The organism is Nocardioides luteus, assembly GCF_000960475.2.
Lineage (GTDB): Bacteria > Actinomycetota > Actinomycetes > Propionibacteriales > Nocardioidaceae > Nocardioides > Nocardioides luteus_A.
The window spans coordinates 111,968-166,691 of the sequence record NZ_JZDQ02000006.1 but is presented as its reverse complement, the minus strand read 5'-3'; the positions used below and the strand labels follow the sequence as shown (position 1 = coordinate 166,691).

Below are 54,724 nucleotides of genomic sequence, written 5' to 3'. Positions count from 1 at the left end.
TGCCCCTGGCCCTGACGGCCTGCGGCTCGAGCAAGGACTACGTGCAGGAGAAGACGGTCGAACGGATCGCGACCGAGCAGCTCACCAACGCCATCGGCGTCACTCCCGAGGACCTCGACTGCCCCGGCGATCTCGCGGGCAAGGTCGGCACGGAGATGACCTGCGTGCTCACCTCCGACGGCGAGAAGTACGACGCGATCCTCACCGTCGACCACGTCGACGGCGGTCGGGTCCACTTCGAGATCGACGTGCCGCCCAACGCCACGGAGTGAGCCCACAGAGTCCCCGGAACAGATAACCTGTTGAGTCGTGTCCCCTCATGCGAGGCCCTTCTTCGACCATGTCGCGCGCGTGTGCGACGGCACTCCCTACAAGGCGACCGAGACCGCGCGCGGGTTCGACGTGGAGATCGACCTGGCCGACGAGCGCTGGCACCCCCTGCTGCTGGCGGCCAAGCTGAACTGGGTCTTCACCTACCACGTCTCGATGCCGACGCGGAGCTCCTACGCGATCATCGAGGACACCCGCAGCATCGTCTGGTTCGGCGACGTTCCGCACACCCAGAAGACCGGCGTACGCCGCATCGAGGCCGATGACGAGCAGACCGACCAGGGCGTGTGGACCGTGCACGACCCCGAGGCGGTCCCCGACCCGGACCAGTACCGTTTCGACGCCGAGGAGGGGCGCACGCTGATCACCAGCGTCGCCCGGCTCTACGCGCTGCAGCAGCGCGGCACCCGGCACGAGGGGACGGGCTTCTCCGTCGCCGTCGGCCTGGTCGTGACGCTCTCGGTGATCGCGACCGTCATCGGCGTGGCGGTGATTCTCAACCTGCTCGGGACGTTCGGCGCACCCTCGTAAAGAATTCTGTGTGATGCTGGCCCGCATGGATCCGATCCGCGAGGCGCACCGGCAGTGGATCGCGCACGGCTGGGCCGACGCCGCCGACGGGATGGCGCTGGTGACCTCGCTCGTGCGCGTGCACCAGCTGGTCATGGAACGCGTCGACGCCGCGCTGCGTCCCCACGACCTCTCCTTCGCCCGCTACGAGGTGCTCCGCCTCCTCTCCTTCACCCAGGACGGCCAGCTCCCGATGGCCAAGCTCGGCTCCCGCCTCCAGGTCCACCCCGCCTCGGTGACCAGCGCCGTGGCCCGGCTGGAGAAGCAGGGATTCGTACGCCGCAGCCGCACCGCCGACGACGGCCGTGTGGTCCTCGCCGCCATCACCGCCACCGGGCGCGAGGCGGTCGAGGCGGCGACCATCTCGCTCAACAGCGAGGTCTTCGAGAAGCCGGGGATCGAGGACGTACACGGTCTGACCGCGCTGCTCACCCAGGTCCGCGCGGCCTCCGGGGACACCGTCGGCTGAGACAGCAGGGTCGCGTACTGGCGAGTACGTGATCCACGACCTATGCTGGAAATACTTGGACGTCCAACTATTCCCTGGGAGCACCGCCCATGTCCGACCTCCACATCCCTCAGAACCACGTGCGGATCGTGACCGCGAGCAGCCTCTTCGACGGTCACGACGCCGCGATCAACATCATGCGCCGGATCTTCCAGGCACAGGGATGCGAGGTGATCCACCTCGGTCACAACCGCTCGGTGACCGAGATCGCCGACGCCGCCGTCCAGGAGGACGCCCACTGCGTCGCGGTCTCCTCCTACCAGGGCGGCCACGTGGAGTTCTTCGAGTATCTGGTCAGCGCGCTCAAGGAGCGCGGTGCCGGCCACGTCAAGGTCGTGGGCGGTGGCGGCGGCGTGATCGTTCCTTACGAGATCGAGCGGCTGGCCAACTCCGGCGTCAAGATCTTCTCCCCCGAGGACGGCCAGCGGCTGGGGCTGCCCGGGATGATCAACACGGTCGTGCGCGACATCGACCGCGACCTGTGGCCGACCTTCCCGATCACCCCCAACGGCGTGATCGCCGGCTACGGGCTCGCCATCGGACGTGCGATCACCGGCGCCGAGCAGGGCCGGCTCCCCGACGACTTCCTGGCTCAGCTGCGCGAGGCCGACCAGGCCGTCGTGCTCGGTGTCACCGGCACCGGCGGCTCCGGCAAGTCCTCGCTCACCGACGAGCTGGTCCGGCGGCTGCGCACCGACCAGGAGGACAAGATCCGCATCGGTGTGCTCGCGATCGACCCGACCCGGCGCCGCGGCGGCGGTGCGCTGCTGGGCGACCGGATCCGGATGAACTCGCTGGCCGCGATGCACGACGGCGGCTCGACCACGTTCTACCGCTCGCTGGCCACCCGCGGCGGTCACGAGGTGCCCGAGCACTTCGCCGACGTCCTCACGGTGATGAAGTCCGCCGTCGACCTCGTCATCGTCGAGACGCCCGGCATCGGCCAGGGCGACACCGGCATCAGCGACTTCGTCGACGTCTCGCTCTACGTGATGACGCCGGAGTTCGGTGCTGCGAGCCAGCTGGAGAAGATCGACATGCTCGACTTCGCCGACGTCGTGGCGATCAACAAGTTCGAGCGGCGCGGAGCCGAGGACGCGCTGCGCGACGTCTCCCGCCAGCTCGTCCGCAACCGCGAGGCGTTCACCTCCTCCCCCGACGACATGCCGGTCTTCGGCACCTCGGCGGCCGCCTTCGACGACGACGGCGTCACCGCGCTCTACCAGCACCTGCGTGGCCTGCTCGCCGAGGCCGGGCTCGCGATCAGCGAGGGCGTGCTCCCCCGCGTCTCGACCCGCCACTCCACGGGCCTGCACCCGATCATCCCCGAGAAGCGGGTCCGCTACCTGGCCGAGATCGCGGGCGACGTACGCGACTACCACGCGCGCACCGTCGAGCTCATCGCCGCGGCACGCAAGGAGCAGGCCTACGAGATCGTCGCCGCGGACCACCCCGAGCTCGAGGCTCCCGCCTCCGAGCTCCCCGAGGACCTGCGCACGCAGCTCTCCTCGTGGGAGGAGACCAAGGAGACGTACGCCGCCGACGAGAGCGGCCGGACCTCGCTGGCCGGCAACTACATCCCGCGGGTGGCGACGCCTCGCTACTCCGACCGCGGCGAGCTGACCCGGTTCCTGCGCAACGAGAACCTGCCCGGCTTCTTCCCGTTCACCGCGGGCGTCTTCCCCTACAAGCGGACGGGAGAGGACCCGGCGCGGATGTTCGCCGGCGAGGGCGACCCGTTCCGCACCAACCGCCGCTTCAAGCTGCTCTCCGAGGGCCAGCCCGCCACCCGGCTCTCCACCGCGTTCGACTCGGTCACCCTCTACGGCCGCGACCCCGACGTACGCCCCGACATCTACGGCAAGGTCGGCACCTCCGGCGTCTCGGTCGCGACGCTGGACGACATGAAGGCGCTCTACGACGGCTTCGACCTGCTCGCCCCGACCACCTCGGTCTCGATGACGATCAACGGGCCGGCGCCGACGATCCTGGCGTTCTTCCTCAACACCGTGATCGACCAGGCCCGCGAGCGCGGCGTCGACCCGGCCAAGGCGCTGCAGACCGTGCGCGGCACGGTGCAGGCCGACATCCTCAAGGAGGACCAGGGCCAGAACACCTGCCTGTTCTCCACCGAGTTCAGCCTGCGCTGCATGGCCGACATCCAGGAGTGGTTCATCCAGAACGGGGTGCGCAACTTCTACTCGGTGAGCATCTCCGGCTACCACATCGCCGAGGCCGGCGCGAACCCGATCTCCCAGCTCGCCTTCACCCTGGCCAACGGGTTCACCTACGTCGAGTCCTACCTCGCCCGCGGCATGGACATCGACGACTTCGCGCCCAACCTGTCCTTCTTCTTCTCCAACGGCATGGACCCCGAATACTCCGTCATCGGCCGGGTCGCCCGCCGGATCTGGGCGATCGCGATGCGCGAGCGCTACGGCGCCTCGGAGCGCTCGCAGAAGCTGAAGTACCACATCCAGACGAGCGGCCGGTCCCTGCACGCGCAGGAGATGGACTTCAACGACATCCGCACCACCCTGCAGGCGCTGATCGCGATCTACGACAACGCCCAGTCGCTGCACACCAACGCCTTCGACGAGGCCGTCACGACACCGTCGGAGGAGTCGGTGCGCCGCGCGCTGGCGATCCAGCTGATCATCAACCGCGAATGGGGGATGGCCTTCAACGAGAACCCGCTGCAGGGCTCCTTCATCATCGACGAGCTCACCGACCTCGTCGAGGAGGCCGTCCTGAAGGAGTTCGACCGGATCTCCGAGCGCGGCGGCGTCCTCGGCGCGATGGAGACCGGCTACCAGCGGGGCAAGATCCAGGACGAGTCGATGCTCTACGAGCACCGCAAGCACGACGGCACGCTGCCCATCGTCGGCGTCAACACCTTCGTCCGCGACACCAACGGGGCGCCCGCCGGCCCGGTGGAGCTCGCCCGCGCCACCGAGACCGAGAAGAAGTCCCAGCTCGACCGCGTCCACGCCTTCCAGGCCGCCCACGCGACCGAGGCCCAAGCCGCCATCTCCCGCCTCAAGCAGGCCGCGACCTCCGACGAGAACATCTTCGCCGCCCTCATGGACGCCGCCCGGGTCTGCTCGCTCGGCCAGGTCACGGAGGCGTTCTTCGAGGTCGGGGGGCAGTACCGGCGGAACGTCTGAGCCAGCGCCCGGGAGCTTGCGACCGGGCGTGACCGCCATGTCGAGATCTACGCAGGTGCGCCCCCGCCGTACGTCACCCCTTGCTGTGGGCTCCGGTCATCAGGGCCGCGAGGTCCTCCGGCTCGAGGAACGACGGCGGGGGCGGCGGTCCCCAGCTGAACAGGCCCTTGGCTCCCTCGAGGACCTCCGGCTCCCAGATCTCGTCCTCGGGGATGCAGTCCATGTCGGAGAAGTACTCGGAGAAGTTGCCGGCCGGGTCCTTGAGGTACCAGAAGAAGTTCGAGCCGGCGTGGTGGCGGCCGAGGCCCCACACGTGGCGCTCGGGGGCGCCCTCGAGCATGGCGTGCGCCCCGCGGCCGACGTCGTCGATGTCGTCGACCTGCCAGCTGGTGTGGTGCAGGTAGTTGACCGGGGACTGCAGCGCCAGGAAGTTGTGGTGGTCCGTCGAGCAGCGCATGAACGCGCCCTTGTCGCCGATGTGGTCGGAGACCTTGAACCCCAGCCCGTCGACGAAGAAGCGCATCGTCGTGGCGAGGTCGGTGGTGCCGGCCACCGCGTGACCGAGGCGCCGCGGCCGCACCGGTTCGGTACGCAGCACCCCGGGCGCCCGCCCGCGCCGCTCGATCCGGCCGGGCCCGTTGTAGGGCGTGGCCGGTTGCGGCTCCTGCCGCAGCCGGGGCAGGACGCGGATCCGGACGGTGAAGCCGCTGACCGGCTCGGTGGTCACCAGCGCGTCATCGTCCAGAGAGGCCGGGTGGCCGAGCCGCTGCAGCGACGCGGCGATCCGGGCGAGGTCGTCGGAGTCGTCGGCGGCGACCCCCAGCTCGACGAGCCGGCGGAACGGTGCCGGCACGAGCTGGAGCTGGTCGCCGCCGTCCCGGGTCGCCAGCCTGGTCCCGCCGCTGGGCCGGAGCCCGAAGTCGGTGTAGTAGGACGTGGTCGCGGCGACGTCGGGGACACCGATGGTGACGTGGCTGAGACGGTGCAGGCTCATCGCGGTTCACCCCCTGCCGGCGCCGCCACGAAGGTCTGGCGCAGCTCGCCGATCCCTTCGATCGTACTCACCAGGGTCTGGCCGGCCTCGATGAAGCGCTGCGGGTCACGGCCGAGGCCGACGCCCTCGGGCGTACCGGTGAAGATGAGGTCGCCCGGGTAGAGGGTGACGACCTTCGACAGCTCGGCGACCAGCCGCGGGACCGACACGATCAGGTTGCTGGTGCGACCGATCTGGACGTTCTCCCCGTCCAGGTCGCAGCGCAGCTCGAGGTCGTCGCGGTCGGGCAGCTCGTCGGCCGTGACCAGCCACGGGCCGGTCGGCGAGAAGCCGGGGAAGGACTTCCCGAGGCCGAACTGCGGCGCCGGACCACGGAGCTGGGTGACCCGCTCGGAGATGTCCTGGCCGACGGTCACGCCGGCGACGTGGTCCCACGCGTCGGCCTCGGAGACATGGCTGGCGGTGCGCCCGATGACCGCCACCAGCTCGACCTCCCAGTCGGTGTTGCCGCCCTCGGGAAGCACCACCTCGGTCACCGGTCCGGTCAGGCTGCTGACGAACTTGGGGAAGACCGGGGGCAGTCCGCTGGGGGCCTCGAAACCGGACTCAGCGGCGTGCGCGGTGTAGTTGAGGCCGATCGCGAAGATCTGGCGCGGGGCCGGCGACGGCGCGCCGAGGTCGGCGACGTCGACCCCGATCGCGTCCTCCGGGTCGTCGATCTGGGCGCTCAGGGCCCAGTCGAAGAACGCCGCCCAGTCGGCGTACAGGCCGGCCGGATCGGGGCCGAACCGGCCGTCGCTGGCCTTGTGGACGTCGACGGCCCGTGGCTCGGTGGCGTCGGGACCGGCGGTGGTGATCAGGACGGCGCGGCCGTCCAGGTTGGCGAGCTTCATGGTGATTCCTTCGTGGAGAGGGTCAGGGTCGGTCGAGGACGGAGCGGAGGGCGCGTTCGAGGTCGGCGGCAGGGTCGTCGGGGAGGTCGTGGGCCCGCCAGGCGACGTGCTGGTCGGGGCGGACCAGGACGGCGCCGGCATCGCCGACCTCGCGTCGGGCCGCCCAGTCGCCGGTCGGGTCGGCGTACTCGCAGCCGGCCCCGATCGGCTTGACGCTGATCCGCAGGCCGAGGTCGGCCGCGACCTTGCCGGCGGCGTCGGCCCAGGGCTCGCCGCCGATTCCGGTGAGCAGCGTGAACTCGCCGTGGCCGGCGAGGTCGAGGGTCGAGAGCCGCACCCGGTCCTTCTCGACCCAGGCGTGCGGCAGCCGGGCCCCCGGATGAGTGGTGGGGTGGTGGTAGAGCTCGGGGTCCCGGTCGGGCGCGGGCCAGGGCGTGCCGTCGTCGAGGACGGCGCCCGAGGCGTACCGCTGGTCGAGCTCCACGCCGTGCGCGTTGAACTGGTAGTTCTGCAGGCGTACGGCATCGGCGAGCTGTGCGCGCCGCTGCTCCCCCACCGGACCCGGGGCGCGCAGGCCGTCGAGCGCCCGCTGACCGTCCTCGGCGCTCTGCCCGGGCTCGAAACCGAGCGCCTTCGAGATCGGCAGCATGTCCTGCACGCTCTTGAGCGCGCGGTCGACGACCTGCCGCCCGACCGGCTGCCGCTCGTCGTGATAGCTGGCGAGCAGCTCCTCGCCGGCGTCGCCGCGGAGCACCATGGCCAGCTTCCAGGCCAGGTTGTACGCGTCCTGCACCGAGGTGTTGGTGCCCAGTCCGTTCGCGGGCGGGTGACGGTGCGCGGCGTCGCCGGCGAGGAAGGCGCGACCGATCCGGTAGCGCTCGGCGACCATGTGGTTGATCTGCCACAGGCTGGTCGCCTTGATCCTGATGTCCACGTCGGGGTCGCCGATCGTGGCGCGGGCGCGGGCGACGACGGCCTCGTCGGAGAGGTCGGGCTCGCCCTCGGCGGGGTCGTACATGAAGAGCAGCACCCACTCCGTCCACGGCTTCACGCAGATCCACGTGCCCGAGCCGACCCAGTAGTCGTTGCCGGGCTGGCACATCCAGTAGAGGGTGCCGGGACGGTAGGCGGTGTAGTCGGTGAGATCGGCCTCGAGCCACACGTTGGCGGCCGCGCCGAGCCCCATCTCGCCGTCCATCGCGAACCCGAGCTGCTCGGCGACGGTCGAGCGCCCGCCGTCGGCACCGACGACGTACTTCGCCCGGACGGTCTCCGTGCGGCCGCTCTCGCGGTGACGGACGACGGCGGTGACGCCGTCCTCGTCCTGGCTCACCTCGACCAGCTCGGTGGAGAAGCGCAGGTCGGCGCCGAGCCGCTCGGCGCCGGCCCGCAGGACCGGCTCGAGGATGTGCTGAGGGACGTTGCACATCGCACTCGGGCTGGCCAGGTCGTAGTCGGTGCGGCGCTCGGGCCCGCTGCCCCAGGTGAGGAGGCGGGCGATCTCCGGGTCGGCGAAGCTGGTCGCCCAGACGTTGTTGCCCATCAGCTCGTTGGGGGTCGCCACCTCGCGGACCGCGTCCTCGATCCCGAGATCGCGGAAGACCTCCATGGTGCGCTGGTTGGTGATGTGGGCGCGCGGCGAGTGCGCGGTGCCGGCGTACTTCGTCACGGTGACCGCGTCGACCCCGTACGCCGCCAGCAGGGCCGCCATGCTCAGGCCGGCCGGTCCGGCACCGACCACCAGGACGTCGGTCGTGATGTCGTAGGTCATGACGCCGCCGATCCCATCGGCTCGGGCTCCGCTCCGACCAGCCACGGGTAGCGCTCCGTGTCGGCTCCGGCGTAGTCCGGGTCGAGATAGACGAACAGCCGGTGGATCCGGTCGTCGCGGATCTCCATCACGTCGCACCAGCGACCCGCGTGCGTCACGCCCGCTCGGAACTCGGTGCCGTCGGCGGTGGTGCCGGCCGAGGTGCCCTCGACGACGACGGTGTCGCCGGCGACCACGTAGTTGAAGTACGCGTAGTCGTGCTTGATCCCGCCGAGCAGCGAGCCGACCTTGGCGAACGCCTCCCGGACCGCGTCGATCCCGTCGACGATCCCGATCTTCGGGAAGTACAGCTGGATGTGCTCATCGAAGAGCTCGAAGAAGTCCTCACCGCGGTCGAGCCGCTTCAGGTACTCCAGGGCGAGGGCTCTGCGTGCCTCGTCCGTCATTGCCTCGGCCATGTCCAAACCCCTTTCGGCCACAGGTGACTGTCATCACAGTCTGCGCCGAGATGTTCGAGGAAACAAGAGATATTCGAAAATCTCTGAATATTCGCATCATGCTAGAGTGCTCGCATGACGACTCGACCACGCGCCAGCACCGAGGAGGTCTACGCTCGCGTTCGCGCCGACCTGCTCGGCGGCGTCTACGCCCCTGGCGAGCGGCTGAAGTCGACGCCGCTGTGCGAGACGTACGGCGCCAGCGTGAGCGTCATCCGCGAGACCCTCTCCCGGCTCACCGAGCAGGGACTGGTGGAGTCCGAGCCACGCATCGGCTTCCGCGTCCGGCAGGTGAGCGTGGACGACCTGCGCCACCTGACCAGCGCCCGCATCGACATCGAGTCGCTCGCGCTGCGCTACGCGATCGAGCGCGGCGACATGACCTGGGAGTCCGAGGTGGTGGCCGCCCACCACCGGATGGAACGTACGCCGATGCTCACCGCCGACGCACCACCGCGCGTCTCCGACGAGTGGGAGGCAGCCCACAGCGGCTTCCACGGTGCGCTGCTCGACGGCGCGCAGAACCCGTGGCTGCTCGGCATCGCCACCACGCTGCGCGACGCCGGGGAGTTCTACCGGCGCTGGTCACAGGTCCACGAGCCCGGACGAGACGTCGCCGGGGAGCACCGCGAGATCCTGGAGGCGACCCTCGCCCGGGACGCCGACCGGGCCGTGCGCGCGCTCGCGCAGCACTACCAGCACACGGCCGACATCCTCGAGCGGGCCCTCGCCGAGCGGGACGTCGCTCAGAACAGCTGACGCACGTTGGCCCTGGCCAGGTCGATGAGCTCGTCGCCCCGACCGGACAGGACGGTCCGCAGGGCGTACAGGGTGAAGCCCTTGACCTGCTCCGCGGTGACCGTCGGCGGCATCGACAGCTCCTGCCGCTCGGTGACGACGTCGAGGAGCGCCGGACCGTCGTGGGCGAGGACGTCGGCGATCGCCTCGGGGAGGTCCTCCGAGCGCTCGACGCGGCGGGCGTAGATGCCCATGGCCTGGGCGACCTGGGCGAAGTCGGGGTTGACCAGGTCGGTGCCGTAGTTCACGAACCCGGCCGCCTTCATCTCCAGCTCCACGAAGTTGAGCGAGGAGTTGTTGAACACGACCAGCTTCACCGGCAGCCGGTTCTGGGTGAGCGTGATCAGCTCACCCATCAGCATGGTCAGCCCGCCGTCGCCCGCGAGTGCCACGACCTGACGGTCGGGCTGCGCCGCCTGGACGCCGATGGCGTGCGGGAGCGCGTTGGCCATCGAGCCGTGGCTGAACGACCCGATCAGCCGGCGACGACCGTTCATCGAGAGGTAGCGGGCGGCCCACACCACCGGGGAGCCGACGTCGGGGATGAAGACGGCGTCGTCGGCGGCGGCCTCGTCGATCAGACGGGCCAGGTACTGCGGGTGGATCGGGGCGTTGCGCTTGGACGGCGTCGCGAGCTCGTCGAGCTTGGTCCGCGTCTCGCGATAGTGCTCGACCGACTCCTCGAGGTGGTGTCGGTCGCTCTTGCGCGTGAGCAGCGGCAGGAGCGCCTCAGCGGTGTCCTTGACGCTGCCCACCAGGCCGAGGTCGACCGGGTGGCGGCGCCCCAGCTGCTCGCCGCGGATGTCGACCTGGATGGTGGTGGCGTGCTTCGGATAGAACTGCCGATAGGGGAAGTCGGTGCCGAGCATGAGCAGGGTGTCCGCGCGATCCATGGCCCGGTAGCCGGAGGCGAAACCGAGCAGCCCGGTCATGCCGACGTCGAACGGGTTGTCGTACTCGATGAACTCCTTGCCGCGCAGGGCGTGCACGATCGGCGCCCCCAGGGCGTCGGCCAGCGCCACCACCTCGTCGTGGGCACCGGCGGTGCCGGCGCCGGCCAGGATGGTGACCCGCCGGCCTGCGTTGAGCAGGTCGGCCGCCCGGCTGATCTCGGACTCGGCGGGAACCACGTGCGAGACGGTCGGGCGGATGACCGAGGCGCGCTCGACAGGCGACTTCGCCAGGGCGACGTCGCCGGGGATCGCGACCACGGCGACGCCCTGCTTCTCGATCGCCGTACGCATCGCGATCTCGAGGACGTGCGGCATCTGGCTCGGGTGGGCGACGTACTCGGAGTAGACCGAGGACTCCCGGTAGAGCTCCTGCGGGTGGGTCTCCTGGAAGTAGCCGGTGCCGATCTCGGCGGTGGGGATGTGGGCGGCGATCGCGAGCACGGGCACGCGTGAGCGGTTCGCGTCGTAGAGACCGTTGATCAGGTGGAGGTTGCCGGGGCCGGCGCTGCCGACCACGACGGCCAGCTCCCCGGTCGTCGCGGCGTCGGCGGCCGCGGCGAACGCGCCCGCCTCCTCGTGCCGGACGTGCACCCAGGCGATGCGCCCGTCCTTGCGCAGGGCGTCGGTGATCCCGTTGAGCGAGTCACCCGGGACGCCGTAGACCCGGCGTACGCCGCTTGCTGCCAGAGTGGCCACGATCTGCTCCGCCACGGTCGACATGATCTCCTCCTCAGGAGTCGCACAATCCGAATATCCCTCTGATATTCGAAACTACGGGAGGCGACCCTGCATTCCTGGACCCGACACCCGCGGCGCCCGCTCCGGCCGATGACGTACGCTCGGCATCTCGGCAGGGGAAGGGGGCGTCGGAACCGGTGCGGATCGTCAGTCTGGTCCCCTCGATCACCGAAGCACTGGCCTCGGTACGTCCCGACGCGCTCGTCGGCGCCACCGACTGGTGCACCCATCCGGCCGACCTCGAGGTGACCCGCGTCCGCGGCACCAAGAACCCGAACCTCGCCGTCATCCGCGACCTCGAGCCGGACCTGGTGATCGCCAACAAGGAGGAGAACCGCGAGCTCGACGTCCGTCGTCTGCGCGAGTCCGGCATCCGGGTCGAGGTCACCGACATCGAGAGCGTCCCGGCCGCGGTGACGACCTACGAGCGGCTCTTCGACGACGTGCTCGGCTGGGAGCGCCCGGACTGGCTCACGGAGACCCGCCGGCTGTGGTGCGGGCCGCTCCCCCGGGTCAGCCGCCGGGTGGCGGTGCCGATCTGGCGCGATCCGTGGATGGTGGTCGGCTCACGGACGTTCACCGGGGACCTGCTGCGGCGGCTGGGCTGGGAGAACGTCTTCGGCGCCCACCAGGAGCGCTATCCGCACCTCGACCTGGCCGAGATCGACGACTCCGGGGCCGACGCGGTGCTGCTCCCCGACGAGCCGTACGTGTTCACCGCCGACGACGGCCCGGAGGCCTTCACGCGGACACCGACGGAGCTGGTCAGCGGCCGGCTGATCACCTGGTACGGACCGAGTCTCCTCGAGGTCCATCGGTGGGCAGCCGGCTGATCGCCGGCACCTGAGCCAGGGCGTTGATCACGACCGAGAAGACCAGCAGGGCGAGCGCCCATCCCGGGTGACCGGCGTCGAGGAGCGCCAGCGAGGCGAGTCCGAAGACGATCACCTTGGCGACCGGCCGGACCACGGGACCACCGCGAGGCGCCTTCGGCGAGGCGAAGGACCACCAGACGAACATCGCCGCCAGGGGCAGCAGCCAGACCAGCAGCCACCGCGGATCGTGCTCCCAGCCCCACACCCCGAAGGCGGCCATCGCGAGCAGCTCGTCGACGAACACCAGAGTCAGCACGAACCAGCCGAAGACCACCACGGCGGTCATCGTAGGGGCATCGCTCCGCCTCAACCAGCGGTTAACGCGGCCAGGTCACGCACGGCGTAGCGGTGGTGCTCGGCCTCCTCGGCGAGCACGACCTTGAGGCAGCGGCGCACGGAGTAGTCGGCCTCGGGGTCGTTGCCGACCGGCGTACGGGTGCAGAGCCGGTCGAGGTCCGCATCGGTGACCTCCGCGACGAAGTCGCGCATCGTCGCCATCCGTGCAAGACGGGGTCGCAGGACCTCGTCCAGCGAGGGGTCGGCGTCGACGGTGAGGCCCGTGCCGGTCTCGTCCACGCCCCCCGGCCCGTAGCCGAGCGGGTGGTAGGGGTCGTCCTCCTCGAGGACCGGGTTGCCGAGCCACTTGTCGCTGGCGTGGAGCAGGTGGCGCAGGGTCTCGATGAACGACCACTCGCCGTCGACCTGTTGGTGGAGCAGCTCCTCCGGCAGCTGCCGGGCCTGCTCGACCGTCGCCGCCCAGGTCGCCTCGACCGCCGCCCAGGCGGCCCGGATCTCCTCCGCGGTCTCCGCCTCACGGGCCAGCACCCGGTTGGGCTCGATCCGATCGAGCTCGGCCTCGACGTACGCCGTCACGTCGACGTCGTTGACCACGACCCGCTTGAAGTCGCCGCCGAGATAGACGTCGCGGCCCCAGCAGTCGACGATCTTGAGCCGCTCCTCGAACCAGCAGTCCCGGATCTCCAGCCCACCGACATCGCTCTGTGTGATCAGCGCGCCCCGGAAGCGGTCGGTCTCGGCGTACGTGACCCTGTCGACCTTCGCCTCAGCCATGGGCCGAGTGTCCGCCCGGACCGCGAGGAGGTCAACAGAATTGGGCGCAGGCTGGCGGGGGTGCTGATCCGACGGTGTCGACGCCTCCGTCCGCGGCCACCACCAGCCCGGTCAGCTCCTGCGCGCGGAGCCAGGTGGCGCCGTCGGCACCGAGGGCGAAAGCTGTCGTGGCGGCGATGTCTGCGGTGACCAGGTCGTGCGCGACGACGGTGACCGATGCCAGCGCGTGAGGGATCTCGCCCGTGCGCGCGTCGACGATGTGGGCGCCCCGGTGCGCGGCGCCGGAGGTCGCGACCGCGCCGCGGCGTACCGGTACGACCGCGAGGACCTTCGATGGGTCACGCGGATCCTCGATCCCGATCCGCCACAGCTCGGAGTCGGCCGCGGCATGGCACATCATGTCGCCACCGACTGACAGGCAGTGGTCGGTACGTTCCAGCGACTCGAGCGCGGCGGCCGCCCGCTGCACTGCCCAGCCCTTCCACGCCCGACGGGTCGAGCAGACCGTCGCGCCACACGTCGAACGCGCCACCGGACTCGGTGCGAGCTCTCTCGCCCAGGTCCAGGACCTCCGCGACCTCCGGCGGACAGTCGAGCACGCTCACCTCGCCGCGGCCCAGCCGGCTGACCCAGGAGTCGCCGCGGTAGGTGGTGAAGACCTCCTCGGCCTTGCGCAGCGATTCCATCACCGTCGCCCAGGTGGCCTCGGCCCGGTCGTCGCACTCGTGCAGCCCGCGTAGCGCCAGGCTGACCGCGGTGCCCATCACCCTCCCGACGTAGCGGTTCACAGGCCGGCCTGGTCCAGTGCGCTCTGCAGCGAGGTCAGATAGCCCTGGCTGGTCACGGTCGCGCCACTGACCATGTCGATGTCAGCGCCCTGCGCCGAGAGCGTCTCGTCCACCAGAACCGGCAGGGCGTAGTCGTTGATCTCCTGGTCGCGACGGTTCCCGTTGGGGTAGACCGGCACCTGGACGCCGGTGAGCTTGCCTCCGGCGACCGTGATCTCGACCTGCACCGGTCCCCACTGCGTCTGGGCGGTGTCCCCGGTGAAGGTGGTCGTGTCGCTCGAGGGGGTCGAGCCAGAGGTACCACTCTGACTGCTCTGACTGCTCTGACTGCTCTGACTGCTACCGCTGCTCTGACCCGAGACGACCGCGGGCGGGCTGGCCGTGGTGGCCGCTCCCTCCCGCGAGGTGTGGTAGCCGAACAGCAGCACCACCACCGTGATCGTGGACATCAGCCACAGCATGATCCTTCTCATCCGTTCACCATCCGAAGCTCTCGACGTGCAGGTTCTGATCGCGTACGCCTGCTGCCCGAGCTGCGCGGCACAGACTGTCGGTCCACCCCGATGGACCACAGACATAGACATCACGGTCGGCGATGTCGGGAACCCAGCCGAGGAGAACCTGGACATCGTCGTGGCCCGCGTACCCCGTCCCCACCCAGGAGCCCTCGTGGCGGCGACGACCGGGCAGATCGACCAACCCGAGCCCGCGGGTGCGGGCGAGCTCGGCCAGCTCGGCGGCGAAGAGCGGCCGGTCACGGAACCGGTGCAGGACGAGGGCCTCGCCCGGGGCGTACGAGAGACCTTCGGCCAGCGAGCGCAGCGGCGCCATCCCGACCCCGGAGCCGATCAGTACCACCTTGGAGAGGGTGCGAGCACGGGCGGAGAGCCGGCCGTACGGCCCCTCGACCAGCACGCGAGAGCCGGTCGCGAGGGTTGTCAGCGCGGCGCTGCCGTCACCGGCCGCTCGCACCGTGATCCGCAGGCCGTGCGGTCCGGGCGCCGCGGAGAGCGAGTAGGGGTGCGCCCGGCTCCAGCCGGGTGCGCCGAGGAAGCGCCAGGTGAAGAACCGGCCGGCGTGACCGCGCAGACGCTCCAGGTCGCGGCCGCTCAGGTGCACCGAGACGACGCCCGGCGCCTCGGGCACGACCGCGACGACCCGCAGGTCGTGACGGAGACTGCGCCACAGCGGCAGCCCGACCCGGAAGACCAGCACCGCGGCCGCGGTGACGCCCCAGGCGGTCCACCAGAACAGGGTCGCGCCGGGCCGTTGCAAGAACTCCTGCCCGGTCCAGAGCTGGTGCGGCAGAGCGAGTCCTGCGCCGAGGTAGCCGTAGAGGTGGAGCAGGTGCCACGACTCGTACCGGATCCGGCGGCGGGCCGCCTTGATGCTGGTCACGACGACCATCACCAACGCGACCGTGCCGGCGACGGCGAGCAGCAGCCCCGGGTAGGTCCAGGTCAGGCTCCACAGCTCGGCCGGCCAGCGCAGCAGGCTGCCCGCGGCGTACCCCCAGGTGATCAGGACCAAATGCGCGACCAGCAGATTGAACGAGGTGAACCCGACGATCCGGTGGAACCGGACGAGCCGGTCCTGCCCGAAGGCGCTCTCCAGCACCGGCACCCGCGCCATCAGGATCACCTGGGCGAGCAGCAGCACCGAGGAGAGCAGTGCGGAGAGGCGTCCGATCGAAGTGAGCGCACCGGCCCAGGACCCCAGATCCTGGAGGCCGCCGTCCGCCTCCCACCAGTACGTCACCAGCAGCAACGCGGACCACAGCGTGGCACCCGCAAGCAGCCTGACGGCTTCGTCGAGCCTTGCCCGCGAGCCGGCGATGCGGACGGCCGGGGCGATGGGTATCGATGTCACCTCACCATGGTCACGTCACCGGTTGAGGCGAATCGGTGAGGTGGCTGTGGAGACCCTGTGAGCCCTGCTCGTCAGTCATGACGGGGTCTCCGCCCAGCCATGGAGCGGGTCAACCGAATTCAGCGGCCGATGGCGTCCAGCTCCGCGAGGTCATCCGCGCTGAGCTCGAGCGCCGCGCCGGCGACGTTCTCGCGCAGGTGGTCGACCGACGAGGTGCCGGGGATGAGCAGGATGTTGGGCGAGCGGCGCAGCAGCCAGGAGAGCGCGACCGACATCCGGCTCGCGCCGAGGCGCTCGGCGACGACGTCGAGGGCGCCGGACTGCAGCGGAGTGAATCCGCCGAGCGGGAAGTAGGGGACGTACGCGATGCCCTGCTCGGCCAGCGAGTCGATCAGCTCGTCGTCGGTGCGGTTGGCCAGGTTGTAGAGGTTCTGCACGCAGACGACCGGCGCGACGGCCTGGGCCGCGGCGATGTGCTCAGCACGTGCCTCGCTGATCCCGAGGTGGCGGATCAGCCCCTGTTCCCGCAGCTCGGCGAGCACCGCGTAGCCCTGGGCGACCTCGGCCGGGCTCGGGTCGCCCATCATCCGGAAGTTGACGACGTCGACCGCGTCGAGGCCCAGGTTCTCCAGGTTGGAGTGGACGGCGGCGCGCAGCTCGTCGGGCGAGCTCGCCGGCAGCCACGCTCCCTCCTCGTCGCGGCGGGCACCGACCTTGGTGACGATGCGCAGACCCGCCGGGTAGGGGTGCAGGGCCTCCTTGATGATCTGGTTGGTGACGTACGGGCCGTAGAAGTCGCTGGTGTCGATGTGGTCGACGCCCAGCGCGACGGCCTCGCGGAGCACGGCGACCGCGCCGTCGCGGTCGGCCGGCGGGCCCATGACGTGGGGGCCGGCGAGCTGCATCGCGCCGTAGCCCATCCGGCGGACCTCGAGGTCGCCCAGGTGGTAGGTGCCGTACGTGGTGGCAGTGACGGTCAAGATCGGTCCTCTCCTCGTTCGCGGTGCCTCCACGATGCCTCGCGCCGCGGGATCCAGGGAGAGGCCCGCCGATCCTGGGGGTGGGGGGACCAGTCTGGAGCGCCGAACCGGGCCGAACGCCGGTCTATCGTGGGGAGCGTGAGCGCGGACAACCAGCTGGGTGCCTACCTGCGGGCCCGTCGTGAGCTCGTACGTCCCGAGGACGTCGGCCTCCCCACGAACGGTGTTCGCCGCGTGCCCGGCCTCCGCCGCGAGGAGGTCGCGCTGCTGGCCGGCGTCAGCGCGGACTACTACCTGCGACTGGAGCAGGGCCGAGACCGGAACCCGTCACCGCAGGTGCTGGAGTCGATCGCCCGGGTGCTGCGGCTCGACGAGGCCGGCACCACCTACCTGCTCGGGATGGTCGCGCCCCGCCCGCGACGGGTCCGGCGTCCGCGGCGCGCGCAGGTGCCGGCCTCGATGGCCCAGCTCCTGGAGGTGGTCGGCGTGCCGGCGTTCGTCGAGGACCGCTACTTCGACATCCTCGCCGCCAACCAGCTGGCCCGGCTGGTCGACCCGACGCTCGATGTGGGCGAGAACCGGCTGCGGTCGTTCTTCCTCGACCCCGCTGTGCAGGCGCTGCACAGCGAGTGGGACACGGTCACCGCCTCCCTCGTGGCCGGGTTCCGGACCTCGGTCGGCAACAACATCGACGACCCACGCTTCGTCGAGCTGGTCGGTGAGCTCTCGCTCGGCAGCGAACGGTTTCGGCAGCTGTGGGCCCGCCACGAGGTGGTGGCGCTCGCCGGCGGGGTCCTCACGCTGGACCACCCGCAGGTCGGGGCGATGACCCTGCACCGGCAGAAGCTGCTCACCGACCACGACGACCTCATCCTGGGCATCTACCACGCCGAGCCCGGCTCGGAGAGCGCCGAGAAGCTGGCGCTGCTGGGGTCGCTGGGCAGCGAGGAGACCACCCGCCGGTAGCCCTGGTTCAGCGGAAGGCCGGCTTCTCCTTGGCCAGGAACGCGCGGACGCCCTCCTTGAAGTCCGCGCCGGTGTAGACCTCGCGGAGCAGGTCCTCGTCGCCCTCGGGCGAGGCCTCGGTGCGGGCGGCGTACGCGGCGAGCTGGCTCTTGGTGGCGCGGACGGTGACGCCGGAGAGCGCCAGGACGCCCTCGACGAGCGTGTCGACCTCCTCGGCCAGGGAGTCGGTGACGGCGGTCAGGGCTCCGGTGGCGTAGGCGCGGTCGGCGTTGATCAGCCGGGCGGCGAGGAGCATCTCGCGCACGATCGGCTCACCGAAGACGGCGGCCGCGCGGTAGACGATCGAGGCCGCGAGCGCGTTGCCGAGCGTCTTCGCGATCGGGTAGCCGAAGCGCGAGTGCGGCGTCGCGACCCGCAGGTCGCAGTGGGTCGCGACCGCGAGCCCGCCGCCGACGCAGACCCCGTCGACCGCGGCGATGGTGACCTGCGGGAGGGCGAAGAGCTTCTCGAGCAGCGCGCGGATCCAGTCCTCGTACTCCACCGCGTCGCGGGAGAGGAAGTCGGAGATCTCGTTGCCGGCGGCGAACGCCCGCCCACCGGTGCCGGTCAGCACCAGCACCTTCACCGACTCGTCCTTGGCGAGCTCGTCGCAGAGCTCGTGCAGCGCGCCGTACATCTCCGCGGTGAAGGCGTTGTGCTTCTGCGGCCGGTTGAAGGTCACCTGTACGACGCCCGGGCGCCGCTCCACTACCAAGTCCTCGCTCACGAGAACCGAGCGTAGGGCACCCCCGCGGGGTGCCCTACGGTGGCGTTCGTCACACGTGCGGCTTCACCTGGTCGGTGTAGATCTTCTCCAGCGCCGTCTTCAGGCTGTCCATCTCGGTCTGGACGTCCTTGTTCTCGGTGAGGATCGAGGCCATGTGGTTGGCCATCTCCAGGTCGCCGCCGGGCAGGAAGACGCGGGCGTAGTCCTGGGATCGGGTGTTGGGGAGCTGGTCGATCGCGACCTGCGCCTGCGGGGTCTTCTTCAGGATCGCCGCCGGGTCGGCGGACTTGCGGATCGGCACGTAGCCGGTCGCCTCGGAGAACTTGATCGCCTGCTCGGGCTCGGTGAGGAACTTGATGAAGGTGCCGGCCGCGAGCTGCCGTTCGGGGCTGATGTCCTTCGGGATGCCGACACCGGAGCCGCCGGTCGGGCAGATCCGCTCGGTCTCCACCGGCCCGGCGGGCAGCGGGGCGACGCCGACCTCGAACTTCGCCGAGGTGATCGCGTTGATCAGGTCACCGGTCGAGCCCACGGTGGCACTGGCGACACCCGCCGCGAAGTCCTGGATCTGGTCGACGCCGGCGACCCCGGCGACCTTGTCCTTGTAGACCCAGTCCTTCAGGAAGGAGAGCGCCTCGACCGCCTCGGAGGAGTTGCAGGTGATGTCGAAGGACTCCTCCTTCGACCAGCCGCCGCCCCAGCCCCACAGGTTGTTCTGCAGGGTCCAGCCGGCGTAGCCCGCCAGCGCCGGGAACTGGAAGGCGAACTTCGCGCCGCTCGCCTGGGCGAGCTTGGTCTTCCACTCGCCGAACTCCTCCCAGGTCTGCGGCCCCTGGTCGGAGAGGCCGGCCTTCTTCCAGTGGTCCTTGTTGTAGTAGAAGAGCGGTGTCGAGCGGGCCCACGGCACCGCCCAGTGGGCGTCGTCGTAGAGGTAGTCGCCCAGCAGCGAGTCGACGTAGTCGTCGGTGTCGAACTCGAGCGCCTCGAAGAGGGAATCGAGCGGGATGATCTGGTCGTTCATCTTGTAGCGGAACCACCACACGTCCGACAGGTTGATGATGTCGGGCAGATCGCCACCCGTCTGCGCGGTCTGGAACTTCTGCGCGATCTCCTCGTAGTCGGCGCCGGCCGTGACCAGCTTGACGGTGATGTCGGACTGGGAGGCGTTGAAGGCGTTGACGATCTCGGTGCTGACCTTGATCGAGTCACCCGGGTTGGAGGTCCAGAAGGTGATCTCCTTGGCCGGCTTCACGCCGCTGAAGTCGATCTGCTCGACGGTGCTCGAGCCGCCGCCACCTCCGCTGGTCGAAGGGCCGCCGCCACAGGCGGAGAGCGCCGCCGCGGAGATGCCCAGGGCGCTGAGGCCGAGGAACCGCCGCCGGTCCAGGATCAGACCCGAGCGATGCAGGTTGGACGAGGTGTTCATGATGCATCCCTTCCCTGTCATGGCGAGACGTCAGCCTTTGACGCCGCCTTGGGTGAAGCCGTTGACGATGTGGCGCTGGAGGAACGCGAAGACGGCGAGGATGGGCAGCAGCACCATCACGGTGCCGGCCATCAGGACCCCGAACGAGCTGGCCGCGGACTCGCTGTTCTGCAGCAGCGTCAGGCCGCGCGGCAGGGTCATCATCTCGGGCTCGGTGATGATGATCAGCGGCCACAGGTAGTCGTTCCACTCGTAGACCACGTTGACCAGCGCCACGGTCGCGATGCTGGGCAGGGCCATCGGGACGACGTGGTGCCACAGCCGCTTCCAGTGGCCGGCGCCGTCGAGGTGGGCCGCCTCGATCACCTCGTAGGGCAGCTGCATGAAGGACTGACGCAGCAGGAACGTACCGAAGCCGGTGCCGAGGCCCGGCAGGATGAGGCCCCAGTAGGTGTTCTCGCCGCCGAGGCTGCTGATGAAGACGTAGTTGGGCAGCGCGGTGACCTGCGGCGGCACCATCATCGTGGCGAGCACGCCCCAGAAGACGTACTTCTTGGCGGGGAACTCGCAGAAGACCAGGCCGTACGCCGTCAGGATCGCGAGCAGTACCTTCAGCCCGGCGCCGACGACCGTGACGATGCCGGAGTTGAGGAAGAGCCGTCCGAAGGGGACCTTCTGTGCGGCCTCGGAGTAGTTCTCCGGCTTCCAGACCTCCGGGAAGACCACCAGGTCGGTGGTCGCCAGGTCGCCCGGGCCCTTGAAGGAGGCCAGGATCATGTAGCCGAGCGGCAGCACCACGATCAGCACCGCGAGCAGCAGCACCAGGTAGTCGCGTACGGTCAGCGGCGTCAGCCGCACCCTGCGCGAGGGAGCAGTAGCGCTCATCGGTAGTGGACCCGCCTCTCCACGACGATCAGCTGGACGAGCGTGAGGACCACGAGGATCGCGAAGAGCACCGTGGACAGCATCGCGGAGTAGCCGGCCTGGCTCTGCTCCTTGAAGCCGGTCAGGTAGGCATCGAAGATCAGCGTGCGGGCACCACGACCGAGCTTGTCCATCGCGATCAGCAGGTCGAAGGCCTGCAGGCTGTTGAGGATCGTGGTCACCATCAGGAAGAACGTGGTCGGCGACAGCAGCGGCAGGGTCACCGTGAAGAACCGCCGCACCGGCCCGGCGCCGTCGAGGTCGGCCGCCTCCAGCAGGTCGCCCGGGACGGCCTGCAGGCCGGCGAGGTAGACGACGGCTGCGTAGCCGAGGTTCTTCCAGACGTAGACGACGATCACCATCGTCAGCGTCCAGGGCGGCGAGTTGATCCACTCCGGGCTGTTCAGGCCGACATCGCGCAGGATCGCGGAGAGCGCGCCGATGTTGGGATCGAAGATGTAGAGCCAGGCGAGGCCGACGCCGTAGCCGGAGAGGATGTAGGGCGCGAAGACCGTGGCCTGCGCGAACCCGGCGCCCGGGAGCTTGCGGTTGAGCGCCAGCGCGACGCCCAGCCCCAGCGCGAGGGTGAGACCGACGGTCGCGACGGTGAAGATCCCGGTCGTGGTCAGCACCTTGCTCGCCTCACCGGAGGTGAAGAAGTCGCGGTAGTTGCCCAGCCCGACCGGCGTCGCGAACTTCGAGCCCAGCGTCCAGTTGAGGGTCGAGTAGTAGATGTTCTGGAAGAGCGGGCGGTAGATGAAGACCGCGATCAGGGCGACGTTGGGCAGCACGAACGCCAGAAAGATCAGCCACTCCCGAAGGCGTCTTCCCGAGAGTGCCTGACGTGGTCGCTTGGTCGTGACGGCCGTCATACCTGGCACGATCGGTGAGTCAAGCGGCTGGCTCGGACCCCGTCAAGAGTAAAACTCTCGGTCTCAAGATTTCGTTACCGGAAACTGATGGTGAACGTCATCGGTTTACGAGCCAACGTCCGAGCAACGTGCCGTCGTGCTCGATGAGGGACGCCAAGGACACCGGTACGTCGGTGGGCGGCCCGGCCACGATCCGCCGGCCGTCGCCGGCGAGGAGCTTGGGCGTGATCGTGTGGCACAGCTCGTCGACGACGCCGGCCTCGAGCAGCGAGCCGAGGAGGGTCGGCCCGCCCTCGCAGAGCACGTGCCGCATGCCGTCCTCGTGCAGCCTCTCGAGCAGCGCGGCCAGGTCGACCTCGGAGGTGCCGGCGACGTAGACGTTCTCCGCGCCGATCTCCTCGCGCGCGGCCTCCAGGCCGGGCGCCTCGGCCACGGTCGCGAGCCGGACAGCGCCGGCATCGCAGCCGCGGAGCTCGTCGGGGATCCGGCCACGGCGGGAGACGATCACGATCGGCGCACCCTTGGCCGTGTAGGTCTCCGCGATGGCGGTCCCAGCCCCGACCAGGACCGCGTCGGCGAGCTCGCGCAGGACATGGAAGACATCGACGTCGACGGCGTTGTTGACCGTGCCGGAGCGGCCGTCGGAGCCGGTCGCCGCGCCGTCCAGCGAGCTCACCATGTTGGCCCGCAGCCAGGGCAGCCGCGGAGGTGTGTAGATGGCCCGCAGGCCTTCGGGGGTCGTCGGGTCACCGTCACCGTGCAGGAGGATCACCCTGCCAACGTTAGGCGCTGGGACCTGCCGCTATCTTCTTCGCATGAGTTGGTTGGTTACCGGAGGCGCGGGCTACATCGGATCGCACGTCGTGCAGGCGCTGCTCGACGCAGGCATGGAGCCGGTCGTCCTCGACGACCTCTCCTCCGGGTTCGCGAAGTTCGTGCCCGACAACGTCACGTTCGTCGAGGCGACGCTGCTGGACAAGGCGGCGATCGAGCAGGCGATCACCGACAACGGCGTCGAGGGGGTCATCCACCTCGCCGGCTACAAGTACGCCGGTGTCTCGGTGCAGCGGCCGCTGCACACGTACGCCCAGAACGTCACCGGCACCGCCAACCTCCTCGAGGCGATGGTGGCCACCGGTGTCGACAAGCTGGTCTTCTCCTCCTCCGCCGCGACCTTCGGCACCCCCGACGTCGACCTGGTCACCGAGACCACACCGACCAACCCGGAGAGCCCCTACGGCGAGTCGAAGCTGATCGGCGAGTGGCTGATCGCCGACGTGGCGCGCGCCGAGGGCCTCGCCCACACGTCGCTGCGCTACTTCAACGTGGTGGGCTCCGGCAGCAAGGACCTCTACGACACCAGCCCCCACAACCTCTTCCCGCTCGTCTTCGACGCGCTGGCCAAGGGGAAGACGCCGCAGATCAACGGCGACGACTACCCGACGCCCGACGGCACCTGCGTACGCGACTACGTGCACGTCGCCGACCTCGCCCACTCCCACGTCGTCGCCGCCAAGCGGCTCGCCTCGGGTGCGGACCTGGAGGCCGTCTACAACCTCGGCTCCGGCGACGGCTCCTCGGTGCGGCAGATCATGGACGCCATCCGCGAGGTGACCGGCATCGACTTCGAGCCCGTCATCAAGCCGCGCCGCCCCGGCGACCCCGCCCGCATCGTCGCCACCGGCGAGCTCGCCCGGCGCGATCTCGAGTGGGAGATGCGCCACGACCTGCGCTCCATGGTCGCCACCGCCTGGGAGGCCCGCCAGGCCGCGGGTGCGGACTACCCGAGCTGACCCCTGCCGAAGCGTCGGCCGAGGCGTCAGCCCCGTCGGCCGAGATGTCACTCGCGTGCCGACTCGGCCGACGTACGTGACGTCTCGGCCTGCAGAGCTGACGCCTCGGCACACGAGAAGACGGCCCGCTCTCTCGAGCGGGCCGTCTTTCTGTGGAGAGCCTGGATCAGGCCTTCTTGGCAGCCGTCTTCTTGGCGGGAGCCTTCTTGGCGGGGGCCGGCTTCTCGGCCGGAGCGGCCTCAGCCTTCGGGGCCTCAGCCTTGGGGGCCTCCTCCTTGGGAGCCTCGGCCGGGGCCTCGGCGGCCTCGGACTTCTTGAACTTCGCGACGAAGGTCTCACCGCGGGTGGCGAGCTTGTCGTAGGTGCCGGTGGCGGAGCCGGTGGTCTCGTCGAGCTTGGCCTTGACGGTGGTCTTCAGCTTCTCGGGCAGGACGGTGTACTGCTCCTTGGCCAGGGCCGGGAGGGTCTTCGGGTCGAAGCCGGTGACGGTGGACTTGGCTGCGGTCGCCTTCTCGGTCGCCTGGGTGCGGTAGGCGGTGGCCTTCTCGGTCGCCTTGGCGCGAGCGTCGGTCAGCTTGGTGGTCGCCTCGGAACGGTAGCCGTCGACCTTCTTCTGCAGGTCGAGGGCGAGGTCCTTGACGGTCTCGTAGGCCAGGTCGGCGACGCCGGCGACGGCGTTGAGGGGCTTGGTGGTCTCAATCTTGGGCAGCGTGGGCATCTGGGTTCTCCTCGTGATGGGGTTCTTCGTCGGTTTCATCGGCGGCCGGCGCATCGGCGGTGACACGACTGTTGAGAGCAAGGAACGAGTGGTAGACGTCGAGCAGCGAGTGCTTCTGCCGCTCGGTCAGGCTCGGATCGGCGAGCACCGCGAGCTCCACGGACCCTCCGACGTTGGAGTCGGGGCTGAGGATCCCGGCACGGACGTAGACCTGCTCCGCCGAGATCCGCAGCGCCTTGGCGATCTGCTGGAGGACCTCAGCCGATGGCTTGCGCAGACCGCGCTCGATCTGGCTGAGGTAGGGGTTGGACACGCCTGCCTGGTCGGCGAGCTGACGCAGAGACATCTCGGCCGAGATCCTCTGTTCCTTCAGATACTCGCCGAGCGTGCCGACCGCACTCGTGACCTTGCTCTTGACCATGACTCCAGTGTGCTAACAATTGCTAGCAAACACAAGCCCTGAGCAACCGAAGTGACACACATCACCCACTAGTTGCCAGGTCAACAGGCAGAAACACTCGTGAAACATGCAGAGCGGCGTCGCTAGCGGACCGCTAGCAGATCACAGCAGCGCGCGGATCTCCCCCACCGGGCGCCCGCCGCCGAGGATCGCTGCTTCGCCGGTCGCCCGCAGGGCGTCCGCGTCGACCCCGTCCAGGTCGCCGACACCGTCTCGCAGCAGCGCCGCGGCCATCACCACCGGCCGCGCCCGGTCGCCGCCGTCGTCGGCCTTCAGCGCCCAGGCCCGGCCGTCGGGCAGCGCGACCGCGTAGACCGCCTCGGCCCCCAGCTTGCCGATCAGTCCGGGTACGGCCCGGTGCAGCGCCACCTCGTCGCGGGTCGTGCCGGAGACGTACTCGGGGTGCGACCGCATCGCCTCGGCCACCCGGGCCGCCGGCCCGTCGACCGCCGAGCCGATGGTGGAGAACGCCCGCGCCAGCCCCGTCAGCGACGTCGACAGGGCGGGGGCCCCGCAGCCGTCGACGGTGACGTACGCCGCCTCGCCGGTGCACGCCTCGAGCACCTCCTGGATCCCCTCCTGGAGTGGGTGCGTCGGTTCCAGATAGCCCTCGAGCGACCAGCCGGCGGCGACACAGGTGGCGAGCATCGCGGCGTGCTTGCCGGAGCAGTTCATCGCCAGCCGCGTCCTCGGCTCGCCGCGACGCAGTGCCTCCTCGCGCGCCTCGACGCCGAACGGGTGGTCCTCGATGTTGCCGAGCGCGGACTCGTCGAGGCCGACGGTGGCGAGGATGCGGCGTACGCCTTCCTGGTGGAACGCCTCGCCCGAGTGGGAGGCGCAGGCGAGGGCGAGCAGGTCGGGCGGCAGGTCGAGACCGAGGATCACCATCGCGAGGGCCTGGACCGGTTTGTTCGAGGAGCGCGGGAGAATCGGCGACTCGACGTCGCCGAGCGACCACTCCACGCTGCCGTCGGCCGCCAGGGAGAGGGCGGATCCGTAGTGGTGTCCCTCGACGAAGTCGGAGCGGACGATCTCGGCGAACGGCACGGGTGCTGGCATGGGGGCGAGACTATGTGAGAGTTGCCCCGTGTTCGCCGACCTCCTCACCCACGACGCGCTGAGTGTCCTCGTGGTCAGCTTCGGTATCGGCATCGTCGTCGGGCTGACCGGCATGGGCGGTGGCGCCCTGATGACGCCGGCGCTGATCTTCCTCGGCGTGCCGCCGACGACCGCGGTCGCCAACGACCTCGTCGCCGCCTCGGTCAACAAGTCGGTCGGGGCCGCCGTGCACTGGCGGCACGGCTCGCCCAACGTGCGGCTGGCGACGTACCTGATCATCGGCTCGGTGCCGTGCGCGTTCCTGGGCACCTTCGTCCACAAGCTGGCGCCCGGCGACACCGACCACTTCCTCAAGATGGTCCTCGGCGGTGCGCTGCTCTTCGCCGCCGCGTCCTACATGTTCCGGATGTACCTCCAGCTGCGCCAGGTCGCCGCCGGCAACGTGGCGCCCGAGGACGACCCCGACCTGAAGCCGCTGCTCACCGTCTTCATCGGCGCGCTCGGCGGCCTGCTGGTCGGCATCACCTCGGTCGGCTCCGGCTCGGTCATCATGATCGCGCTGCTGCTCGTCTATCCGACGCTGTCCGCGGTCAAGCTCGTCGGCACCGACCTGCTCCAGGCCGTGCCGCTGGTCCTGGCCGCCGCGATCGGCCAGGTGCTCAACCACGGCGTCGACTGGGCGGTGCTGATCCCGCTCATCCTCGGCGGCACCCCCGGCACCTTCCTCGGCTCCCGGATGGCGCGCTGGGTCTCCCAGTCGGTCATCCGGCGCGGCATCGTCATCATGCTGACCCTCTCGGGCGCCAAGATGCTCGGCGCCGACGCCACCTTCCTGCTGCTCCTCGGCGGCGCGATGCTCCTCCTCGGCCCGCTCCTGTGGGGATTCATCCGCCAGTCGCGCGGCCTGGCCCCCTTCGACAACAACGCCGCCGCCTGGCGGCTGCCGGAGCGCTCCGAGTAGCAGCGGTCAGGCCTTCAGGTAGCGGCGCAGCGCGTCGAGGTGATCCTCCGGCTCGAAGCCGGTGGCGGTGAGCTTGTCGAGGGACATCACCGAGTTGAGCGGCCGCGGCGCGACACCCTCCTTGCCGGCGAAGTAGGCCTCGGTCGAGGTGGCGCCCACGTCGGCCCGGTCACGTCCCGACAGCGAGAACACCTCGGCGGCGATGTCGCGCCATGAGCACGGCTCCCCGGCGTTGGTGCAGTTGTAGACCCCGTACGCAGCCCCGGACCGCAGCAGGTGAGCGGTGGCCGCGGCGAGCGTGTCGGTGAAGGTGAGCCGGCCGATCTGGTCGTCGACCACGGTGGGCGAGACGCCCTTCTCGGCGAGAGCCGCCATGGTGCGTACGAAGTTCTTGCCGTCGCCGACGACCCAGGAGGTGCGCAGGATGTAGTGGCGGGGAGTGCCGGCGACGGCGATGTCGCCGGCGGCCTTCGACTGGGCGTAGACGCCGAGCGGTGAGACCGGCTCGTCCTCGGTGTGCTCGGTGGCGGTGCCGTCGAAGACGTACTCGGTGGAGTAGTGCACCAGGGTCAGCCGGTGCTCGTTCGCGACGCGGGCGAGCAGCGCGGGCGCGGTGGCGTTGGCGGCCCAGGCGGTGCGCCGGCCGTCGGCGGTCTCGGCGACGTCGACGGCCGTGTAGGCGGCGGCGTTGAGGACGAGCTGGTAGTCGGCCCACGGCCAGGCCGCGACCGCCTTCTCGTCGGAGATGTCGAGCTCGTCGAGATCGACCGCGTCGGCGTCCGGGAAGACCGACACCAGGGCCCGGCCGAGCTGGCCGTTGGCTCCGATGATCAGGGTCTTCTTCGGCTTCATCGGGACGACGTCGGCCAGGCGCGGGTTGGCCCGGTCCTTCTCGGAGATCTCTGCGGAGTCGAGCGGGATCGGCCACGGGATCGCCGCCGTCTCGTCCCCCAGATGGAGCGCCGGGTAGGCGTGCCCCGGCCGCCAGTGGTCGTTGACCAGGTAGGAGTAGACCGTGCGGTCCTCCAGCGCCTGGTAGGAGTTGCCGACCCCACGCGGCACGAAGACCGCGGTCTCCGGGCCGATCTCGACCGAGAAGGTCGTCCCGAACGACGAACCCTCGCGCATGTCGACCCACGCCGCGAAGACTCGGCCGCACGCCACCGAGACGAACTTGTCCCACGGCTCGGTGTGGATGCCGCGGGTCGCACCGCGCGAGGCGTTGAACGACATGTTGTTCTGCACCGGCCCGAAGTCGGGGAGCCCCAGCTCCACCATCTTCTCGCGCTGCCAGTTCTCCTTGAACCAGCCGCGGGCGTCGCCGTGCACGGGCAGGTGGACGACCAGCAGACCCGGGATCGGCGTCTCGTCGACGCGCAGCTCAGCCACCGAGATCACTGCCCCTTCGCGGCGTACTTGGCTTCGGTCTCGTGCTTGAGCGGCGACCACCAGGCCTCGTTCTCCTGGTACCAGGAGATCGTCGCGGCCAGGCCCTTGTCGAAGTCCTGGTACTTCGGCTCCCAGCCGAGCTCGCTGCGAAGCTTGCCGGACTCGATGGCGTAGCGGCGGTCGTGGCCGGCGCGGTCGGTGACCCACTCGATGTCGTCCTCGGGCTTGCCGAAGTGACGCAGGATCGCGCGGACGACATCGACGTTGGACTTCTCGCCGTCGGCACCGATCAGGTAGGTCTGCCCGATCCGGCCCTTCTCCAGGATCGTCCAGACCGCCGAGGAGTGGTCGTCGGTGTGGATCCAGTCGCGGACGTTGAGCCCGTCGCCGTAGACGCGCGGCCGGCGGCCCTCGATCACCTCGGTGATCTGGCGCGGGATGAACTTCTCGACGTGCTGCCAGGGGCCGTAGTTGTTGGAGCAGTTGGAGATCGTCGCGCGTACGCCGAAGGAGCGCACCCAGGCGCGGACGAGGTGGTCGGAGCCGGCCTTGGTGGCCGAGTAGGGCGAGGACGGCTGGTAGGGGGTGTCCTCGGTGAACCGCTTCGGGTCGGAGCCAATCTCGTCGAGCAGAGGGAGGTCGCCGTAGACCTCGTCGGTGGAGACGTGGTGGAAACGTACGTCGTGCTTCCTGACCGCCTCCAGCAGGACGAAGGTGCCGACGATGTTGGTCTGGACGAACGGCGCCGGGTCGGAGAGGGAGTTGTCGTTGTGCGACTCGGCCGCGTAGTGCACGACGGCGTCCGACTCGGCGACCAGCGGCTCGACCACGGCGGCGTCGGCGATGTCCCCGACCACGAGGCGAACCCGGTCCTCCGGGAGCCCGGCCAGGGACGCCTCCGAGGAGGCATAGGTCAGCTTGTCGAGCACCGTCACGTACGCATCGGTGTTGGCCACGAGGTGGTGCACGAAGTTGGAGCCGATGAACCCGGCCCCACCAGTCACAAGAATCCGTCTCACCGGTTCATCGTAGGCAGAATTAACCACCCGGTGGTCGCCTCGCCCCGGTGCGTTCCCTAGAACGTGGGGTGAACATCCGTAGGATCAAGTGACCATGAAGGGCATCATCCTGGCCGGGGGCACCGGCTCACGTCTGCACCCGATCACGCTCGCGATCAGCAAGCAGCTGATGCCGATCTACGACAAGCCGATGATCTACTACCCGCTGACCACGCTGATGCTGGCGGGGATCCGGGACATCCTGGTGATCACCACGCCCCACGAGGCGTCCGGCTTCCACCGGCTGCTGGGCGACGGCAGCCACCTCGGGGTCAACATCAGCTATGCCGAGCAGCCCTCCCCCGACGGCCTCGCCCAGGCCTTCACGATCGGCGCCGACGTCGGCTTCCTCGACGAGTCCGAGGACGGTGTCGGCCTCGTCCTGGGCGACAACATCTTCTACGGTCCCGGCCTCGGCACCCAGCTGGCCCGGTTCAAGACGATCACCGGCGGGGCCGTCTTCGGCTACCGCGTCGCCGACCCGCGCGCCTACGGCGTCGTCGAGTTCGACGAGTCCTTCAAGGCGATCTCCCTCGAGGAGAAGCCGGAGAGGCCGAAGAGCCCGTACGCCGTCCCCGGCCTCTACTTCTACGACAGCTCGGTCATCGAGCACGCCCGCACGCTCAAGCCGTCCGCGCGCGGCGAGCTCGAGATCACCGACCTCAACCGGATCTACCTCGAGGCCGGCACCCTCTCCGTCGAGGTGCTGCCGCGGGGCACCGCGTGGCTCGACACCGGCACCCTCGAGGACCTCAACGAGGCCGCCAACTTCATCCGGGCCATCGAGCACCGCCAGGGCACCAAGATCGGTGCTCCCGAGGAGGTCGCCTGGCGCCAGGGCTGGCTCTCCGACGAGGAGCTCGCCGAGCTCGCCCAGCCGCTGCTGAAGAGCGGCTACGGGAAGTATCTGCTCGGTCTGCTGGGCTGACCCTGCCCCAGATGACACGTACGCGGCGGGGCAGCGCCCCGCCGCGTACGTCGTGGTGGTCTCAGGCCGTCGCGGTCTTCTCGGCCTCGGCCCGGCCGAAGTCGTCCTCGAGCCGGACGATGTCGTCCTCGCCGGTGTAGCCACCGCGCTGGACCTCGATGATCGAGAGCGGCTCGTCGGTCTCGTTGCAGATCCGGTGGGCCTGGCCGACGCCGACGTCGACGGACTCACCCGGGCCGGCGATGGTGGTGACGCCGTCGATGATGCAGGTCGCCTTGCCGTAGATGACCACCCAGTGCTCGGAGCGGTGCGTGTGGGTCTGGTAGGAGAGACGGCTGTTGGGCAGCACCTCGATCCGCTTCACCTTGTAGCCCGGACCGATGTCGATGACGTGCCACGAACCCCAGGGGCGGGTCTCGGAGTCACCAGCCATGATGTTGCCTCATTCCTAGACACTGAACAGAAGACGCGACAATAACTGTACGCATCCGCGCACGGTTCATCGCGAGTCGATGTTCACCGGTCCGTTACCCGTAGGTGGTCCACCGGTGCCGGTCTCACCGCTCGGAGAGCGGCTCAGTCGCGGCCGTAGATGTCGCGCGTGTAGACCTTGTCGGCGACGTCGGCGAGCACCTCGGTGCGCCGGTTGGCGATGATCACGTCGGCACGCTGCTTGAACTCGTCGAGGTCCTTGACGATCTCGGAGTGGAAGAACGTCGCCTCGTCGAGCTCGGGCTCGTAGATGACCACCTCGACGCCCTTGGCCTTGATCCGCTTCATCACACCCTGGATGGAGGACTCGCGGAAGTTATCCGAGCCGGACTTCATGATGAGCCGGTAGACGCCGACCACCTTCGGCTCGCGTCGCAGGATGTCGGTGGCGACGAAGTCCTTGCGCGTGGTGTTGGCCTCGACGATCGCCGAGATGAGGTTCTGCGGGACGTCCTGGTAGTTGGCCTGCAGCTGCTTGGTGTCCTTGGGCAGGCAGTAGCCGCCGTAGCCGAAGCTCGGGTTGTTGTAGTGCGAGCCGATCCGCGGGTCCAGGCCGACGCCCTCGATGATCTGGGTCGTGTTGAGGCCGTGGGTGGCGGCGTAGGTGTCGAGCTCGTTGAAGTAGGCGACCCGCAGCGCCAGGTAGGTGTTGGCGAAGAGCTTGATCGCCTCGGCCTCGGTGGCACCCGTCATCAGCACCGGTACGTCCGGCTCGAGGGAGCCCTCGAGGAGCAGCTCGGCGAAGCCCTTCGCGGCCGCGGAGTCGTCGCCGACGACGATGCGGGAGGGGTGCAGGTTGTCGTGGAGGGCCTTGCCCTCACGCAGGAACTCGGGGCTGAAGAAGAGCGTCGCGTCCGGGTGCTGGTCGCGCTTGGCCGCGATGTAGCCGACCGGGATGGTCGACTTCACCACGATCGCCGCCTCGGGCGCGTAGCTCACCGCGTCGGCGATCACGCCGTCGACGCTGGAGGTGTCGAAGTAGTTCGAGGCCTCGTCGTAGTTCGTCGGGGTGGCGACGATGACGTACGCGGCGTCCGCATAGGCGTCCTCCTTGTCGAGGGTCGCGCGCAGGCTCAGCTCCTTGGTGGCCAGGAAGCTGGTGATCTCGGCGTCCTCGATCGGCGTCCTGGCCGCGTTGACCAGGTCGACCCGCTCCTGGGAGATGTCCAGCACGACGACCTCGTGCTTCTGCGCGAGCAGGACGGCGAGCGACATTCCGACGTAGCCCACGCCGACAACGGTGATCTTCATGTTCGGACTGTAAGCAGCGGTTCGAGCGGGGTCCCAGCGACTTCTGCCATCGATGTTCCCGTACGGGAACATCACGTAGAGTGTTCACCGTGCCGTCGCCCTACCTGACCTCACCTGCCGCCTTCGGGTCGGCCGTGCGCACGGCCCGGCGGCGCGCCGGGCTCACCCAGGAGGAGCTGGCGCACCGCGCCGGGGTCGGCCGGCGGTTCGTGGTCGACGTCGAGTCCGGCCACCCGCGCGCCGAGCTCGGCAAGGCCCTCGCCCTGCTGGACGTCCTCGACGTCTACCTCGCGCCGACCCAGCTCTCCCCGATCGCGCCCCCGCTGGAGGACGTCGACCTCGACGCCGTCCTGGCGCACTGCCTCTGATGCGAGAGCTGTACGCCTTCGCCGGCCGCCGCCGGATGGGCACGTTCCGCCAGGTCGGCCACCAGGTCGACTTCAGCTACGCCGAGACTGCCGGCCCCACGCCCATCTCACTCTCCCTCCCCCGCAGCGGCCCGGCGCTGTCCCCGGGAGCCGCCCGCGCCTGGCTGGACAACCTGCTCCCGGCCCGCGAGGACGTACGCCGCAGATGGGCGCGCGAGCGGGGCCTGCCGGACACCGAGCCGATGACGCTGCTCGCCTCCTACGGCGACGACCTCGCCGGCGCCGTCTCGCTCTCCGCCGACCCCGACCTGCCCTGGCGCCGCGCGCCGCATCCCGTCGAGGTGCCGCTGCCGGAGATCGCGACCCGGCTCGCGGCGCTGCGCAACCAGCCCACCTCGTGGCTCGACCAGCGGGCCCGGCCCCGGTTCTCGCTGGGTGGTCACCGGGGGAAGTTCGCGCTGCGGCGGGCCTCCGGGAAGTGGTTCTGGCCGACGTACGAGCATCCTTCGACGCACATCCTGCGGCCGACGACGGCCGAGGAGGCCACGGTGCTGGTCGAGGAGCTGGCCCGGGCCCGCTCGGCCGGGGTCCCCGCCACCCGCACCGAGCTGGTCAGCTTCGGCGCGCAGCCAGCCCTCGTCGCGGAGCGCTGGGACCGGCTCGGCGGACGGCGCATCCATGCCGAGACCATCCGGCAGGCGCTCGGACTCCGGCCGGGCGAGGACCCGGATCCCGGTGACGTACGGGAGCTGTTCCTCCGCCACGGACTGACTCCGGAGCCGGCCGACGACATCGACAAGATCGCCTTCCTGCTCGCCGGGGACCGGGTCGCGGTGGCGCCGCGGCGCTGAGGCATCTCACCGTGCGGGTGGTGTCACCGGATGGACACCCGCTGCTGCGTACACTCGGATTCCAGCCCACGCGGGGATGGGATGTTTCGCCGTGCCGAGGCGGCGCCATAACCTTGGCGCCACTAGCATGGGCGCCTCAACCTGACGGAGAGGTCCTCTGGTTCCGTAATGACTGCAACACACGCCGACTACCGGCTCAGCCAGCTCGACCAGCTGGAAGCCGAGTCGATCCACATCTTCCGCGAGGCCGCGGCAGAGTTCGAGAAGCCTGTCCTGATGTTCTCGGGCGGCAAGGACAGCATCGTGATGCTGCGACTTGCGGAGAAGGCTTTCTTCCCGGCCAAGATCCCCTTCCCGGTCCTCCAGATCGACAACGGCCTCGACTTCCCCGAGGTCGCCGAGACCCGTGACCGCTGGGTGCAGCGGCTCGGGGTGCGCCTGGTGATCGCGAGCATCGATGACGCCATCGCGCGCGGCATCGTCGTCGACGACGGCAAGACCTCGCGCAACCGGCTCCAGACCCCCACGCTGCTGAACGCGATCGAGGAGAACGGCTTCACCGCCGCCTTCGGTGGCGGTCGCCGCGACGAGGAGAAGGCCCGCGCCAAGGAGCGCGTCTACTCCCACCGCGACGAGTTCGGCCAGTGGGACCCGAAGAACCAGCGCCCCGAGCTCTGGTCGCTCTACAACGGCCGCCTCCACGAGGGCGAGCACATGCGGGTCTTCCCGATCTCCAACTGGACCGAGCTGGACATCTGGGACTACATCGGCCGCGAGGGCATCGAGATCCCGTCGGTCTACTTCGCTCACCAGCGCCGGGTCTTCGAGCGCGACGGCATGCTGCTCACCGAGACCCCGCTCAACCCGCTCCGGGAGGGCGAGGTCGTCACCGAGCGCACCGTCCGCTACCGCACCTGCGGCGACATGACCCTGACCGGCTGCGTCGAGTCGACCGCCTCCACCATCCCCGAGATCATCGAGGAGGTCGCCGCCGCCCGGGTCACCGAGCGTGGCGCGACCCGCGGTGACGACCGGTTCTCCGAGGCCGCCATGGAGGACCGCAAGAAGGAAGGTTACTTCTGATGGCCATGGACCTTCTGCGGTTCGCCACCGCCGGCTCGGTCGACGACGGCAAGTCCACCCTCATCGGGCGGCTGCTGTTCGACTCGAAGTCGATCTTCACCGACCAGCTCGAGTCGGTCGAGAAGACCTCGCAGGACAAGGGTCACGGCTACGTCGACCTGTCGCTGCTGACCGACGGGCTGCGCTCCGAGCGCGAGCAGGGCATCACCATCGACGTGGCCTACCGCTACTTCGCGACGCCCAACCGCAAGTTCATCATCGCCGACACCCCGGGCCACGTGCAGTACACGCGCAACATGGTCACCGGCGCCTCGACGGCCGACCTCGGGCTCGTCCTCGTCGACGCGCGTCACGGCCTGACCGAGCAGTCGCGCCGCCACGCGGTGCTGCTCTCGCTGCTGCGCGTGCCCCACCTGGTCCTGTGCATCAACAAGATGGACCTCGTGGACTACTCCCAGGAGGTCTACAGCAAGATCTCGGCCGAGTTCACCGCGTTCGCGACCAAGCTCAACATCCCCGACCTCGAGGTCATCCCGATCTCGGCGCTCCAGGGCGACAACGTGGTCCAGCGCTCCGAGAACATGTCGTGGTACTCCGGTCCCACGCTCATGCACCACCTCGAGCACGTCCACGTCGCCTCCGACCGCGACCTGGTCGACGTGCGGCTGCCGGTGCAGTACGTCATCCGGCCGAAGTCCGACGACCACCACGACTACCGCGGCTACGCGGGCCAGGTCGCCGGTGGCGTGCTCAAGCCGGGCGACGAGGTCATGGTGCTTCCCTCCGGCATGACGTCGAAGATCGCCGGGATCGACCTGTTCGACCAGGAGATCCCCGAGGCGTTCCCGCCGATGTCGGTGACGGTCCGCCTCGAGGACGACGTCGACGTGAGCCGCGGCGACATGATCTCGCGGGTCAAGAACGCCCCCGAGCCGAGCCAGGACATCGACGCGATGATCTGCTGGATGACCACCGCTCCGCTGCGTCCGCGGCAGAAGCTGGCCATCAAGCACACCTCCAACTCTGCGCGGGCGCTGGTCAAGGACATCCAGTACCGCTTGGACGTCAACTCGCTGCACCGTGACCTGGAGACCAAGGAGCTCGGCCTCAACGAGATCGGCCGCGTCCAGCTGCGCACCACCAAGCCGCTGCTGTGCGACCCCTACTCGAAGAACCGCACCACCGGCTCCTTCATCCTCATCGACGAGGCGACCGGCGTCACCGTCGGCGCTGGCATGATCAACGACTGATCATCGGTTTCGTACGAAGCGGCGGCTCCCGACTCGGGGGCCGCCGCTTCGCGTCTGACGGCGGGCCGGATGCTCACCGAGGTAACTCGGTCAGCGCTCACTGCCCTCGGGGAGTTCCACGAAGGCAGTGACCGTTCGCCGAGTTACCTCGGCGGGCATTCAGCGGACCAGTCCACCCACGAGCGTGGTGCTGGCCGCCGCCGAGCGCGGCGTTAGAGTTCGGGCGTGCCTGTGCCGCAGTACTCTCCCTCGCCCCGTGAGCTCGATGACATCGAGCTGATCGTCGCCCGTGCGCTACCCGGCCCCCTGAACGCGGCCGAGTCTGTGCTGAGGCTCGATCTGCCGGACTCCATGAAGACGGCTGCCGAGGATGCTGGCGCCGTCGAGATCGTCGACCCCGAGGGTCTCCCGCTGGCACGGGTCACCTGGCCCGCCGGCGGGGTCACCGAGCTCGCCTCCCCCGCCTACGGCCCGTTCCGACGGCTCTACCTCACCCCGGAGCAGACCCGGAAGGCGTACGCCGGGCGGACGGTGGTCCCGGTCACCGACGCGCTCACCACCACCGAGATCGCGGAGATCGCTGACCTCGGGCCGGTGCTGCTGCTCGCCCTGGTCGGGCACGGCACCCCGGCGCTCTCGCCGGTCGCACTGCTGCGCGCCTCGCTGCTGGCCGCGGACTCCCTGCCCGACGCGGCCGTCGTCGCGGTGCCGCTGGCTTCGCACGACGACCCCGAGGCCGACCATGCGCTCGGCGTGGCCGTCGTGGAGGCGTACGCGGGTGAGGATCGGGTCCACGCGCTGGCTCCCGCTTCCTCGGAGGACTATCCCGACGCCATCGCGGCGGTCATCGACGCCGACCAGCCCGCTCCGGAGGACCAGGGCCTCGTCATCTTCTTCACCGGCCTGTCCGGCTCCGGCAAGTCCACCCTCGCCCGTGCGCTGATGGACCGGATCCTCGAGCAGGGCGCCCGCACGGTCACCTCCCTCGACGGCGACGTCGTGCGCCGCAACCTGTCGGCCGGGCTGACCTTCTCCAAGGAGGACCGGGAGACCAACATCCGCCGGATCGGCTGGGTGGCCGCGGAGATCTCCCGCCATGGCGGGCTCGCGGTCTGCTCCCCCATCGCGCCCTTCGACTCGACCCGCCAGGACGTCCGCGGGTTCGTCGCCGACGCCGGGGGCGCCTTCTTCCTGGTCCACGTCGCCACCCCGCTGGAGGAGTGCGAGCGGCGCGACCGCAAGGGCCTCTACGCCAAGGCCCGTCGTGGCGAGATCCCGGAGTTCACCGGGATCTCCTCGCCCTACGAGGAGCCGGCCGACGCCGACGTACGCGTCGACACCACCGGCCGCTCGATCGAGGACGCACTGGATGAGGTCATCGCCGGCCTGCGCGAGGCCGGCTACCTCGACCTCGCCTGAGCTGCTCTCTCAGCGGTCGCGGTAGATCAGCCCGGACAGCCTCCAGGCCATCATCCGGCGGAACCGCGGGAGCCGCGCGAGCGTGGACAGCACCAGGTTCCGTACGCTGCGCCGCACTCCGTGCGCGATGCCGAACCGGGTCAGCCGGTCGGCCAGCGCGATGACCTCCTGGGCGACCGGCCGGCGCCGGGCCGCGTAGTCGTCGAGCGCGGCGTCGTCGCCGTGGCTGATCGCGGCGACGAGCGCGTCGCCGAGGACGACCGCGTCCTGGAGGCCGGTGTTCATGCCCTGGCCGCCGGCCGGGCTGTGCACGTGGGCGGCGTCGCCGGCGATCAGCACTCTCCCGGCACGGTAGGCGTCGGCGACGCGGTGGTGGACCCGGAACCGGGATCCCCACACGACCTCGGTGACCTCGGCCGGGCTCGTGATGCCGCCGCGCCGGTCGAGGAGGCCCTGGACGTAGGCGACGTCGGGCTCCTCCGGGGCGTCGGGGACCGGCGCCACGAGCCGGAACGAGCCGTCGGGCAGGGGTGCGGAGACCAGGGTGCCCTCGGGCGAGAAGTAGAGGATGACCTCGTCGTGCGGCAGGTCGCCCTCGATGCGTACGTCGGCGAGGCTGAACGACTCGTCGTACTTCCCGCCCGGGAAGCCGATCCCGGCCTTGTCGCGCACGGTGGAGTGCATGCCGTCGGCGCCGACGAGGTAGTGGGCCCGGATCTCGGTGCCTTCCTCGGTGGTCGCGGTGACCCCGGTGTCGTCCTGGACGAGGTCGACGAGGGTGAGCGGGCGGCGTACGTGACCGCCGAGCTCGGTGAGGCGCTCGAGGAGAACCCGCTCGGTGACCGCCTGGGAGACCATCAGGGCGTAGGGGAACTCGCTGGGCAAGTCGTCGAAGCGGATCGGCACCAGGACCTTGTCGCGGTCGCGGATGGTGAAGGCCGGCGCCTCGATGCCCTCCTTGATGAGGCGCTCGGAGACGCCGAGACCGGCGAGCACCTCCAGGGTGCGGGCGTGGACGACAGCGGCCCGGGAGGTGTTGTCCCCGGAGGCCTGGTTGTCGAGGACGGTGACGTCGATGCCGGCCGCCGCCAGCGTGGCCGCCACCGCCAGCCCGGTGGGGCCGGCGCCGACGACGAGGACATCAGTGGTGATGGTGGACATGATGCGCTCCTTGCTGTCGCTTGGTCAACAAGTGTTGGCCAACTGATGTTGACCAAACTAGCGCGGCGTCGCCATTGACGTCAACAGATGTTGGCCTACACTTGTTGGCATGGCTGACACGCGCCGATCCGGCGCCGAGACCCGCGAACGCATCCTCGCCGTCGCGCGCGAACACTTCGCGCGCCAGGGATTCGACCGCACCACCATCCGCGCGATCGCCTCGGAGGCACAGATCGACCCGTCGATGGTGATGCGCTACTTCGGCAGCAAGGAGGAGCTGTTCACCGCCGCCGCGGCGATCGACCTGGCGCTGCCCGACCTCACCGAGATCCCCCGCGACGAGGTCGGCCGCACACTGGTCACCCATTTCGTACGCATGTGGGACTCCGACGGCACCCTGATGGCACTCCTGCGCCGTGCCGCCTCGGACCCCGCCGCGGCGGAGCAGATGCGGAGCATCTTCGCCGCCCAGGTCGCCCGCGCCGTGGCTCCCGTGTCCCCCGACCCGTCCCAGGCGCCACGTCGCGCCGCCCTCGCCGCCTCCCAGCTCCTGGGCATCGCACTGGGCCGCTACGTACTCGTGCTCCCACCCATCGTCGACATGGACATCGACGAGATCGTCGCATGGGTCGCCCCGACGATCGACCGCTACCTCACCGCCGAGTCGGCGCAACCTGACCAAGATCCCGGCCGAGTCGGCTCGTCATGACGCGCCGACTCGGCGCATCTGTCCCACAACTGCCCACCGAGTCGGCGCGAATGTCCCGCTAGATCCTGCCGAGTCGGCCCGAATGTCCCGGCCTGGAACGCGTTCGCGGCGAAGACCGGGACAGACGCGCCGAGTCGGCAACTCGAAACGAGACAGACCCGCCGACTCGGCAACCCGAAACGAGACAGACCCGCCGAGTCGGCAACCCGAAACGAGACAGACGCGCCGAGTCGGCGGGACGGTTTACCGCTTCAGACCGAGAAGGGCCCAGGCCTCGTCGGTGCTCATCGGCTCGCGCTGCGCGACCGCGGCGGCTTCGACGGCTCGCTCGACGAGCTGCCGGTTGGCGTCGACCGGGACACCCTTGGCGAGGGTGAGGACGTCCTCCATCCCGACCCGCAGGTGGCCGCCCATGGCCAGCGAGGTGAGCATCACCGGGAGGGTCGAGCGGCCGATACCGGTCGCCGACCAGGAGGTGACCTCGGCCGGTAACGCCGCGACAGCTGCGACCAGGGCCGCCGAGGTGCCCGGCATGCCACCCGGCACACCCATCACGAAGTCGACGTGGACCTTGCCGCCGGCGGGCAGCCCGTACTTCCCCAGCAGCCGCTGCAGCGCTGCGACGTGGCCGAGGTCGAAGAGCTCGAACTCCGGCACCACACCGCGCTCCTGGGTCAACTGGTAGAGCTCGGTGATGAACGGCCACGGGTTGGAGAAGACGTCGTCGCCGAAGTTGGTGGTGCCCATGGTCAGCGAGCACGAGTCCGGTCCCGCGTCGAGCACCTTCAGCCGCTTGTCCAGCGGGTCGTGGACCGAGCCGCCGGTGGAGAGCTGCACGATCAGCTCGGTCTTCTCGTGGAGCGCGTCGACCGTCTCGGTGAGTCGCCCCAGGTCGAGCGTCGGCGCGTGGTCGTCGTCGCGGATGTGGACGTGGATCATCCGCGCCCCCGCCTCCTCGCACTCGACGGCCGTCGCCACCAGCTCCTCCAGCGTCGTCGGCAGCTGCGGGCAGTCTTCCTTCGCGGTCTCCGCCCCGGTCGGCGCCACGGTCACAAGCAGTCCAGTCACCCGGACAATCTAGCGCCAATCAGGCAATCGACCGCAATATCTCCGCCAGACGATGGCAAAACAACGTGGGAGCCCCGGTGTCAACCAGTGACACCGGGGCTCCCACGTCAAAGGGATCGTCAGCCGATCGGGATGGTCACCTCGGCGACGTTGCCGACCGCGGCGTGGACCTTCTTGTCCACGGGCTCGGCCTTCGGCGCGAGCGTGCGCAGGGTCCACTCGCCGTCGCCGGCGAAGAACCGGAAGTGGCCGGTGGCCGAGGTGGGCACCTCGGCGGTGAACTCGCCGGTGCGGTCGAGCAGCCGGACGTACGCGCCGTGGACCGGCTCGCCGCCACGGGTCACCTGACCCTGGATGACTGCTTCCTTGGCGACGTCGACGCCGGCGAGCGAGAGCCCGCCCTCAGTTGCTCCGCACATGCTCAGGCCTCCCCGGGCTCGTCGCCGGTGACGACCGGAACGCCGACGAGGGAGCCGTACTCGGTCCACGAGCCGTCGTAGTTCTTCACGTTCTCCTGGCCGAGGAGCTCCTTGAGCACGAACCAGGTGTGCGAGGAGCGCTCGCCGATGCGGCAGTAGGCGATGGTGTCCTTGCTCCAGTCGACGCCGGCCTCGGTGTAGATCTCCTTGAGCTCCTCGTCGGAGCGGAAGGTGCCGTCGTCGTTGGCCGCCTTGGACCACGGGACGTTGGCCGCGGTCGGGATGTGACCGGCACGCTGGGCCTGCTCCTGCGGGAGGTGGGCCGGGGCGAGGAGGCGGCCGGCGAACTCGTCGGGCGAACGCACGTCGACCAGGTTCTGGGTGCCGATGGCCTCGACGACCTCGTCACGGAAGGCGCGGATCGAGTGGTCCTGCTCCTGCGCGGTGTAGGTGGTCGCCTCGCGGGTGACGGCCTCGTCGGTCAGCTCGCGGGAGTCGAGCTCCCACTTCTTGCGACCGCCGTCGAGCAGCTTGACGTCCTGGTGGCCGTAGAGCTTGAAGTACCAGAAGGCGTACGCGGCGAACCAGTTGTTGTTGCCGCCGTAGAGCACCACGGTGTCGTCGTTGGCGACGCCGCGCTCGGAGAGCAGAGCGGAGAACTGGTCCTTGTTGACGAAGTCGCGGCGGACCTGGTCCTGCAGGTCGGTGGTCCAGTCCAGCTTGATGGCACCCTTGATGTGGCCCTTGTCGTAGGCCGTGGTGTCTTCGTCGACCTCGATCAGCACCACCTTCGGGTCATCGAGGTGCTCCTCCACCCACTGGGCGGAGACGAGGGAGTTCTCGCGGGTCATCTAGGTACCTTTCGTTGTGTTTCTTGCGTTCAGGGCTCAGGCCGACGGGGAAGGACCCAGTCGCCTGATCAGCAGGTAGAGCTCGCAGCCGAGGCAGAACCGGAAGACGGCATTGAGCACGGCCGCGACCAGCGCGAGGCCGAGGGCGATCTGCGCCACGAGCGTGGCGCCGACGAGGTAGCCCACGAGCGCGACCAGCAGGAAGGCGAGGCCGACCCCCTGGGCGAACCGGGGCGGTGCCGGGTCCTCGAGCTCGTCCGGCGCGCCGAGGCGGGGACGTACGAACTTCTTGAAGAGCCAGGCGTGGGGGGTCCGCTGAACGCCGAGACCGGCCCCGATCGCGAAGAGCACGGTCTGGATGACCGTGACCACCAGAGCCCATGGCTGCGGCAGCAGCAGGGCCAGGATGATCACGACAACGGTCAGCGCCGCGGTGAACTGCGGGCCACGAGGGTCGATTCCGGCCTGCGTCGCCGTCTTGCTCGAGGTCTCAGACATAGGTGTGCTCCTGCGAGAGTGGAGGGGAGGTCGTCAGGACGAGCCTGACAGGCGAAAGCGATCCCCGGTGTCGACTGGGTCGACAAATCTCAGGGAATCAGCGGCAGGAACGACACAGCGCCGAGCGCACGCGGCAGTGATCCACTGCGCGGCGCTTGGTCAGCATGGTCGAGAACATGCGAAGACAGTAGCGCGATGCTCGACGGGCACGAAACGAATGTCTCGGAATACGGACCGGCGTGTCAGGATTCGAGATCGTAGGCCGGGATCGCGCTCAGCACCTGCTCCTTGCGCGGGGCGCCGGAAGCCCGGGCGACCTCGTTGCCGGCGCCGTCCAGCACCAGCGTGGTGGGAGTCCGCAGGACGTCGAGCCGGCGGACCAGGTCGAGGTGGTGCTCGGCGTCGATCTCGAGGTGGACGACACCCGGAACGATCTCGGCGACCTCGCCGAGGATCCTCCGGGTCGCCCGGCAGGGCGCGCAGAAGGCGCTGGAGAACTGCACCAGCGTCGCGCGGTCACCGAGCTCGGTCTCGCCCAGCGCGTCGGTCACCGCATTCCACGCGTGCGGCTCGGGCGCGTGATCCTCGTGGGCCACGTGGAGCTCCTTCGTGCCTCGGAAGCGGCCGTCGGTGAGCAGCCGGAACAGGCCGAAGCCCAGGGCGACGGCTATCGCGATGACGGCGATCCAGGATCCGGTGCTCATGTGTCTATTGAACCGGTAACCCGCGCCGCTCATTCCCCCGAGGCGCGCCGAAGCCTCTCGTTGACCGCTTTCAGGCGGCGTACGTCCTCCTCGAGGTCCAGCACACGAGCGATGCCGGCGAGGTTGAGACCGTCGGCGAGCAGGTCCCGGATACGGATGAGCCGCTCGATGTCGGCGACGGAGTAGAGCCGGGTGCCGCCCGCGGTGCGCGCAGGGTCGACCAGCCCGCGGCGCTCGTAGACGCGGAGGTTCTGGATCTGCATCTCGGCCATCTCGGCGGCCACGGAGATGGCGTAGACGGCCCTGGTTCGCTCCTTCACAGGATCGATTCTGACATGTGGGCTTGAAATTCCCTAGGCTCTGGAATATATAAAAGGTGTATCCGCTGATATAGATCCCGTGAGGAGGGAATCATGCTGATCCGAAGCACCGATCCGTTCCGCGAGTTCGATCGCATCACCCAGCAGCTCCTGGGCGGGGGCACCACCAACCGTCCGGCCGTGATGCCGATGGACGCCTGGCGCGAGGGCGACCGGTTCGTCATCGAGTTCGACCTTCCCGGTGTCAGCCCGGAGACGATCGACCTCGACGTCGAGCGCAACGTACTGACCGTCAAGGCCGAGCGGGTCGCCAAGAACGGCGACTGGCAGATGCTGGCCAACGAGCGCGTGCGCGGCACCTTCAGCCGTCAGCTCGTGCTCGGCGACAACCTCGACCTCGACCACATCGAGGCCGCGTACGACGCCGGCGTGCTGCGTCTGGTCGTGCCGGTCGCCGAGAAGGCCAAGCCGCGCAAGATCCAGATCGCCACGAGCGGCCAGCCGGAGCCCGCCGCGATCGAGAGCTGAGGACCTGCCCGCCCCGGCAGGCCCTTACGCAGGTGAGTCGCCGGGCGCGGGCTCCCCGGCCATCACTGATCTAGCCACCAGCGAACGGAGGGAGGAACTCGACCGTCGACCCCGGTGGGACCTCGATCCCACCGGGGTCGCCCGTACCGGCCGGACGGTCACCGATGAGTGCCGAGCAGACCTTCAGGACCTCGGGGAGGCGGGTGCCGGGGTGCAGCTCGGCGGCGCGGCGTACGACCTCGGCCAGCGTCAAGGAGCCGTCGACCTCGAGCTGGTCCGACGGAGTCCCGGCCGCCGACTTGGCCGCCGCCCAGTAGCGGACCTCTATAACATTCGTCACTTTCTCGTGGACAACCTTCCTATGTCACCGTGAGGTTTCGTTAATATGGTCCAACGATCACCTCACCGAGGCTCAATGTTGCGTTTCGGTGCTCCTCTTTCTCTGACCGAGAGGCACCCCCATGAGCTCGCTTCTGTTGTTGACCAGTTCTCTCCAGCCCTCGGCAGACGTCCTTCCGGGGCTCTCGCTCCTCGGCCATCAGGTGAAGATCCTTCCTGCTGAAGGTAGCGCGCTCCTCGAGGCGCCCGACTCCGACCTGCTGCTGGTGGATGGCCGACAGGACCTCGCCCAGGCCCGTGACCTGTGTCGTCTGATCCGTACGACCGGCACCGACGTCCCCGTTCTGCTGATCGCCACCGAGGGTGGCCTCGCCGTCGTGTCCCACGACTGGGGCATGGACGACGTCGTCCTGCACACCTGTGGCCCGGCCGAGCTCGAGGCCCGGATCAAGCTCGCGATCGGCCGCATCTCGGCGGCTCGCGACGCCTCCGACCCCGAGGCCCACGTCATCCGCTCCGGCGAGGTCGTCGTCGACGACGCCACCTACACCGCCAAGATCGGCGGCCGCCCGCTCGACCTGACCTTCAAGGAGTTCGAGCTCCTGAAGTTCCTCGCCCAGCACCCGGGCCGCGTCTTCTCCCGTCAGCAGCTGCTGCAGGAGGTGTGGGGCTACGACTACTTCGGCGGCACCCGCACCGTCGACGTCCACGTACGTCGCCTGCGCGCCAAGCTCGGCCCCGAGAACGAGACCCTCATCGGCACCGTCCGCAACGTCGGCTACCGCTTCGTGCTGCCCTCGAAGAACAACGAGGCCGCCGCCGACGGCGCCCGGCTGACCCCGTCTCCTCGCCTGGGGGCCGACGCCTAGGCTGCTCCTATGGCACTCAGCGTCGAGCAGGTCCTGGACATCGCGAAGGCGACCGAGGCGTACGACGGGGTGGCACCGCTCGACGAGGCGACCCTGCTCACGCTGCGCAACCGTCCGGAGGACGCCACGATCTGGGGGGACGTACGCGGCTTCGGGCTGTTGATCGGCACCGAGCTGTCGCTGGTGGTGCTGACCCAGCACCGCGGTGTCGGTCTGGGGCGCCAGCTGCTGCTGCGCGCGCCCTCGCTTCCTGCCGGGACGACGGCGTGGTCGCACGGTGACAACCCGGCCGCAGCCGCGCTGGCCACGAGACAGGGTTGGGAGCGCACCCGTGAGCTGTGGGTGATGCGACGCCCGGTCGCCGGTCTGCCACCGGCTCCGGAGACCCCGGAAGGGATCCTCGTACGCGGCTTCGAGCCCGGCGACGAGGCCGAGCTGCTCCGGGTCAACGCTGCCGCCTTCGCGCACCACCCCGAGCAGGGCTCGCTGGACGAGGCCGGGCTGCGGGAGCGGATGTCGGAGCCCTGGTTCCACGCGTCGGGGCTGATCACCGCGTGGGAGGGCGAGAAGCTTCTCGCGTTCCACTGGACCAAGCGCCACAGCGAGACCGAGGGCGAGGTCTACGTCGTCGGCGTCGATCCCTCCGCCCAGGGCCGCGGGCTGGGCAGGCTGGTCACCCTCCTGGGGCTGCACCATCTGGCCGCCGTCGGTGTCGAGCGGATCCATCTCTATGTCGAGGGCGACAACACCCCGGCCGTACGTCTCTACGAAGGCCTCGGCTTCACGCGCGCCGCGGCGGACACGCACGTCCAGTACACGCGCAGCTAGTCTCTGGTCGCGTGGAGCTGAACGAGTCTCAGAGTGACCGGGCCGTCGGGGCCATCGTCGGAACTGCGGTCGCGGATGCGCTCGGGGCTCACTACGAGTTCGACCGGCCCCGGCTGGGGGCCGATGAGAAGGCGCAGATGCTCGGCGGCGGTCTCGGCCCGTTCGCGCCCGGCGAGTGGACCGACGACACGACCATGGCGTGGTGCATCCTCGAGGTCGCTGCGGGCGGGCTGGATCTGCGGAGCGAGGAAGGGCTGACCGCGGTCGCCCGCAACTTTCGGACGTGGGCGGAGTCGGATCCCAAGGACATCGGCAACCAGACCGCTCGGGTGCTCAACACCGCCGGCCCTGACCCGACGGCACAAGACCTCTTCTACGCGTCGTCGGAGCTGGACAAGGTGACGCGCCACACCGGCGGCAACGGCTCGCTGATGCGTACGTCACCCGTGGCCCTCCGGTATCTCGGCGACCGAGAAGCTGTCGCTGACGCCGCCCTGCGAGTGAGCCGGCTGACCCACTGGGATGAGCATGCGCAGTCGGGCTGTGCCCTGTGGTCCCTGGCGATCGAGCACGCGGTGATGCACGGCGAGCTCGACATACGCTCCGGCCTCGCCCACCTCTCCCACGCCGAGGCTGGCTTCTGGACCGAGAAGCTCGACGAGGCCGAGGCCGCGCTGCCGGCGACCTTCAACCCCAACGGCTGGGTCGTCACCGCGTTGCAGGCCGCGTGGTCCTCGATCGCCCAGACCCCGGTCACGGGGCCCGAGCACTACGTCGAGGCGCTGAACACCGCGATCCGGATCGGCAACGACACCGACACGGTTGCCGCCATCGCCGGCGGCCTCCTCGGCGCCCGCTGGGGCGCGTCCGCCATCCCGGCCGAGTGGCGCAAGCTCAGCCACGGCTACCCCGGCATCCCCGGCGACGTCCTCGCCACCCTCGCCCTCGACACGGTTGCCGCCGGTCGGCCTCACTGATCGACGCGTCCGGCGGCGCCTACATCAGTGGGCGGCACCTTGTGAACTGTTCACAAGGTGCCGCCCACTGATGTAGGCGCGACAAGCACACAGAACTGTCGGTGCTCACGCATACCGTCACCCCTATGAAGCTGACCGCCCGAGCCGCCGCCGAGACGATCTCGGTCGCTCACAACATCGGCCTGCGAGACGCGGGGCGGGTGCTGACGGCCGGGCTGGCGGGTCCCGCGACGCGGCAAGGGAGTGCGCTTCTCTACGACGAAGAGCGGCTCGACCATCTGCTCGACCGGCCCGAATGTCCCAGCTCCGAGCTCGACCGCTGGCGCCCGTTCATCGTCCGAGTCGACAGGAAGCAATCGTTCGACACCGACGCCGCTTGGGGCGACCGTGCTCGTGCCGTCGCCGGGCCGTGGCGGCTTCCGCTGCCGACCTCGATCTACCTCGCATGGCACAGCAGCTTGAATCCATTGAATCCAAGAACCGGCATGCGACACCCACTGATCGGGGTCATCGCCGACTGGGTGGCCGTCGGTGCCGAGATCACCGGATACGACGACCACGACTTCCGCCTCGAACCGCCCGGGCCGTGGTTCGACTCGTTCGAGGACACCTGGCTGCCCCTCCCGCCTCGACGGCGCTGGATGCTGTGGGGCGCGCCATCGACCATGACCCAACCGCCGGCGAACCCCGAACGCACGGCCTCGCAGTCGGCCTACAAGGCCTCACGCGATTGGCCGGCCGACGACGTACCCGTCCGCTCGAACGGACGCCTCTGACCGCCTGGGCTCAGCGGAGCGGGCGGATGTGGAGACCGATCTCGGGGTCGACGAGGACCTCCTGCGCGACCGGCATCCCGTCCACGACGAGCTGCGCATCCACGGGTACGTTGCGCTTGACCAGCCCCAACGCGATCGGGCCGAGCTCGTGGTGGCGGGCAGAGGACCCGACGAAGCCGACCGTCTTCTCCCCGAAGACGAGGTCAGAGCCAGCAACAGGCAGCCGGTTCTCGGAGCCGTCCAGGTGGAGCAGGACGAGGCGCCGCGGCGGACGGCCCAGCGTGTGCACGCGAGCGACCGTCTCCTGGCCGCGGTAGCAGCCCTTGTCGAGGTGGACCGCATACTCCGCACCGGCCACGTCCGCGGAGCCCGGCACCCAGCCGACCTCGTTGGGGATCGTCCGAGCGTCGGTGTCCACGCCGAACCGCGGCTCACCACGCTCGATCCGGAGAGCCTCGAACGCCCAGAACCCGCAGGCGGGGCCCGCGGCAGCGGCGTACTTCTCCAAGGACTCGCGCGGGACGAAGGAGTAGCCCTGCGCCGGGCGCCACACGGACGCCTGCGACGTCTCGAGTGTGATGGTGACGTCGGACCAGAACTTCATCCGCTCCAGGTAGCCGACCAGCGCCTCACCGGCGCCCGGCTCGGTCCACGCCAGGAACGAGGAGCCGTCGTCGACGCCGGAGAAGAAGTGCTCGACATGTCCCTGCGGTGAAAGGATCAGGGCCGAGGTCCAGACGCCCGGGGCCAGGCCCTCGAACGCCTGCGAGGTGAGCGAGTGCAGCCAGGTCAGTCGATCAGGTCCCGCGATCCGCACCACGTCGCGGTGGGAGAGATCGACGAAGCCCTCGCCCGAGGCCAACGTCCGCTGCTCGAGGTTGAACGACCCGTAGTGCGCGGCGACGGGTGCGTCGGCCCCGTCGCCGGCGACGGCGCCGGGCAGGGACAGAAGCGGGCTGGCAGTCATCATGCGGTGCTCCTACGTGGGCTCAGAAGAACAGTCGACGCACGCTCCGAAGACAGTCAGATGAGCGACGTCTGCCTCGAAGGCGTACTCCTCACGCAGCCGCTCGCAGATTCCGTCGGCCACAGAGGGGTCAACACTGGTGACCTTCTGACACTTCCTGCACACGGCATGAAAATGCGGGCGACCGGAGACGGAGTGGTAGGTCGAGGCGCGCTCGCCCAGGTGGGCGTGGCGTACCAGGCCGAGCTCCTCGAGCACCTCGAGGTTGCGGTAGACGGTGGAGAGGTTGATCGCGGAGGACGACTCGCGCACGACGGCGAGCACCTCCTCGGGGGTGGCGTGCCGCAGCCGCTCGACGGCGCCGAGGACCAGCTCGCGCTGGGGCGTGAGGCGATAGCCCTTCGCCCGAAGGGCCTCGCGCCAGTCCTCAGCCGCCTCGGTCATCGCGCCTACTTGGGGACCCGCTTGAGCCGCGCCCACAGGTGCGGCTGCAGCGCCTGACCCATCGCGGCCATGTCGTACGCATAGAGCAGGTCGCCCTCGACGTTGCCGTAGAGGCGTTTGCCGGCGGTGTATTCCTTCGCCGTCTCCGTGCGAGCGACCGCGTCGGTGACCACGTCGAGCTTGCCGCCCTCGGCCTTGCCGTACCAGATCTCGACGATGCCGCTGCTGTGCGTCATCACCCACTCGACCTCGCCCTCGGGGCGGAAGCGGAGGAAGCCGGTCTCCAGGGCCGCGTCGCGCACCTTCTCCCCCGTCTCGGGGTCGATGATCCACGAGCGCGCGAAGTAGTGGAAGAACGGTCGCCCGTCGTGGGTGAAGATCAGCTCCTGCCCGAACTCGAACTTGTCGATCGTCGGATAGTCACCGTGCCCGTTGCCCTGCCAGGTGCCGAGCATCCACGCGCAGGGACCGGCGTCGGGGTGAAGGTTCTCCGGAAGTTCGAAAGCCACACACCGAGTTTAGGCCGTACGTCGGCTACGACCCGAAACGCAAGCGCTAGTGTGCTCGGCATGCAAGAACTCGTGGTGAAGGTGACCGTGGGCGCCGAGGCGCCCGAGCGTACGAACCAGGCCTTCACGGTCGCCTCTGCGGCCGCGACGGCGGGCGCGAAGGTGTCGCTGTGGCTCACCGGCGAGGCGACGTGGTTCGCGGTGCCCGGGCGCGCGGAGGAGTTCGAGCTGGAGAACGCGGCGCCGCTGCAGGAGCTGATCGGGCTGGTCATCGAGGCCGGCCAGGTCACCGTGTGCAGCCAGTGCGCGTCCCGTCGCGATCTCTCCGAGGAGGACCTGATCGACGGCGTCACCATCAAGGGCGCGGTCGTGTTCGCCGAGGAGATCCTGCGCGACGGCGTACAGGCGCTCGTCTACTGACGACGTCGCCAAGACGAACTACACGTATGTAGTTCCAGGTAGCAGGCGTGTTAATCCTTTCGGAGACTCCACACGCCGTCTACTTGGCCGTTAGCATTCACCCTCGTGAGCACGCAGACCCCCAGTGGCAAGTGGTGGAGCCGGGATTCGGCCGCCCAGCCGGGTGAAGACGAGGACCTGACGGCGCGTGCTGCGGAGCTGGCCCGCGCGGCCGCCGCAGCCGAGTCGCTTCGCATCGCAGCCGAGCAGGCGGCCGCCGAGCAGGCGGCCGAGCGGCTGGTGGCCGAAGAGTCCGCCGCCCAGCACGCAACCGCCCGCGCCAAGGCGGACGAGACCGCCAAGCTCCACGCCCAGCTGGCCGCCGACGCCCACCAGGCGCGCGAGGTCGCGGAGAAGGCAGCCGAGGAGTACGCCCGCGCCAGGGTCGAGGCCGAGAAGCTCGCCGACACCCGTGCCAAGGAGCGCGCCGAGGCCGAGGAGGCCGCGGTCGCGAGGGGCAAGGAGCTGGAGGAGGCCGAGCGCCGCCTTCTCGAGGCGGCTCGCACCGCCGAGGAGCAGACCCGCGCGCGCACCGAGGCCGAGGAAGCCGCCCGCACCAAGGCCGAGGAAGCCGCAGCAGCGGCCGCCTCCGCCGCGGAGGCGCACACGAAGGCGGCCGAGCACGCCGAGCTGGCCCAGGCCGCGTACGCCGCTCGCAGCGTCGCGGAGGCAGCCGCCGAGGACCGCCTCGAGGAGATGGACGAGCTCCGTGACGCGCTGGCGGCCGCCGAGAAGGCTGCCCGCAAGGCCGCCGACGAGGCCCGTGCCGCCTACGAGGCACGCAGCGAGGCGGAGGCAGCCGCCGAGGCCGCCTACACCGCCCGTGCCGCGGCCGACACCCGTTCCGAGGAGCTCGCGCGGATGCGCGAGGAGGCCGACGCGGCGGCGGCCGGCCGCGCCGACGAGGCGCTGGCCGCGTTCACCGCGCGCCAGGCCGCCGAGCAGGCGGCCAACGACCGTGCGACCGAGGCCGAGAAGGCGGCTGCCGCGCGGATCACGGCCGAGGAGTCCGCGGTCGCGATGGCGACGCAGGCCGAGCGGGCCGAGCAGGCCCGCAAGGACGCCGAGGCTGCGGCCGAGGCCGCCTACGCGGCCGCCGAGGCCGCGGCGACCGCCCGCGCCGAGGCCGAGGAAGCAGCGAAGGAGGCCTTCGAGGAGCGCAAGGCCGCCGACGCCAACGCCGAGGACCACGCGATGACCCGGGCCGCGGCGGAGGCCGCGGCGGCCGACCAGTACGCCGTGGCAGCCGAGGCACTCGCCGCGCGCACCGAGGCGGAGGAGGCCGCGCTGCGCGCCTTCAAGGCCGCCGACGCCGCCAACGACGCCCGTCTCGAGGCCGAGAAGAGCGCGAAGCAGTACGCCGAGTTCGCCGCTGCTGCCGCGCACGAGGCCAACGAGAACGAGGAGCGCTACCGGCAGCTCACCGAGCTCGCCTCCCAGGCCGAGCAGGCGGCCGAGGCCGCCAACCTCGCGCGGATGGCCGCCGACCAGCGCGCCTCCGAGCACGCCGATCTCGCGGTGCAGGCGCTGGAGGGCCGGCGCGCCGCGGAGCGCGCTGCGACCGAGGCCAACGAGGGTCGTCGCGCGGCGGAGTCCGCCCTGCGTGCCGCCCACGAGGCGATGACCGAGGTCGTCACGGCACAGGCGCGCGAGCGGGAGGAGGCCGAGCGCCGGATGACCGAGATGATGAACCGTCTCGCCGACGTCCAGGAGCAGGCCACCGAGGCCGTGCGCCTGCGGGCCGAGGCGGAGGAGGTCGCCGGCCAGAAGGCGATCGACCGCCAGGCCGTCGAGGCTTCGATCCTGCACAACACCGAGCTCGTCGAGCAGGCCATCGTCGACCGGCAGATCGCCGAGCGCCGCAGCGCCCAGCTCGCCAAGCAGCTCGCCGACCTGCGTGAGGCCGTCATGCTCGCGGTCAAGGGTGGCAGCACCAACAAGCGCGCCATGCAGGCCCTCGAGCTCACCCTCGCGGCGACCCCGGTCCCGCCCGAGGCGAGCCTGCCGATCCCGGATGCCCCGGACGAGCCGCTCGTCGTCGAGCCCCTCGCGCCCGTCGAGACCGCCAAGGCCACCGCTCCCGCACCGGTCGACTCATCAGCAGCACCGGCGGCCGGTCCCCCGACCGCTCCCGTGACGCTGCCCGAGCGGACGACCGGCAAGAAGCAGAGCACCAAGAAGCAGGGACCCAAGGAGTCGCTGCCGGAGCCGAAGGACCTGCCCGACACTCCGAGCGACTCGCTCCCCCAGCGCTCGAGCGGCTGGCTGGCCGCGGTCAAGCTCGCCGAGTCCGGCAAGTTCCCCGGCGCCAAGATCCCCGGCGCCAACTCCTCCGCGCCGGAGCCGGTCAAGGCCACCGAGGACACAGGTTCCGGCGAGCCGGAGGGCGACTCGGTCGGCGCCAAGCAGCTGACCGTCCGCACCTTCCACCCCGAGGACGGCTCGCTCATGACCGAGAGCACCGTCACGGTCACCGAGGAGGGTGTGCTCGACGTACGCAAGAACGAGCAGACCCACACCTACGACCTCTACGACACCCACACCGACATCACCATCAAGGGTGAGCCGGCCACCGACGAGTGGGTCGTCGAGTTCAACACCGACGAGGCCGGTGCGGTCCAGGTCGACAAGTCGATGGTCGACCCCGAGGCGTTCCAGCGGGAGGTACTCCGCTGGCGCCCGGACATGGCCGGCTGAGCGGCTTGCAGGGATACCCGGTTGACCGGGTATCCCTGCGCTTCTCAGGCGTTGCAACACCCGAGAAGCGCAGGAAACACCTGAGAAGTCAGAGGTTGTCGCGCAGGACCTGAGCGATCTCGAGCACAGCAGCACGTGACGTACGCCCGGCGCCGACCACGTTCAGGAACCCGTGGATCTGGTCGTCGAAGCGCCGGTGCGCGACCTTGACCCCGGCCTCCTCGAGCTTGGCGGCGTAGGCCTCGCCCTCGTCGCGCAGCGGGTCGAAACCCGCGGTCGCGACGTACGCCGGGGCGACCCCGCTCGTCGGGATCTCCGCGTGCAGCGGGGCGTGGCGCGGGTCGCGGCGGTCTGTCCCCTCGGGCAGATAGTTGTCGGTCGCCGCCGCGATGAAGTCGGCGGTCAGGTAGAAGCCCTCGCTGAGCTCCTCGCGGCTGCGGGTGGCCGCCTCCGACTGCGTCACCGGGTAGATGAGGAGCTGGAACGCGCAGGCCTCGCCGACCGCGAGCGCGACCCCGGCCGCCAGGTTTCCGCCGGCCGAGTCACCACCCACCCCGATCCGGGCCGGGTCCGCACCGAGCTCGGCCGCGTGCTCGACCGCCCACCGGAAGGCCGCGACCGAGTCGTCGTACGCCGCCGGGAACGGTGACTCCGGCGCCAGCCGGTAGTCGATCGAGAGCACCTTGACCCCCGACTCGCTGGCCAGCAGCCGGCAGGGCGCGTCGTGGGAGTCGAGATCGCCGAAGATGAAGCCGCCGCCGTGCAGGAAGACCAGCAGCGGCGCGTTGCCCGAGACGCCCTCGGGGTTGTAGAGCCGCGCCTTGAGACCCGCGACCCAGAGCTCACGCACCGACCCGATCTCCTGGCGACCCCCGCCGAGCTGTGACTGCCGCAGCAGCGCCACCCGCCCCTTCGGGATCGGCAGCGTCGACGGGTCCGGCTCCCCCGACACCTTCATCAGCGCGAGCATGATCTGCGTGTCCACGGCGAGCGTCTGCCCGTCGTACGTCACCGGCTTGCCGACGATCCGCCGCTGCACCGCAGCCGGCAGGTTCATCGCCGCCGCGAACGCTGGCCTCTTGACGGGCACCAGCAGCGGATCGATCAGGGACGACGCACGCGCGAGAATCGACATGCGCCCAAACTACCGGGTACCAGGGACATCGTGTAACAGGTAGTTCGTCAGATGACCGGTCCAAGGGTCAGAGTTCGGATCGCGTCTCCCGCTAGGACACGTACGTGAGTCACACTAGCCCCATGAGTCTCGACCCGCAGGCCCCCACCCGGTCGGCCGAGGACACCGTGAGCCTGACCGCGGTCCCCGACCAGCCGTTCGACGTCGAGCCCGAGTACATCCCGGACCACGAGGCGCTGGCCGAGGTCGAGAAGTACGAGGACAGGTTCCTCGACCGGGAGCTGTCCTGGCTGCGGTTCAACGAGCGTGTGCTGGAGCTGGCGGAGGACGACACGCTGCCGCTGCTGGAACGCGTACGTTTCCTGGCGATCTTCACCTCCAACCTGGACGAGTTCTTCATGGTCCGGGTGGCCGGGCTCAAGCGGCGGATCGCGGCGGGGGTGGCGGTGCGAGCCGCCTCCGGGCTGATGCCGCGCGAGGTCCTCGAGGTGATCTGGCGCACGACCCGGGAGCTCTCCGAGCGGCATGCCGCGGTGTTCCGCGACAAGATCAAGCCGGCGCTGCTCGAGGAGGGCATCCAGCTGCTGCACTGGGAGGACCTCACCCCCGAGGAGGTCAAGGCCTGCAAGAAGCTGTTCAAGGAGCGGGTCTACCCGGTGCTGACGCCGCTCGCGGTGGACCCGGCACACCCGTTCCCCTACATCTCCGGCCTCTCGCTCAACCTCGCGGTGCGCCTGCGCGACCCGAAGACCAAGAAGAAGCACTTCGCCCGGGTGAAGGTCCCGCCGATCTTCAGCCGCTTCGTGCCGCTGGGCAACGACCGCTTCGTGCCGCTGGAGGAGGTCATGCGGGAGCGGCTGCAGAAGCTCTTCCCGGGCATGGAGATCATCGAGGTGCACACCTTCCGGGTCACCCGCAACGAGGACCTCGAGGTCGAGGAGGACGACACCGAGAACCTCCTCACCGCGCTGGAGAAGGAGCTGCTCCGGCGCCGCTTCGGCCCTCCCGTACGCCTCGAGGTGCAGGAGTCGATGACCGACTCGACCCTCGACCTGCTGGTCTCCGAGCTCGGCATCTCCGACAAGGAGGTCTTCCGGCTGCCCGGACCGCTCGACCTGCGCGGGCTGCACGGCATCGCCGACATCGACCGTGAGCAGCTGAAGTACCCCGCCTTCGTGCCGAGCACCCACCCGGCCCTGGCGCCGGTGGAGAGCGCCGCGCCGGTCGACGTCTTCAAGGCGGCCCGGCGGGACGACGTACTCCTCCAGCATCCCTACGACTCGTTCGCGACCAGCGTGCAGCGCTTCATCGAGCAGGCGGCGGCGGACCCGCGGGTGCTCGCGATCAAGCAGACCCTCTACCGGACCTCTGGCGACTCCCCCATCATCGACGCCCTGATCGATGCGGCCGAGGCCGGCAAGCAGGTGCTGGTGCTGGTCGAGATCAAGGCGCGCTTCGACGAGGTGGCCAACATCCGCTGGGCGCGCAAGCTCGAGCAGGCCGGCTGCCACGTGGTCTACGGCCTGGTCGGCCTGAAGACCCACTGCAAGCTGGCCATGGTGGTGCGCGAGGAGCCCGACGGCACCATCCGCCGCTACACCCACATCGGCACCGGCAACTACAACCCGAA

General features: G+C 69.7%; 59 protein-coding genes and 1 pseudogene (2 of these 60 cut by a window edge). 24 read left to right on the top strand and 36 right to left on the bottom strand.

Features of this window, described 5'->3' with window-relative positions:
• The 4 genes from UG56_RS05910 to icmF form a co-directional block, all read left to right on the top strand.
• Positions 1-272: the 3' portion of a DUF4333 domain-containing protein gene (locus UG56_RS05910; RefSeq protein ID WP_052693473.1), read on the top strand. Its footprint begins 55 nt before the window's first position; the window shows 272 of its 327 coding nt (coding positions 56-327); its start codon lies beyond the left edge, outside the window; the stop codon is at positions 270-272.
• A 37-nt stretch (positions 273-309) separates the two neighbouring features.
• The gene (locus UG56_RS05905; protein ID WP_143054923.1) at positions 310-861 is read left to right on the top strand and encodes a hypothetical protein; all 552 of its coding nucleotides are present in this window, start codon (positions 310-312) and stop codon (positions 859-861) included.
• Between the two features lie 25 nt (positions 862-886).
• Positions 887-1,369, top strand: a complete 483-nt coding sequence (locus tag UG56_RS05900; protein WP_177191427.1) for a MarR family winged helix-turn-helix transcriptional regulator — start codon at positions 887-889, stop codon at positions 1,367-1,369.
• 89 nt (positions 1,370-1,458) lie between these two features.
• Positions 1,459-4,575 (top strand): fused isobutyryl-CoA mutase/GTPase IcmF, encoded by a 3,117-nt coding sequence (gene icmF, locus UG56_RS05895; RefSeq protein WP_045548457.1) that lies wholly within the window; start codon positions 1,459-1,461, stop codon positions 4,573-4,575.
• Between the two features lie 73 nt (positions 4,576-4,648).
• Here the strand turns inward: icmF and UG56_RS05890 are convergent, their stop codons facing one another.
• The 4 genes from UG56_RS05890 to UG56_RS05875 are packed head-to-tail and all read right to left on the bottom strand — an operon-like array spanning position 4,649 to position 8,691.
• Complete coding sequence (locus tag UG56_RS05890) at positions 4,649-5,569, bottom strand: VOC family protein (protein WP_045548456.1); 921 nt, start codon at positions 5,567-5,569, stop codon at positions 4,649-4,651.
• The gene (locus UG56_RS05885; RefSeq protein WP_045548455.1) at positions 5,566-6,462 is read right to left on the bottom strand and encodes a fumarylacetoacetate hydrolase family protein; all 897 of its coding nucleotides are present in this window, start codon (positions 6,460-6,462) and stop codon (positions 5,566-5,568) included. The genes UG56_RS05890 and UG56_RS05885 overlap by 4 nt, the downstream gene beginning before the upstream one ends.
• A 22-nt stretch (positions 6,463-6,484) precedes the next feature.
• Positions 6,485-8,233: an FAD-dependent oxidoreductase gene (locus tag UG56_RS05880; RefSeq protein ID WP_045548454.1), complete on the bottom strand. Its 1,749-nt coding sequence runs from the start codon at positions 8,231-8,233 to the stop codon at positions 6,485-6,487.
• Positions 8,230-8,691: a nuclear transport factor 2 family protein gene (locus UG56_RS05875; RefSeq protein ID WP_045548453.1), complete on the bottom strand. Its 462-nt coding sequence runs from the start codon at positions 8,689-8,691 to the stop codon at positions 8,230-8,232. The genes UG56_RS05880 and UG56_RS05875 overlap by 4 nt, the downstream gene beginning before the upstream one ends.
• Positions 8,692-8,805: 114 nt before the next feature.
• Here UG56_RS05875 and UG56_RS05870 point away from each other — a divergent pair, with 114 nt between their 5' ends.
• Positions 8,806-9,489: a GntR family transcriptional regulator gene (locus UG56_RS05870; protein ID WP_045548452.1), complete on the top strand. Its 684-nt coding sequence runs from the start codon at positions 8,806-8,808 to the stop codon at positions 9,487-9,489.
• Here the strand turns inward: UG56_RS05870 and poxB are convergent.
• Positions 9,477-11,201, bottom strand: a complete 1,725-nt coding sequence (poxB, locus tag UG56_RS05865) for a ubiquinone-dependent pyruvate dehydrogenase (RefSeq protein WP_045548451.1) — start codon at positions 11,199-11,201, stop codon at positions 9,477-9,479. The genes UG56_RS05870 and poxB overlap by 13 nt on opposite strands.
• A gap of 155 nt (positions 11,202-11,356) precedes the next feature.
• Here poxB and UG56_RS05860 point away from each other — a divergent pair, with 155 nt between their 5' ends.
• Complete coding sequence (locus UG56_RS05860) at positions 11,357-12,052, top strand: helical backbone metal receptor (RefSeq protein WP_045548450.1); 696 nt, start codon at positions 11,357-11,359, stop codon at positions 12,050-12,052.
• On the opposite strand, the gene UG56_RS05855 is transcribed toward UG56_RS05860, so the two are convergent.
• From UG56_RS05855 to UG56_RS05830, 7 genes and pseudogenes are all read right to left on the bottom strand, one after another.
• Positions 12,000-12,380, bottom strand: coding sequence for a YrdB family protein (locus tag UG56_RS05855; RefSeq protein WP_052693471.1), 381 nt, complete (start codon positions 12,378-12,380; stop codon positions 12,000-12,002). The two genes, UG56_RS05860 and UG56_RS05855, sit on opposite strands and share 53 nt — an antisense overlap.
• Before the next feature lie 20 nt (positions 12,381-12,400).
• A complete protein-coding gene (locus UG56_RS05850) occupies positions 12,401-13,165 on the bottom strand; it encodes a DinB family protein (RefSeq protein ID WP_045548449.1) in 765 nt (254 codons plus the stop codon).
• Positions 13,166-13,196: 31 nt separating this feature from the next.
• Positions 13,197-13,697 (bottom strand): FAD:protein FMN transferase, encoded by a 501-nt coding sequence (locus tag UG56_RS28635; protein WP_256206458.1) that lies wholly within the window; start codon positions 13,695-13,697, stop codon positions 13,197-13,199.
• A gap of 40 nt (positions 13,698-13,737) precedes the next feature.
• Positions 13,738-13,929: pseudogene (locus UG56_RS29105) on the bottom strand (FAD:protein FMN transferase); the annotation flags it as partial.
• 20 nt (positions 13,930-13,949) lie between these two features.
• Positions 13,950-14,402, bottom strand: a complete 453-nt coding sequence (locus UG56_RS05840) for an FMN-binding protein (RefSeq protein ID WP_256206457.1) — start codon at positions 14,400-14,402, stop codon at positions 13,950-13,952.
• 28 nt (positions 14,403-14,430) lie between these two features.
• Positions 14,431-15,822, bottom strand: coding sequence for a ferredoxin reductase family protein (locus tag UG56_RS05835; RefSeq protein WP_052693468.1), 1,392 nt, complete (start codon positions 15,820-15,822; stop codon positions 14,431-14,433).
• Between the two features lie 119 nt (positions 15,823-15,941).
• Complete coding sequence (locus tag UG56_RS05830) at positions 15,942-16,802, bottom strand: oxidoreductase (protein WP_256206456.1); 861 nt, start codon at positions 16,800-16,802, stop codon at positions 15,942-15,944.
• A 138-nt stretch (positions 16,803-16,940) separates the two neighbouring features.
• On the opposite strand from UG56_RS05830, the gene UG56_RS05825 reads away from it, so the two are divergent.
• The gene (locus tag UG56_RS05825) at positions 16,941-17,768 is read left to right on the top strand and encodes a helix-turn-helix transcriptional regulator (RefSeq protein WP_045548447.1); all 828 of its coding nucleotides are present in this window, start codon (positions 16,941-16,943) and stop codon (positions 17,766-17,768) included.
• Positions 17,769-17,775: 7 nt separating this feature from the next.
• Here the strand turns inward: UG56_RS05825 and UG56_RS05820 are convergent, their stop codons facing one another.
• The 5 genes from UG56_RS05820 to UG56_RS05800 all read right to left on the bottom strand — a co-directional run bounded on the left by UG56_RS05820 (position 17,776) and on the right by UG56_RS05800 (position 22,528).
• Positions 17,776-18,534, bottom strand: coding sequence for an enoyl-CoA hydratase-related protein (locus UG56_RS05820; RefSeq protein ID WP_045548446.1), 759 nt, complete (start codon positions 18,532-18,534; stop codon positions 17,776-17,778).
• Positions 18,535-18,583: 49 nt separating this feature from the next.
• Positions 18,584-19,960, bottom strand: coding sequence for an ABC transporter substrate-binding protein (locus UG56_RS05815; RefSeq protein ID WP_045548445.1), 1,377 nt, complete (start codon positions 19,958-19,960; stop codon positions 18,584-18,586).
• 30 nt (positions 19,961-19,990) lie between these two features.
• Positions 19,991-20,845 (bottom strand): carbohydrate ABC transporter permease, encoded by an 855-nt coding sequence (locus UG56_RS05810; protein WP_045548444.1) that lies wholly within the window; start codon positions 20,843-20,845, stop codon positions 19,991-19,993.
• Entirely contained in the window at positions 20,842-21,756 is a 915-nt protein-coding gene (locus tag UG56_RS05805) for a carbohydrate ABC transporter permease (RefSeq protein WP_084100577.1), read from the bottom strand. Before UG56_RS05805 ends, UG56_RS05810 begins: the two co-directional genes overlap by 4 nt.
• A 97-nt stretch (positions 21,757-21,853) precedes the next feature.
• On the bottom strand, positions 21,854-22,528 hold the full coding sequence (locus UG56_RS05800) for a dihydrofolate reductase family protein (RefSeq protein WP_045548443.1): 675 nt from the start codon (positions 22,526-22,528) through the stop codon (positions 21,854-21,856).
• A gap of 43 nt (positions 22,529-22,571) precedes the next feature.
• Here UG56_RS05800 and galE point away from each other — a divergent pair, with 43 nt between their 5' ends.
• A complete protein-coding gene (galE, locus tag UG56_RS05795) occupies positions 22,572-23,549 on the top strand; it encodes a UDP-glucose 4-epimerase GalE (RefSeq protein ID WP_045548442.1) in 978 nt (325 codons plus the stop codon).
• A gap of 166 nt (positions 23,550-23,715) precedes the next feature.
• On the opposite strand, the gene UG56_RS05790 is transcribed toward galE, so the two are convergent.
• The 3 genes from UG56_RS05790 to UG56_RS05780 form a co-directional block, all read right to left on the bottom strand.
• The gene (locus UG56_RS05790; protein ID WP_045548441.1) at positions 23,716-24,267 is read right to left on the bottom strand and encodes a hypothetical protein; all 552 of its coding nucleotides are present in this window, start codon (positions 24,265-24,267) and stop codon (positions 23,716-23,718) included.
• The gene (locus UG56_RS05785; RefSeq protein WP_045548440.1) at positions 24,245-24,688 is read right to left on the bottom strand and encodes a helix-turn-helix domain-containing protein; all 444 of its coding nucleotides are present in this window, start codon (positions 24,686-24,688) and stop codon (positions 24,245-24,247) included. The genes UG56_RS05790 and UG56_RS05785 overlap by 23 nt, the downstream gene beginning before the upstream one ends.
• 141 nt (positions 24,689-24,829) lie before the next feature.
• Complete coding sequence (locus tag UG56_RS05780) at positions 24,830-25,786, bottom strand: asparaginase (protein WP_071326892.1); 957 nt, start codon at positions 25,784-25,786, stop codon at positions 24,830-24,832.
• A 28-nt stretch (positions 25,787-25,814) separates the two neighbouring features.
• Between UG56_RS05780 and UG56_RS05775 the strand changes: the two genes are divergently transcribed.
• On the top strand, positions 25,815-26,747 hold the full coding sequence (locus UG56_RS05775) for a sulfite exporter TauE/SafE family protein (protein ID WP_071326891.1): 933 nt from the start codon (positions 25,815-25,817) through the stop codon (positions 26,745-26,747).
• A gap of 6 nt (positions 26,748-26,753) precedes the next feature.
• On the opposite strand, the gene UG56_RS05770 is transcribed toward UG56_RS05775, so the two are convergent.
• The gene (locus UG56_RS05770) at positions 26,754-28,136 is read right to left on the bottom strand and encodes a sugar nucleotide-binding protein (RefSeq protein ID WP_071326896.1); all 1,383 of its coding nucleotides are present in this window, start codon (positions 28,134-28,136) and stop codon (positions 26,754-26,756) included.
• 5 nt (positions 28,137-28,141) lie between these two features.
• Positions 28,142-29,155, bottom strand: a complete 1,014-nt coding sequence (rfbB, locus tag UG56_RS05765) for a dTDP-glucose 4,6-dehydratase (protein ID WP_045549613.1) — start codon at positions 29,153-29,155, stop codon at positions 28,142-28,144.
• Positions 29,156-29,249: 94 nt separating this feature from the next.
• Here rfbB and rfbA point away from each other — a divergent pair, with 94 nt between their 5' ends.
• Positions 29,250-30,122 carry a glucose-1-phosphate thymidylyltransferase RfbA gene (rfbA, locus tag UG56_RS05760; RefSeq protein WP_045549634.1) on the top strand — a complete coding sequence of 291 codons (873 nt, stop codon included), beginning with the start codon at positions 29,250-29,252 and terminating at the stop codon, positions 30,120-30,122.
• 61 nt (positions 30,123-30,183) lie between these two features.
• Here the strand turns inward: rfbA and UG56_RS05755 are convergent, their stop codons facing one another.
• Positions 30,184-30,555 (bottom strand): phosphomannose isomerase type II C-terminal cupin domain, encoded by a 372-nt coding sequence (locus UG56_RS05755; protein ID WP_008360694.1) that lies wholly within the window; start codon positions 30,553-30,555, stop codon positions 30,184-30,186.
• A gap of 143 nt (positions 30,556-30,698) precedes the next feature.
• Complete coding sequence (locus UG56_RS05750) at positions 30,699-31,865, bottom strand: nucleotide sugar dehydrogenase (RefSeq protein ID WP_045549614.1); 1,167 nt, start codon at positions 31,863-31,865, stop codon at positions 30,699-30,701.
• Positions 31,866-31,954: 89 nt separating this feature from the next.
• Between UG56_RS05750 and UG56_RS05745 the strand changes: the two genes are divergently transcribed.
• From UG56_RS05745 to cysC, 5 genes are all read left to right on the top strand, one after another.
• Positions 31,955-32,233 carry a helix-turn-helix transcriptional regulator gene (locus UG56_RS05745; RefSeq protein ID WP_045549635.1) on the top strand — a complete coding sequence of 93 codons (279 nt, stop codon included), beginning with the start codon at positions 31,955-31,957 and terminating at the stop codon, positions 32,231-32,233.
• Complete coding sequence (locus tag UG56_RS05740; RefSeq protein WP_071326890.1) at positions 32,233-33,084, top strand: HipA N-terminal domain-containing protein; 852 nt, start codon at positions 32,233-32,235, stop codon at positions 33,082-33,084. Before UG56_RS05745 ends, UG56_RS05740 begins: the two co-directional genes overlap by 1 nt.
• Positions 33,085-33,252: 168 nt before the next feature.
• Positions 33,253-34,167, top strand: a complete 915-nt coding sequence (cysD, locus tag UG56_RS05735; protein ID WP_045549616.1) for a sulfate adenylyltransferase subunit CysD — start codon at positions 33,253-33,255, stop codon at positions 34,165-34,167.
• The gene (locus UG56_RS05730) at positions 34,167-35,417 is read left to right on the top strand and encodes a sulfate adenylyltransferase subunit 1 (protein ID WP_084100571.1); all 1,251 of its coding nucleotides are present in this window, start codon (positions 34,167-34,169) and stop codon (positions 35,415-35,417) included. The genes cysD and UG56_RS05730 overlap by 1 nt, the downstream gene beginning before the upstream one ends.
• Positions 35,418-35,642: 225 nt before the next feature.
• Positions 35,643-36,836 carry an adenylyl-sulfate kinase gene (gene cysC / locus UG56_RS05725; protein WP_045549617.1) on the top strand — a complete coding sequence of 398 codons (1,194 nt, stop codon included), beginning with the start codon at positions 35,643-35,645 and terminating at the stop codon, positions 36,834-36,836.
• Positions 36,837-36,845: 9 nt separating this feature from the next.
• Here the strand turns inward: cysC and UG56_RS05720 are convergent, their stop codons facing one another.
• A complete protein-coding gene (locus UG56_RS05720) occupies positions 36,846-37,997 on the bottom strand; it encodes an FAD-dependent oxidoreductase (protein WP_045549618.1) in 1,152 nt (383 codons plus the stop codon).
• A 109-nt stretch (positions 37,998-38,106) separates the two neighbouring features.
• Between UG56_RS05720 and UG56_RS05715 the strand changes: the two genes are divergently transcribed.
• Positions 38,107-38,706, top strand: a complete 600-nt coding sequence (locus tag UG56_RS05715; protein ID WP_045549619.1) for a TetR/AcrR family transcriptional regulator — start codon at positions 38,107-38,109, stop codon at positions 38,704-38,706.
• 243 nt (positions 38,707-38,949) lie between these two features.
• Here the strand turns inward: UG56_RS05715 and UG56_RS05710 are convergent, their stop codons facing one another.
• The 6 genes from UG56_RS05710 to UG56_RS05685 all read right to left on the bottom strand — a co-directional run bounded on the left by UG56_RS05710 (position 38,950) and on the right by UG56_RS05685 (position 42,566).
• On the bottom strand, positions 38,950-39,774 hold the full coding sequence (locus UG56_RS05710; protein WP_045549620.1) for a 3-keto-5-aminohexanoate cleavage protein: 825 nt from the start codon (positions 39,772-39,774) through the stop codon (positions 38,950-38,952).
• A gap of 119 nt (positions 39,775-39,893) precedes the next feature.
• Positions 39,894-40,193 carry a DUF1416 domain-containing protein gene (locus tag UG56_RS05705; protein WP_045549621.1) on the bottom strand — a complete coding sequence of 100 codons (300 nt, stop codon included), beginning with the start codon at positions 40,191-40,193 and terminating at the stop codon, positions 39,894-39,896.
• 2 nt (positions 40,194-40,195) lie between these two features.
• Positions 40,196-41,044, bottom strand: coding sequence for a sulfurtransferase (locus UG56_RS05700; protein WP_045549622.1), 849 nt, complete (start codon positions 41,042-41,044; stop codon positions 40,196-40,198).
• A 36-nt stretch (positions 41,045-41,080) separates the two neighbouring features.
• Positions 41,081-41,542, bottom strand: coding sequence for a DUF4395 domain-containing protein (locus UG56_RS05695; RefSeq protein ID WP_045549623.1), 462 nt, complete (start codon positions 41,540-41,542; stop codon positions 41,081-41,083).
• 242 nt (positions 41,543-41,784) lie between these two features.
• Positions 41,785-42,246 carry a thioredoxin family protein gene (locus UG56_RS05690; RefSeq protein WP_045549624.1) on the bottom strand — a complete coding sequence of 154 codons (462 nt, stop codon included), beginning with the start codon at positions 42,244-42,246 and terminating at the stop codon, positions 41,785-41,787.
• A gap of 29 nt (positions 42,247-42,275) precedes the next feature.
• Positions 42,276-42,566, bottom strand: a complete 291-nt coding sequence (locus tag UG56_RS05685) for a MerR family transcriptional regulator (protein WP_045549625.1) — start codon at positions 42,564-42,566, stop codon at positions 42,276-42,278.
• Between the two features lie 93 nt (positions 42,567-42,659).
• Here UG56_RS05685 and UG56_RS05680 point away from each other — a divergent pair, with 93 nt between their 5' ends.
• On the top strand, positions 42,660-43,094 hold the full coding sequence (locus UG56_RS05680; RefSeq protein WP_045549626.1) for an Hsp20/alpha crystallin family protein: 435 nt from the start codon (positions 42,660-42,662) through the stop codon (positions 43,092-43,094).
• A 70-nt stretch (positions 43,095-43,164) separates the two neighbouring features.
• Here UG56_RS05680 and UG56_RS05675 read toward each other — a convergent pair whose 3' ends face one another.
• A complete protein-coding gene (locus tag UG56_RS05675) occupies positions 43,165-43,434 on the bottom strand; it encodes a MoaD/ThiS family protein (RefSeq protein ID WP_052693740.1) in 270 nt (89 codons plus the stop codon).
• A 121-nt stretch (positions 43,435-43,555) separates the two neighbouring features.
• Here UG56_RS05675 and UG56_RS05670 point away from each other — a divergent pair, with 121 nt between their 5' ends.
• The 4 genes from UG56_RS05670 to UG56_RS05655 all read left to right on the top strand — a co-directional run bounded on the left by UG56_RS05670 (position 43,556) and on the right by UG56_RS05655 (position 46,883).
• On the top strand, positions 43,556-44,302 hold the full coding sequence (locus UG56_RS05670) for a response regulator transcription factor (protein ID WP_045549627.1): 747 nt from the start codon (positions 43,556-43,558) through the stop codon (positions 44,300-44,302).
• Between the two features lie 9 nt (positions 44,303-44,311).
• Positions 44,312-45,130 (top strand): mycothiol synthase, encoded by an 819-nt coding sequence (mshD, locus tag UG56_RS05665; RefSeq protein WP_045549628.1) that lies wholly within the window; start codon positions 44,312-44,314, stop codon positions 45,128-45,130.
• Positions 45,131-45,141: 11 nt separating this feature from the next.
• The gene (locus UG56_RS05660; protein ID WP_045549629.1) at positions 45,142-46,107 is read left to right on the top strand and encodes an ADP-ribosylglycohydrolase family protein; all 966 of its coding nucleotides are present in this window, start codon (positions 45,142-45,144) and stop codon (positions 46,105-46,107) included.
• Between the two features lie 125 nt (positions 46,108-46,232).
• Positions 46,233-46,883, top strand: coding sequence for a hypothetical protein (locus UG56_RS05655; RefSeq protein WP_045549630.1), 651 nt, complete (start codon positions 46,233-46,235; stop codon positions 46,881-46,883).
• 10 nt (positions 46,884-46,893) lie between these two features.
• Here the strand turns inward: UG56_RS05655 and ygfZ are convergent, their stop codons facing one another.
• From ygfZ to UG56_RS05640, 3 genes are read right to left on the bottom strand one after another with little or no spacing between them, the layout of a single operon-like run.
• A complete protein-coding gene (gene ygfZ, locus UG56_RS05650; protein WP_045549631.1) occupies positions 46,894-47,853 on the bottom strand; it encodes a CAF17-like 4Fe-4S cluster assembly/insertion protein YgfZ in 960 nt (319 codons plus the stop codon).
• 9 nt (positions 47,854-47,862) lie between these two features.
• On the bottom strand, positions 47,863-48,294 hold the full coding sequence (locus tag UG56_RS05645; protein ID WP_008360653.1) for a Fur family transcriptional regulator: 432 nt from the start codon (positions 48,292-48,294) through the stop codon (positions 47,863-47,865).
• A gap of 5 nt (positions 48,295-48,299) precedes the next feature.
• Positions 48,300-48,803 carry an FABP family protein gene (locus UG56_RS05640; RefSeq protein ID WP_045549632.1) on the bottom strand — a complete coding sequence of 168 codons (504 nt, stop codon included), beginning with the start codon at positions 48,801-48,803 and terminating at the stop codon, positions 48,300-48,302.
• Positions 48,804-48,863: 60 nt separating this feature from the next.
• Between UG56_RS05640 and UG56_RS05635 the strand changes: the two genes are divergently transcribed.
• Entirely contained in the window at positions 48,864-49,223 is a 360-nt protein-coding gene (locus UG56_RS05635) for a DsrE family protein (protein WP_045549638.1), read from the top strand.
• Positions 49,224-49,328: 105 nt separating this feature from the next.
• A complete protein-coding gene (locus tag UG56_RS05630; protein WP_071326889.1) occupies positions 49,329-51,959 on the top strand; it encodes a hypothetical protein in 2,631 nt (876 codons plus the stop codon).
• A gap of 88 nt (positions 51,960-52,047) precedes the next feature.
• Here the strand turns inward: UG56_RS05630 and UG56_RS05625 are convergent, their stop codons facing one another.
• Positions 52,048-53,094 carry an alpha/beta hydrolase gene (locus UG56_RS05625; RefSeq protein WP_256206453.1) on the bottom strand — a complete coding sequence of 349 codons (1,047 nt, stop codon included), beginning with the start codon at positions 53,092-53,094 and terminating at the stop codon, positions 52,048-52,050.
• Positions 53,095-53,216: 122 nt separating this feature from the next.
• Here UG56_RS05625 and UG56_RS05620 point away from each other — a divergent pair, with 122 nt between their 5' ends.
• A protein-coding gene (locus UG56_RS05620; protein ID WP_045548879.1) for an RNA degradosome polyphosphate kinase crosses the window boundary here: on the top strand, positions 53,217-54,724 show its 5' portion. 688 nt of this gene lie beyond the right edge of the window; the window shows 1,508 of its 2,196 coding nt (coding positions 1-1,508); the start codon lies at positions 53,217-53,219; the stop codon falls past the right edge of the window.

What these genes read in the sequence shown, in the direction of transcription:
- UG56_RS05900 (WP_177191427.1), top strand. Translation starts at nt 887, where the DNA reads ATGGATCCGATCCGCGAGGCGCACCGGCAGTGGATCGCGCACGGCTGG.
- icmF (WP_045548457.1), top strand. Translation starts at nt 1,459, where the DNA reads ATGTCCGACCTCCACATCCCTCAGAACCACGTGCGGATCGTGACCGCG.
- UG56_RS05890 (WP_045548456.1), bottom strand. Translation starts at nt 5,569, where the DNA reads ATGAGCCTGCACCGTCTCAGCCACGTCACCATCGGTGTCCCCGACGTC.
- UG56_RS05885 (WP_045548455.1), bottom strand. Translation starts at nt 6,462, where the DNA reads ATGAAGCTCGCCAACCTGGACGGCCGCGCCGTCCTGATCACCACCGCC.
- UG56_RS05880 (WP_045548454.1), bottom strand. Translation starts at nt 8,233, where the DNA reads ATGACCTACGACATCACGACCGACGTCCTGGTGGTCGGTGCCGGACCG.
- UG56_RS05875 (WP_045548453.1), bottom strand. Translation starts at nt 8,691, where the DNA reads ATGGCCGAGGCAATGACGGACGAGGCACGCAGAGCCCTCGCCCTGGAG.
- UG56_RS05870 (WP_045548452.1), top strand. Translation starts at nt 8,806, where the DNA reads ATGACGACTCGACCACGCGCCAGCACCGAGGAGGTCTACGCTCGCGTT.
- poxB (WP_045548451.1), bottom strand. Translation starts at nt 11,201, where the DNA reads ATGTCGACCGTGGCGGAGCAGATCGTGGCCACTCTGGCAGCAAGCGGC.
- UG56_RS05855 (WP_052693471.1), bottom strand. Translation starts at nt 12,380, where the DNA reads ATGACCGCCGTGGTGGTCTTCGGCTGGTTCGTGCTGACTCTGGTGTTC.
- UG56_RS05850 (WP_045548449.1), bottom strand. Translation starts at nt 13,165, where the DNA reads ATGGCTGAGGCGAAGGTCGACAGGGTCACGTACGCCGAGACCGACCGC.
- UG56_RS05840 (WP_256206457.1), bottom strand. Translation starts at nt 14,402, where the DNA reads ATGTCCACGATCACGGTGGTGGTGCTGCTGTTCGGCTACCACACCTCG.
- UG56_RS05815 (WP_045548445.1), bottom strand. Translation starts at nt 19,960, where the DNA reads ATGAACACCTCGTCCAACCTGCATCGCTCGGGTCTGATCCTGGACCGG.
- UG56_RS05810 (WP_045548444.1), bottom strand. Translation starts at nt 20,845, where the DNA reads ATGAGCGCTACTGCTCCCTCGCGCAGGGTGCGGCTGACGCCGCTGACC.
- UG56_RS05805 (WP_084100577.1), bottom strand. Translation starts at nt 21,756, where the DNA reads ATGACGGCCGTCACGACCAAGCGACCACGTCAGGCACTCTCGGGAAGA.
- galE (WP_045548442.1), top strand. Translation starts at nt 22,572, where the DNA reads ATGAGTTGGTTGGTTACCGGAGGCGCGGGCTACATCGGATCGCACGTC.
- UG56_RS05790 (WP_045548441.1), bottom strand. Translation starts at nt 24,267, where the DNA reads ATGCCCACGCTGCCCAAGATTGAGACCACCAAGCCCCTCAACGCCGTC.
- UG56_RS05785 (WP_045548440.1), bottom strand. Translation starts at nt 24,688, where the DNA reads ATGGTCAAGAGCAAGGTCACGAGTGCGGTCGGCACGCTCGGCGAGTAT.
- UG56_RS05780 (WP_071326892.1), bottom strand. Translation starts at nt 25,786, where the DNA reads ATGCCAGCACCCGTGCCGTTCGCCGAGATCGTCCGCTCCGACTTCGTC.
- rfbA (WP_045549634.1), top strand. Translation starts at nt 29,250, where the DNA reads ATGAAGGGCATCATCCTGGCCGGGGGCACCGGCTCACGTCTGCACCCG.
- UG56_RS05755 (WP_008360694.1), bottom strand. Translation starts at nt 30,555, where the DNA reads ATGGCTGGTGACTCCGAGACCCGCCCCTGGGGTTCGTGGCACGTCATC.
- UG56_RS05750 (WP_045549614.1), bottom strand. Translation starts at nt 31,865, where the DNA reads ATGAAGATCACCGTTGTCGGCGTGGGCTACGTCGGAATGTCGCTCGCC.
- UG56_RS05740 (WP_071326890.1), top strand. Translation starts at nt 32,233, where the DNA reads ATGCGAGAGCTGTACGCCTTCGCCGGCCGCCGCCGGATGGGCACGTTC.
- cysD (WP_045549616.1), top strand. Translation starts at nt 33,253, where the DNA reads ATGACTGCAACACACGCCGACTACCGGCTCAGCCAGCTCGACCAGCTG.
- UG56_RS05730 (WP_084100571.1), top strand. Translation starts at nt 34,167, where the DNA reads ATGGCCATGGACCTTCTGCGGTTCGCCACCGCCGGCTCGGTCGACGAC.
- UG56_RS05720 (WP_045549618.1), bottom strand. Translation starts at nt 37,997, where the DNA reads ATGTCCACCATCACCACTGATGTCCTCGTCGTCGGCGCCGGCCCCACC.
- UG56_RS05715 (WP_045549619.1), top strand. Translation starts at nt 38,107, where the DNA reads ATGGCTGACACGCGCCGATCCGGCGCCGAGACCCGCGAACGCATCCTC.
- UG56_RS05705 (WP_045549621.1), bottom strand. Translation starts at nt 40,193, where the DNA reads ATGTGCGGAGCAACTGAGGGCGGGCTCTCGCTCGCCGGCGTCGACGTC.
- UG56_RS05700 (WP_045549622.1), bottom strand. Translation starts at nt 41,044, where the DNA reads ATGACCCGCGAGAACTCCCTCGTCTCCGCCCAGTGGGTGGAGGAGCAC.
- UG56_RS05695 (WP_045549623.1), bottom strand. Translation starts at nt 41,542, where the DNA reads ATGTCTGAGACCTCGAGCAAGACGGCGACGCAGGCCGGAATCGACCCT.
- UG56_RS05690 (WP_045549624.1), bottom strand. Translation starts at nt 42,246, where the DNA reads ATGAGCACCGGATCCTGGATCGCCGTCATCGCGATAGCCGTCGCCCTG.
- UG56_RS05680 (WP_045549626.1), top strand. Translation starts at nt 42,660, where the DNA reads ATGCTGATCCGAAGCACCGATCCGTTCCGCGAGTTCGATCGCATCACC.
- UG56_RS05670 (WP_045549627.1), top strand. Translation starts at nt 43,556, where the DNA reads ATGAGCTCGCTTCTGTTGTTGACCAGTTCTCTCCAGCCCTCGGCAGAC.
- mshD (WP_045549628.1), top strand. Translation starts at nt 44,312, where the DNA reads ATGGCACTCAGCGTCGAGCAGGTCCTGGACATCGCGAAGGCGACCGAG.
- UG56_RS05655 (WP_045549630.1), top strand. Translation starts at nt 46,233, where the DNA reads ATGAAGCTGACCGCCCGAGCCGCCGCCGAGACGATCTCGGTCGCTCAC.
- ygfZ (WP_045549631.1), bottom strand. Translation starts at nt 47,853, where the DNA reads ATGATGACTGCCAGCCCGCTTCTGTCCCTGCCCGGCGCCGTCGCCGGC.
- UG56_RS05645 (WP_008360653.1), bottom strand. Translation starts at nt 48,294, where the DNA reads ATGACCGAGGCGGCTGAGGACTGGCGCGAGGCCCTTCGGGCGAAGGGC.
- UG56_RS05635 (WP_045549638.1), top strand. Translation starts at nt 48,864, where the DNA reads ATGCAAGAACTCGTGGTGAAGGTGACCGTGGGCGCCGAGGCGCCCGAG.
- UG56_RS05625 (WP_256206453.1), bottom strand. Translation starts at nt 53,094, where the DNA reads ATGTCGATTCTCGCGCGTGCGTCGTCCCTGATCGATCCGCTGCTGGTG.